Genomic DNA, 57,671 nt, shown 5'->3' with positions numbered 1-57,671 from the left:
GCTGCCGCCACTCAGCCTCGTCCCATACCGGCAACGACACATCAGGCGTCGGAACACCAGCCGGTAGCGGCTCAAAGAGCAGGCGCGCCACGACCTGATAAGGATCAAGGCGCTGCGCAATGCGCCAGTGCTCTATTCCCTCTTGATCACCATCAGCCAGCAAGATAGCGCCGAGGATCAAATGCGCTTTGAGCAGGAGCGGATATTGCTTAAGTGCCTGCCGACTCACTTCTACCGCTTCATCGAGCTGATCATTGCGCCAGAGGGCTTCGATCAAGCCAACCCAGGCATCAAGTCGCCTGGGATGTTCCGCAACCACATTGCGAAACTCGTGAATTGCCTGCGGCAACATCTGACCACGGGCGTAGAGGCGCGCCAGGCCAGAACGACTCAAACGCAGCGCCGCATGCTCACTCCCCCATGCCTCGGTGTAAAGACGAACCAGTTGCGCGCGCAATTCCGGCATGTCGGGGCGAATCTCAAGTGCCTGTTCAAATTCGGCAATGGCTTTGTCGAGCCGACCCTGCCACTCGTAGGCCATACCCAACCCCACGTGGGCCGGAATATTCTCGGGATCAGCCTGCAGCACCCGCTCAAACGCTGCCACTGCCGCCGGCAAATCGCGCTGAGCGAGGTACGCCTCGCCAAGAATCCGCTGCGCCTCGAGATTGTCGGGATGATAGGTGAGGATGTGTTGAGTCAGGCCAATTGCCTGCTCGATCTGGTTCGCCTCGAGGAATGTTCTGGCTTGCGTATAGGCGTCTTGCAGGCTGATAGTCGCCATCCCAAATCCTCCCGTGTAGATTATGACCGGCGCCGCGTGAAAAAGATAAACTTATGCGTCGAGGGAACGCGGTAGCAGCGCGAATGGTATTCGCCACATGCTTGCAGTATAGCGCCGAACCATGGAGGGTGTCAAGATGTGCACCTTCATTATTGGCATTTTACCAGTATTACCGGCGAAAAAATCATTTACTGCTCACCTGATGGAACGACAAAAAAGAGAAGCTGGCGAGAGTACTCTCGCCAGCATGCAACCTGGTCGGGGCGACTGGATTTGAACCAGCGACCTCCTGAACCCCATTCAGGTGCGCTACCGGTCTGCGCTACGCCCCGAACGCCCCTGATTATAGCGCGGCTACGGCGAAGAGTCAAACTTCGCGCCAGATGAGTGAGGCGAAAAAACCTAGCGCCGCGCCAAACGGCAACGCGCCCAGCCCCCAGACCAGCATTGACGGTAACAACACGCGCAGCCACTGGTTCCAACCGGCATCAGGCGCTAACTGACCGGTGAACAGCCCGATGACAGCGGTAAACACACCACCCAACACTACCGACAGCAAGGCCAGAAACAGCGCGCCGCGCACCGCCCAACGCAACCGACGAGCAAGTGAAGGATCTTTCGTCATCATTTAACGAAATACGCTCAACGCCATGTAAAACGACACACACCAGTTAGGAGCATCGACAATCTGACTGATACGCAAATCACCGGCCAGACTGCACAATACATAGGCATCTTCGCGGCTGAGCTGGTAATGCTCACCCAACCATTCAATCATATCACGAACGGCATTCCGCGCGTTTTCCATCAGATCGGGACCAATAGCCGTAGTCACATAATAGCCACGCGCGTCATAGGCAGGCTGAATTGGGCCAGGAGGCGTGTAAAAGTGGTACCGCCATGGCTTCAATGACCGACCTTTGATTACGTTAAAACGTAACGAAAACTGCATCGGACATTCGATCCCGGTAACGCACACCTCGCCATCGCCTTGCGCCGCGTGACAATCACCTGCTGAGAAGAGGGCGCCGGGCACGAACACCGGCAGGTAGAGTTTTGCCCCTACATTGAGATGCCGGGTATCGATATTGCCACCGCCTTTACCGGTGGGGAGAACATCGAACGCGCCCGGCTCGTCGAGAGCAACACCCATCGTACCGCAAAATGGCTGGATCGGAATATGAATATCATCGCGGAGTGGCGCCGTCTGTCCGTTGCTGAGATCGAAGTGGCGAATATAGGGAGCGGTAAAATCTTGCGCAAGCAAACCCAAACCGGGAATAATCCCCGTCCAACCCCAATCGAGTGGCTGTAAGCGCAAAATCTCGACCTCGAGCACATCGCCGGGCATGGCATCTTTGACAAAAATCGGGCCGGCCAGCGGGTAAAGCTGGGAAAAATCGAGATTCAGCAAGACGCTGGCATCACAGCCGGGCGTCACCTGATTGTTAGTCACTTCAGCAGTCTCGCAATGAACCACATCGCCTGAAGCGATTTCAATCGCGGGAGGCAAACTGTTATCCCACTTGTGATGGACTTTACCCTTTTCCAGGACGTGTTCAGCCATTGTACTGCCCTTTCTCGCTGCGCCCTACTTACCCAATCACCATACACGTGATCGTGCGCTTAATGCCACTAATTGCATGAATTTCACTCATCACCAGCCGACCGATCTGGCGCGGATCAGGCGTCTGGACTGTTGCCACAATATCGTAGGGCCCGGTGACGGCATCTACCGCTATCAAGCCATCAATTGCGCGCAACGCCGCCAATACCTCGCCGATTTTGCCCGATTCGGCCTCGATCAACACATACGCTCGCGCTTCCATTGCCATCTCCTCTCTAGCTTACGTTCGGCTCACTGCACTCAGCAATTCGCGAATGTAGGCTGCCGCTCCGGACACTCGTTCGCCCGGCGACAAACGCTCGATGCGATCGATAAGGGCGCTTCCGACAATCGCGCCATCAGCCAGTCGAGCAACTTCCGCCACATGGGATGGCTGACTGATTCCGAAACCGACCACAAGCGGCAAATCGGTCTGCTGCCGCACACTGGCGATGAGATCGGACAGATTGCTCGCCAATGCCTGTCGCGCGCCGGTCACGCCGGTTAGCGAGACGATATACAGAAACCCACTGGCCTGAGCCACAATCTGCGCGATGCGGGTTGGCGGCGTTGTGGGCGCAACAAACATAATGAGATCGAGACTATGAGCGGCGGCAATCTGCTGCAAATCGGCAGCCTCTTCGAGCGGCAAATCCGGGATGATCCAGCCATCGCCGCCGGCGGCTGCAAGGTCGGCGCATGCCCGCTCAAGGCCATGACGTAACAACGGATTGTAGTAGCCCATCAAGAGTAACGGCGCCATCACCTTGCGCGCGCGCAACCTGGCTACCGTGTCGATGCAGTCGGTGATCGTGATCCCATTCTCGAGGGCGCGCTGAGTGGCGCGCTGGATGGTAGCGCCATCGGCCAGCGGATCGGAAAAGGGCACACCCAACTCAAACAGGCTGGCGCCGGCTGCCTCTAGCGCTGGCACCAGCTCGAGCGTGCTCTCTCGCTCGGGAAAACCAACTGTCAGATAGGGCATCAGGGCAATGCGCCCTTCCGAGCGGAGTCTGGCAAAGGTTTCGGCAATTCGGCTCATAATTTGTTTATCTCTCGCATTCTTTTGCTGTGATTATCATCATACCACAGAGTATCATCGGCTACAGCGCATCGTGAGTATGGAAAGAACCGTTTATATTGCATGTCACGGCATGCTATAATACGACACAACAATGACGCTCTAGCGCAAGGAGCCGAAAGATGGCAATGGCAGACACGTTGCTGCGGCCGTTTCGTCAGGCGCAACACTGGCTGGAAGCCCGTCCACGCCTGCGCATGTGGCTGCGCGTTGTTCGTCTCAGTCTATTTCAATTCGGGATGGGTCTGTCGCTGGCGCCGTTAACCGGCACCCTCAACCGGGTTCTGATCAACGAGTTGGGTATCGCGGCATTTCTGGTTGGTTCCTTGCTGGCAATTCACTATTTCATTTCGCCGGCACGCGCTATTGTCGGTTTCAAATCAGATGTCCATCGCGCTGCCGGGCGCTGGCGTACCCCCTACCTGGTGTTGGGCGCGATGCTGACCTACGGAGGGCTGGCCACAGCGCCGTTTTCACTCATCTTGCTGAGTGGCGAAGGGTATTTGCCCTTCCCACTGGCCGTCATTGTCTGTTTCGCGATCTTTTTCGCCTACGGTTTGGGCGTTAACATTGCCGAAACAATCTATCTCGCCATCGTCAGCGACGTAACCCCTCCCGCCGAACGAGGACGGGTGCTCAGCCTGCTTTGGGTGGCCCTGGTGCTGGGCACGATTGTCGGTTCATTGCTTATCGGCGAGCTGTTGCTCGACTACAGCCATACCCGTCTCATCCAGGTGATGCAAGGATCGGCGCTGGCATTTGTCTTCCTGACCTTCTTGTCGATGCTCGATCAAGAACGCTTGAAGCCCAATGGCGAACTGGTCGATGCAACTCCGGTGCGGATACGCGAGAATCTCGGTGAGTCGCTGCGTATGCTGGCAGCGCAGCGTCCACTCCGCAATCTGTTCATCGTCCTGGCGCTGGCAACGACCGGCTTTGCCGTACACGATGTATTGCTCGAACCATACGGCGGGCAGGTGTTGGGGATGAGTGTGGCGGAAACGACCCGCCTGACCGCAGTGTGGGGTGGGGGCATGCTCACCGCAATCGTGCTGACCGGCTGGTTGCTCTGGCGCGGTCACCCGGCTTTGCGGATGATTGGCGGCGCATCATTACTGGGTATCGCCGGTTTTGCGACTATCAGCCTGTCGAATTCGCCTGATCATGTCGGGCAATTCCTCGGTGGGATTGCCCTGATCGGTATGGGTCGCGGCATGTTGATTGTAGGCGGTCTGGCGCTGGTGATGGGGTTGTGTGATCGCGCCCACGCCGGCTTGTTCCTTGCGCTCTGGGGCATTACCCAGGCCCTGGCCCAGGGTGTGGGGACAATCGCCGCCGGTCTGGCTCGCGACGTGATTGGGCGCATGAGTGGCGTGGTTGCCAGCGGCTATATCGCTGTCTATCTCAGCGCGCTGGTCTTGATTGCGATTGCCGGCGTGCTCCTGCTGGCGCTTAGCCTGCGAGGCCAATTGCGCGCCGAGCAGGTGCGTTCGCCGTGGAGCAGTCTCGAACAGGTGAATGCCGATCAGATTATTTTCTAACGTTGATCAGGCGGCAGCCCCTGTGGCTACCGCCTGACCTGATTGGGATCGTTACCCGTTATCAGTCGGTGTTTCGCCGTAGTAGCAGCGCCACTCCGATACCGATCAGGACAATTGGCCAGATCCAGCCGGCCTGATCGAAGATCAGCTCGAGCAAGGTGATACCACCCTCACCGATCAGGATGAGCGAGCCGATCAACGCCATCACCCCACCGGGAATGAATGGCCACCAGACCCGTTCGTGTGCAAACAGCGCGCTGAGCAGTGGAATAGTCGCCCATCCAGCCGCAAACGAGAGCAGGAAGACGCCGCCTTCCAGATCTTCGGCCAGCGGCAGCGTTTCGATCAGCGCCGCACCTAATCCAATGCCTCCAAGGATGCCAGCGGGAATGAACCAGGCTGAACACCGAGCGCGGATCCCGACTATCGCAAAGATCATTGCCATCAGGGGTAGCACTACTAAACCGGTGTCGATCACATAGCCAAGCAGGAGGGTGATCCCCAGGGCAATCAGCGCCATGCCGACAATTGACCGATTGCGCTGTTCGGTCATGGTTGTTTCGTCAGTCATCATTCGCCTCGCTTTCGTGTCACTCAAAGCGCTTTACCTGCTTCAAGGATAGCGAAGTGGCGAACGACCTGCCAGTGTCGAAAGATAGATTGTGGTCATAGTGGTAAGAATGACGTTTGACACCCCGGTCATATGACCCGGCTGACCCGGCTATCAATGCAACAGCCTGCGCCAGAGTGCTACCGCCGCAGATGGGATCATGTGATCAGGCCCAAGTCGCGGGCGCGAATGATGGCCTGTGTGCGATCGCGAACCGCGAGTTTCGCCAGCAGATTTGAGACGTGGTTTTTCACCGTGCCCTCGCTGATACAGAGCTGATCGGCAATCTCGCGGTTTGATTGACCAGCCGCAATGCCGCGCAACACTTCCATTTCACGGTCGGTGAGTGGCTCAACCAGCGGCGTCGGCGTTGACCGCTGCGCGTCGGCCAGGCGGGCAAATTCGGCCAGCACTTTGCGCGTAATGCTGGGTTGGATCAGCGCCTCACCGCGCGCCACCGCATGCACTGCGGCCACAATCTCGCTACTGTCTGCATCTTTCAACATATAGCCGCGCGCGCCGGCTTTCAACCCGTCAATCACGTACTCATCATCATCGAAGGTGGTGAGGATGATGACGCCGATCTGCGGCCAGCGCCGACTGATCTCGCGGGTTGCGGCCACGCCATCCATGACCGGCATCCGCACATCCATTAAAACCACGTCAGGTTGAGTCTGCTCAATGAGTTCCAATGCCTGCTGTCCGTTGGCCGCCGCTCCAACCACCGTTAAATCCGGTTCAAGATCGAGCAACGTCTGGATTCCCTGTCGCACCAACGTCTGGTCATCCACCAGCAAAATGCGGATCACGGTTTTTCCCCTCTGTTCCTGTTTGCGGCAGTCTGACGACCAGCCGAAACCCGCCTTCAGCGCGCGGCTCAGCCTGGATCGTTCCGCCTAACTGTGTTGCTCGTTCGCGCAGGCCGGCCAGGCCGAAACCGGTATCAGCCGGCGGCAAAGCCGGTGGACCGTTGTTGATCACTTCGATTTGCACCCAGTCGATGTCGCCCTTGAGCCTCACTGTGACGGTTGTGGCCTGGGCGTGCTTTTGAGCATTGGTCAGTCCCTCCTGCGCGGCCCGGAAGAGGGTCATGGCTACAGCAGGCGCCACCGCGCCGATCTTGCCCTCAAGCTCAAAACTGACGTGTAACGACGAGACACGACCGAAATCGCGTACCAGACTGGCAATCACATCGGCGAGTGGCTGGTTGGCCAGCGGGTTGGCGCGCATCACGGCAACGCTCTGCCGCACCTCGGCCAGCGCTGCCTGCGCCTCTTCACGACACAGAGCCAGCGCCTGAGCCGCGCGATCCCGGTCGCGATCGAGCAGGCGCGCCGCCGCCTGCAACTGCACGTTCAACGCGGTGAGATGATGACCCAACCCATCGTGAATTTCACGGGCCAGACGCATGCGTTCCTCGATGGCCGCGAGCGCCAATTCGCGCTCGCGGGCCGCGGCCAGGGCTGCGTTTGCATCGCGCAACTCGGCGGCTAACTGCTCGGCGCGGGCTTTCTGCTCCGCCATCCGCACCAGCGCGATGGAAAAGACCAGGGTAAAGATCAGGCCGAGTGCAATCGATGTGGTTTGCGCGGCAACCTGGGCCAGCGCTGCGCCCCGTAACCAGAGCACACCACTCCAGGCTAGCGTCAGGCAGAGACTGATACCGAGACCGCGCCAAACCCCTAGTTCAATCACCGCCTGCGAGGCAAGCACGAAGAGCAAAAAGGGCAGGAATGTCCAGCCTTCATCAAGACCAAAATAATTGGCGCTGAGAAACAACGCTGCGCCCAGACCGAAGTAGATGAAACCGGCAACCGGTTTGCCCCAACGGTTCTGTAAACTATCCCAAACGGCATTCAGCGCCAGCAACAGGCTCAGGCTGAGCACAACCAGATAGAACTGCGCTGGAGGGAAGTGACGGTGGAAGAGGATAAACTCGACCAGTGCCACGCTGATAATCGCATACGCGGCCAGCATGAGCGTTCGCTGGCCGGTATCGACCGAATAAGTCAATCGCTGCCAGAAGCGTTTCCATTGCGCCAGAGCATTCATGGCACTATCCACGGTTGCAAGATATACAGCCACCAGTTGCTGGCAATGCCATCGGTTTCACCGGCTACACGGGGCAGATGATCGAGCCACCAGAGATGGTGTAGGCGCATATCGCCACCGCCCCATTCACTACAGCGCATCGGGCGGGCCGACAAACTGAGATCGGGAAAGTTGTACCATGCATCCGCTCGCGCTCGAACCAGACGCGGATTCCCCCAATCGTAGTCACGCGCGCTCGAGGGGGCAAAGTGGACATTGCCACACTCATCGAGACGGGTGAAGCGTTCCCAGAGATTGCGCTCCGGCGGGTGATGACGATAGACGTAGGTCATGATCGACTCGACTCGATGACCAAAATTTTCCAGCATACAGCCCACATCACGCTCAACGTTAAATCCCATCACGATGTATCGCCGCCGGGCGGCAGGTAGCAGTAACGGCGGCGCGTTGCACCAGAAGGCATCAATGCCGACCATACGACTCTCGTAGTAACCGGCATACGGAAAGCCAAATAGCCAGATTTCATCAATCTCGCCACGTTCAATTGCATCGGCCAGACCGATCTGGTCGAGCAGGCGTTCGTAATCAACTTCATCCGGTTGATGGAATGGGATCCGGCGTTCCCAGGCGGCCAGATAACCGGCGCTATCGTAGCGGAATCCGTCAATCTTGACCGGAAAATCGGTGTAATGCTGTCGCAATACCACCCGATAATCAGCAATCCCGCCTGAACAGGCGCGCAGATCGGCGATATATTGCGTTGCCAGTTTCTCGGCATCATGCCAGCCCATCACCCGGCTGAGCGGTAGATTGCCGCGTTCTGGAATAAGTGGATCGTGGCTAATCAGCGCCACCTTGAGCGTGATCGGCACACCGGGCCGGTCGCTGCGCAGAATTGCCGGTTGATCACCGGCCTGAGGGGGCTTCCCCCATCCAAAGAGACGCCGAAGCATAGCTCTGACCTCCACGCTCGCTAGTGAGAGTGTATGACCGGCAAGGTGGCGCTATCGAACGCACAATCACTATGGTTATGCTACCACGGCTCTGGCGGGTATTACCACTACTTCTATGCACAGATTGCATTGCATGGATCATCAGCCTGCTCGATCGCCGCACCTTGCTAGCACTACTTCCATGCACGGATTGCATACATGTTTACGCCCAACCGGCGCGCCAGCCAGACCTCACCTGACGACGGTATATGCGCCACAGTTACGAAAGACCTTCGCATGTCCCCGGATCGGCGTCCGGCGCGGTATCTCCCGACAGGACGCCACTATCGCCCCACCACATTTCTACCGATCATCTGGTTGTGATATGATGACACTATGATACGACTACTGCTGTTATTTGTTATCGCCTGGAACTGTATTGCCACACCGGCACCACCGTCGGTCTTCCGTGACGAGCCACCAGCGGCGGCAACCACGATTGATCCCTTTATCGCAGCTCAAGCCGCCGCAATGCGGCCAGAATACGTTGCCGATCTAACGCAAGCAGATTGGGATCGCTACACGATCGATATACAACTTGACCCTGATAGGCTACGGCTCGACGGCCAGATCACCGTTGTCCTTACCAACCAGACTGAAATCAACTTCGATACGATCTGGTTCCATCTCTACCCGAACCATCCCGATTTCGGGGGTCGGCTTGATGTCACTTCGGCTCACATTGATGGCATTCCGGTGCCATCACGCACTTTACACGGCGACACGCTGATCGGGCTGGTCACACCCCGCCTCATTGCCCCCGGCGATAGAGCAACGGTCACCATGACCTTTACCGCGCACGCGCCGCGCAACGCCAGCCGCCGCACCTTTGGCGCCTACAATATGGAAGCCGGAGTCTGGTCGCTGGCCTCGTTTTACCCATTGCTGGCCCGCTACATTCCCGGTATCGGTTGGGATACACGCCCCATTGTGGCGCGCGGCGATTTTACCGTCAGCGCCATTGCCCTTTACGACGTTACTGTGAACATCCCTTTCGGTTGGGATCTTGTGAGCAGCGGCAGCGCAATTGAGGATCGCGGCCTCGCCGATGGTCGCCGACAAGTGCGCTTCGTGAGCGGGCCGCAGCGCGAATTCTACCTCGCGGCGTTGCAAGGGCTACAACAGGTCAGCGCCAGCATTGACGGCACCCACGTGATCAGCTACGTTCAAGCGGGAGACACCGCTGCCGGTGAGCGCAGTCTGGCCATTGCCACCACGGCCTTGGGCGTCTTCAACCAACATTTTGGCGCCTACCCCTACGCCGAGTTCGAGGTCATCCAGGCCGCACTGACGCAATTTTACGGCATGGAGTATCCCGGAGTAGTGCTGATAGAGCAGAATCTCTACCGGCGCGACGACCGGCTATTGGAAACAACGATTGCTCACGAAATTAGCCATCAATGGTGGTACGGACTGGTAGGCAACGATGCGCAGGGAGAAGCCTGGCTTGATGAAGGGCTGGCCAGCTACAGTCAAATCCTCTACTACGAGTTGACAGGAGAGTCAGCGCAGGCGGAAGCTGAACTCAACGCCTTTCGGGCCACGTACCGGCGGCTGCGAGAGCGCGGCGGTGATGCGCCACTGGCCACGCCACCATCAGGATTGAGCAATGGCCGCTATGTACCGGTGGTGTATGCCAAAGGAGCGCTCTTCTTCCACGCCCTCCGCCAGCGCATTGGTGAAGAAGCGTTTCAGCGTTTCCTGGTGGGGTACGTTGAGTCGGCGCGTTACCGCGAAATTGCCGGCCCTGATCTGCTGCGCGCCGCCGAGCAGGCCTGCGCGTGTGATTTAAGCGATCTCTTTCAGGATTGGGTCGTATCAGCAACTGCGGTAGCGATACCGTGAGCGAGCAGAAAGGGCGCGGTTTCGCCGCGCCTTTTCCGCTCAATAAGGCAATAATCTATCCCTTCACCGCCTCTTTCAGCGTGCTGCTGGCGCTAAAGCCAGGAGTCTTGGTGGCGGGGATGTGGATCTTCTCGCGGGTTTGTGGATTGACACCCTCGCGAGCCTGTCGTGAGCGAACTTCAAACGTGCCAAAACCGGTCAGCGTCACCTTCTCACCGCGGGCCAGCGCTTCGGTAATAACTTCTAGCGCCGCGTCAATAATCTGCTTCGTCTCCTTCTGCGAAACCTTTGCGCGTTCGGCCACCGCTTTGATGAAATCCGTCTTCTGCATTGGCGCAGTCCTCCTCTATGCATTCAACCCTGATTGGCTCTTCAGCAAGCAGTATACCGCATCTGTCAAGATCTGTATCCCTTACTGATGCGTTAAACGGCTTTTTTGGCTTTCCAACAATATTTTATGGCTTTGCGATGCGAAAAATCAAATAAACCGCATCGCAAAGCCATAATCCGATAATGATATGACCCTGACCAGAAAATTGTATTTGCAACCATTTACCTGGAGTGTGTGACGTATTCGGTTATGCAGGAGTCAATCTTCGCTCCGCTCCTGGATCACGTAAAGCAACTCCAGCAACACATTTTTCACACTCTCGCGGTCGGTCGCCGTGCAGGGCAACACCTTGATATGCGGCGGCTGGCGCAGAGCAAGCCGCAATTCTTCCGGCGACCATGCATTGGGACGATCCTGCTTATTGGCCGCAATCACATACGGCGTATCGCGATACGAGACAAAGAAATCAATGATCCGGTTCGTCTCACGGAACGTTTCGGGGCGGGTGCTATCGACAAGGATCACCAGACCGAGCATACCCTCGGCGAGGATCTCCCACATGAAATCGAATCGCTTTTGTCCCGGCGTTCCAAAGAGATGGAGCACGAGATCATCAGAGATCGCGATGCGCCCAAAATCCATCGCGACAGTCGTTTCCTTCTTGATCAGCCGAGTATCGTCGGTCGCCCGGCGTTCCGTCGAGACGACCTCGATCTCAGAGATCGTCTTGATAAACTCGGTTTTGCCGGCGTTCACGGCGCCGCTGATCACCATCTTTACCGTCTGCACACAGCCCTCCGCTCCGATGCTCCGGCCCCAGCTACATGCTGCGGATCCGATTGATGATCCGGTTGACGAGGCTCTTCTTCACGCGCGGCTGTTCAACCGGTGGCATTCCGGCGTTCAGTGCGCGCTGCCGTTTCACCAACTCTAACATACCGGCGGTCAAAAAGCCATAGACCGCGCGGCACACATCAAAATCACTCAGCCCGGTTTTCTGGGCAATTTCGGCTAACGTATCGCGGCCATTAATCCGCGCAAAGACCTTCCACTCTTCTGGCGCGAGGCGCATACCCTTGAGTTTCTCGCCTGGCGGCGCCATAAAGCGGGGAACCAGATCGGTTGAAGGAATGCGGTCGCGAATCCGCTCCCACTCATCGATCCGACGCACCCCTTCCATGATCAGATGATCAATCGAGATCGGCACTGGCGCCAGCGGCGCATCAGGCGCCGGTCGCTGATTATGCTCGAAGAGAAAATCACCTTCCGGCCAGGCAAACAGGCCATAGACCGATTGCTCAGTATGGCTCATCAGCGCGCCTTGCAACCGTTCGAGTGAAACCATACCGGCATCGAGCACCACCTGACTCAGCGTAACCCCATTGCCACGCGCCGTCAACGCTTTGCAGGCCTGCGCCACCTGATCGGCATTTAGCACGCCCAGGCGCACCAACAGCTCCGGCTTTTCATCTTCTGGCCGCCGGGCAGCCAGCAGCAGCTTCCCTTTTTCGAAATAGAGCCGAGCGGTCTGGTCGTTGTGCGACAAATGCAGTGCGCCTGTTTTGTACCCGCGATCAACAAGCGAGAGAAAATCTGACAGGCTAAAGTCGCGGATGTTTCCCACCAACGCCATACATTCCTCCGCTATCGCGGGTGTTGCGCAATTATCATCTCTCTCATAACGTCGGTCGAGTATCGACGATACCGGGCACTACGTCTGTTAGTGGAGCCGGTTGCATTTCCGCCAGTTGATCGGCGGCCAGCACCGGCTCAAAGGCAGCAATTGCCGTTGCAATCATATCATCATCTGGCTCGCGGGTCGTTAAGTATTGCGCAGCCAGCGTTGGGCCTAGCAACCAGCGCACCCACGGCAGATGGTAATAGTTGGCTGCAAGCTGCTGCGCTTCAAACGCCACCGCCGCAACCAGCGGGATCAACACAATCCGGGCAATAATCCGCTGCCAGACCGGCAAGCCGGCGACCGACAGAAAGATCAGAAAACCGATCAGAGCTACCGCCAGCAAAAAGCTGGTGCCGCAACGCGGATGGATCCGGCTGCACTGCCGCACTGACTCTACAGTGAGCGGCAATCCAGCTTCGTAAGCATTAATAACTTTATGTTCAGCGCCATGATAACCAAAGACGCGACCAATATCGGGAATACGACCAATTGCCGCGATATAGGCAACCGCCAGTGATACATTGATCAGCGCTTCGATAACTTCACGAAGCAGCACCGGCGCGCCCATCTGGCCGATGAAATTGGCGACCAGGGATGGCAACACGACAAAGATGCCGATGGCAATGGCAAGGGTAACGGCAAAAATCAGATGTTGAACCAGCGGATGGATATGTTCATCTTCTTCGGCAGCGACCACAGAGGCCGAAAAGTCAAGCGCTTTGCGCCCAATCGTAAATGCCTCAATCAGCGCTGCAAATCCGCGTAACAACGGCAATTGTTGCCAGCGAGCGCCGCGGGCGGGGACGGGCAAATCGAGCCGGGCAAAACTGCCATCAGCCCGTCGCACAACGACGGTCGCTTGCCGGCGCCCGCGCATCATGACCCCTTCCAACACAGCCTGTCCGCCGTATTTAAACCGCTGTTCGCTCATACCAACTCGATCACTGGCTTCTTATTGCCGATTGACCGGCCTTTCGCTCTTATCTATCTTACCATATCGACAGGCACGGTAACGTATCGAAAACGAGGTTATGTCGTGGGTTCGTCAGATTTGCCCCGCCGGGCCAGCGTCACTGCGGCAGCTCGCACACCGGTGACCAGACTGGAAACGCGGATGATCGGCGACACGACGCGCTCGGCAACGTAGGTAGTGGCTGTGGTTGCCGTTTGCGCCGAATCACGCACATTGTTAGCAATGGCGCGGGTAGTATCAAGCGCTTCGTTCGCTTTCGCCAGCGCTTCGTCGAGCTTGGGCAACACATTGTTGCGCGCCAACCGGTTGATTTGCTCTATGGCGTACAAGATTGCGATTAAAATGGCGATCGACAACACTGCCCCGATGAGCTGCAATGCCGCCAGAATCACGATGAATACATCACGCCATGCCGCGCGAAAACCGTCGCCCAGGAAGATCGCTGCAATGATAAACCCGAACAGAACTGCAGTTAGCAGGCCAATACCGATGCCAATCCAACGTAACACGGGGCTACCTCCGTACCAGGCCGCAGCAAGTGCGACTGCGAGGGCGCTCTAATGCGCCCGATTATATCATAGCCGCAAGCGTGAAACAACTATCAGCAAGATCCAGGCCAGCAATGATGCTTCAAGCATCGGAACTCCCGCCGGCGTGGGCAGATCGAGCGGAAAGCGCCAGCCCAGTAGCGTGGCAATGAGACAGCCGGCGGCAGCAGTTACCCAGAAGAGGGGGATTTGCCGCCACGACCGACCCAACAGAAAATGGGCCAGCGCCGCATGGGTCGTGGTTAGCAGTAGCAAGAGCAATGCAGCCGGTGAGAGCGCGCTCATCCAACCTCCGGGCGAGCAATCCAGCCGCCGCCGATCACCCGCGCCCCGTCGTAGAAGACGGCAGCCTGACCGGGACTGACAGCGCGCTGCGGACGCGCCAGTTCGACCAGCCAGCGCCCATCGGATTGAGCTGATACCCGCGCCGGCAGTGGATCGGCGTGGGCGCGTACCTGTACGTCACAGGTAAAGCTCTCGGCTGGCGGCGTGTCATCGACCCAGCGCGCGTCGGTGACAGTAAACCGTTCGCGATTTAGCGCCGCTGCCGGGCCAACGATCAACGCATTACGCGCCGGATCAATAGCAATCACGTAGCGCGGTTCACCACCACCCAACCCCAATCCGCGACGCTGCCCCACCGTGTAGAGCGGTAAGCCCCGATGCCGACCGATCTCACGCCCTTCCAGATCGACAATTGGGCCGGGGACGAGGCTTTCCGGCGCTTCCAACCGCAGCAGATTGCGATAGTCGCCATCGGGCACAAAACAGATGTCCTGACTCTCTTCGCGGTCGGCGCTTGGCAAGCCCCGCGCCGCAGCCATCTCCCGTACTTGCGACTTGGTGTACTCGCCAATCGGGAATACGAGTCGGGCCAGATCGTCCTGTCCTAGCATGTGCAACATGTACGACTGATCTTTTTCCTGATCTACTGCGCGCCAGAGCTGGTAGCGACCATCGCCACTACGCGCGATCCGCGCATAATGCCCGGTTGCTACGGCGTCAAAGCCGAGTGCGCGCGCCCGATCAAGCAAAGCACGGAACTTGATCATGCGGTTACACTCAACGCAGGGGTTGGGGGTCAGGCCGTGGGTGTAAGCGCGAATAAAATAGTCGATAACGTGACGACGAAATTCGCGCTGGTAATTGAACACATAAAACGGAATGCCGAGCAACGCGCAAACCCGCCGCGCGCTGGCAGCCGCCTCCGCAGCGCAGCAGAGACTCTCGCGCAAACCGTGATCGTCATCGTCCCACAGATGCATTGTGACGCCGGTCACCTGATGGCCGGCTTCGAGCAAGAGAGCAGCAGCCAGTGAACTATCGACACCGCCACTCATTGCGACCAAAATGTTTGCCATATTGCTATTATACTCGCTGTCAATGTCTTGTTAGCCCACAGGTATAATGCTTGTAAACCAAAAGTTCTTTCAGGCCGCCGCCGATAACGCAGTCGGTTTCTTTGTGCGCAACCACTGCATCAATCGACCGGCTATCTGAGCAACCATTTCAGTATCCGCAGTGTCTTAGAGATGATCAAACGAAACCGACAACCTGCTATGTCACCACCATCGACGCCAACTGTTCCCATCACTCGCCACTACCATGACCGGTTGGGCATCAGTTACCTGCGCGCGGGTAACTACGGACCGGCCATTGTCTTTTTGCACGGCTGGGGCGCGTTCAAAGAATTGTGGTGGAGCGCCTTGCGCGACCTTGGCCGTGATCATCGCTGTTTTGCTCTCGATATGCCCGGTCACGGTGAAAGCCGGATCGGGCAAGCCGATCGGATCGAGGCGATTGCCGAACTGGTAGCCGAGTTTTGCCGCGATCTCGGCCTTGATACGATTATCCTGGTTGGCCATTCGATGGGGGGAAGCGTGGCCGTAGAACTGGCGCTGCGCCATCCTGCCCTGGTGCATCGGCTGGCACTGATCGATGCCGCCGTTGACGCTTATCGGATGCCGGCCTACACTCGCACCTATTTGCTGCCCGGCGTCGGCTGGGCCACCTTTCGGCTATCCCAGGCGGTTGGGCGCGCTTTTCGCCCAATCGGTCAGCGGATTCCGCACGAACACGGCGGCGGCTGGCTACGTCCGTGGCTGCGACGCGCCTCGTACCTCGCCACCTTCGATCCTGAAGGATTGTACCGCATTTTACGCTCACTCTTTGCAACTCGCGCTGATGATCGCTTGCGCCAGCTCACGATTCCAACCCTGGTGATGAGCGGTCAGTTTGATAGTCTGGCCCCACCGTCGCATGCGCGCCGATTGGCCGCGACTATTCCCGGCGCTCGCTTTGTGATGATCCCGGCCAGTCTGCATAATCCGATGGATGAACGGCCCCGCGCGTTCACGCGCGAATTACGGAGGTTTCTGGTTGATACCGGCATTCCAGCCACAGGCAAGGAGAAAACGGGCCGATGATGTCGCATCCGCAAGCCGAAACCGATCAGGTAACGACCACTACCCGTTTTTGCATGCCTTTGAGATAAAACTATGAACCTCGCAGCGTACCGTAAAGAGATTCAGCTCACCGGCACATCGCCGGTGCGATTGAGTGTGGTTGATGTCGGGCCACTTGATGGCGAACGGCAGGGAACAATCGTTTGTATTCACGGTTGCGCCGGCAATCTCGAACAGTGGACTCCTCAGATCGCGCATCTGGCCGGTCGTTATCGGGTTATTGCGCCCGATCTGCGCGGGCATGGTCAATCGGAAGTGGTCAATGCAGCCTATTCGCTGGAAGAGTTTCTCTGGGATCTGACCCAATTGCTGACCCGCTTGCAGGTTGAAGAACCGTTTATTCTGATGGCGCATTCGTTCGGCGGGCCGATTGCGATTACCTTCGCTGCCAGTCAGCCGCAGCGCGTCAGTCGCCTCATCCTGATTGCTACCGGGCCGGAAATGCACCTTCACCCGCTCCACGAGCGGATCGTCAAACTGCCAGTTTCACTGGCGATGCTGGAACGTTTGCGCCCGATCTTGATGCCGAAGACGTATGCGCCGGTCAAGGTGATCCAGCGCGTGCTGGCCGGGACACTCTTCCGCTGGAATGGCCGCGCCGTCTTGCCACAAGTGTCAACGCCGACCCTGATTATCGCCGGTCAATGGGATTTTATCGCGCCGGTGGCGCAGGCCCGCGAGAGTCAGCAGTTGATGCCCAATGCGCGCCTGGAAATTGTCCGTTACACGCGCCATTTGCCGCACCTTGAACGGCCTGATGCTGTTAATCGCCTGATTGATCGTTTTCTGGAAGGGCCGCGGGTTTGGCGGGATCAGCGATAATTGGGGAAGCTCGATGAGCGCCGGGAGGAACTCAAAGCTATTGACACTGCCAGTTCCATCCTCCCATAATCCGATTGAGACGCAATGCCACAGAACTGTCATTCCACTGTTGTTGCGCTGGCCTAACGTCTGTACTGAAGGAACGAATGCATGATGTCAGATCTGTTTGCCGCTCGTCCATGGCTGCGCCACTACGATCCGGGCGTGCCGCTGACGCTCAACCTTACGCCAGCGCCGCTGCCTGAGCTGCTGCGCCAGGCCGCCGAACGGTTCGCTACCACTCCCGCCATCGCGTTTTACGGTCGCGCGCTCAGTTATGCCCAACTGTGGGAAGAAACCAATCGCTTCGCTCGCGGTCTGCTGGCAATCGGGTTGCAACCCGGTGAGCGAGTGGTGATCCTGTTACCCAATATTCCGCAGGCAGTAATCGCCTATTATGGGGTTTTGCTTGCCGGTGGCATTGTCGTGCTGGCCAACCCGATCTTTGACGCCGCTGGCTTTGCCCACGAAGTGCGTGACTCTGAAGCCACAACGGTCATTGCGCTCAGTATGTTTCACCAACTGGTTGAGCAGGTACGGGCTGAGCTGCCTTTTCCCCGTCTCATTTATACAAACCTGAAAGAGTACCTGCCGTCGAGTCAGCGCATCCTGTTTACGTTGCTGCGCCAGGAACGCGAAGGCCATCGTGTCCCCACCGAGCAGGCAGCGCAGGCGCACTGGTTTCAACATGTGCTGGCTGCCGGCGACCACGGCGACTTGCCCAGGCTGCGGGCCGACGATCCGGCTGTGATCCTCTACACGAGCGGCACCACCGGCGCGGCAAAAGGCGTTTTACACCGCCATGCCAGCCTCTACGCCAATACCTGTCAGACGCGAGCATGGTACGCCGAAGCTGACGAGGGCAATGAGCGAGTATTGTGCGTCATTCCCTTTTCACACGCCTATGGGATGACTGCCTGCATGAATGTCGGCATCGCGCTCGGCGCCACTATGATCTTGTTGCCAACGTTCGAGACTCGCAATGTCTTGCACACCATTCGCCGCGAGAGGCCAACGTTTTTCCCTGGTGTGCCTCCGATGTACGCCGCGTTGAATGAAGTGCGCGATGTGCGTAAATACGGTCTGTCGTCGCTGAAGAGCTGCCTGAGCGGGGCGGCTCCGCTGCCGGTAGAAGTGCAGGAAGGCTTTGAACGGATCACCCGCAGCCGCCTGGTTGAAGGCTATGGCCTGACCGAAGCCGGGCCGGTGACGCACGCCAACCCCTTGCGCGGCGCGCGACGGGCAGGCACGATTGGACTGCCACTCCCCGATACCGAAGCGCGGATCGTTGATTTGCAGAGCGGCGCCGATCTGCCACCGGGAGCGATTGGCGAATTGCTGGTGCGCGGCCCACAACTGATGGACGGCTACTGGCGCAATCCGCAGGCGACCGCCGAAGCGCTCACGGCTGAGGGATGGCTGCGTACCGGCGATGTGGCCCGTATGCTACCTGACGGCTATTTCCAGATTATCGAGCGCAAGAAAGAGATGATTATTGCCGGCGACTACAATATTTACCCTCGCGACCTTGAAGAGGCGCTTTACGAACACCCAACCGTTATCGATGCCGCCGTGGTCGGAGTGCCACTTCCCGATGGCCGCACCGAAATCCGCGCCTTTGTCGTGACCCGTCCCGGCGAGCGAGTTAGTGAATCCGAAGTTTTTGCCTTTCTACGGGAACGGCTCAATCTGCCGGTTATGCCAGAGAAGATTGAATTCCGTGAGGCGTTGCCACGCAGCTTTATCGGTAAGTTGTTGCGCTGGCGGCTGGTGGAAGAGCTGCTTCACCACGAGCGTTGATAAATTGACGCCTGATCCACGTGGGGATGCGCGCGCAAGACGTAACCCAACGCCTCACAAATGGTCAGATCTGTCCCTGTCCCGCGCGCGGAAGTCATGTCCAAGAAACCACCCATTCGTCGCTAAAGCTCAGCGCACAACTAGCGGCACAAATAAACGGTTGCCTGGCCGCCATACTGCTTCAAGCGCATTGCCATCAGTCGTGATCGGTCCGGTGGCGCCGGTCGCTACATCGAGCCACCAGATGTCGGTTCGACCATCGAACCGCTCAAGCGTGTACAAGAGGTATGCGCCATCCGGTGACCAGCTTAGACTGCTGATGCTGCGGCCATGATCGGCAAACAACAGCATGCGCGGATTGGCAAGATTCTGGCGATCGTACAGCATGATCGCAAACCAGCGTTCACTCACATCGGCAGAAGGGCTGGTCGTGAGACGAATCACCGCAAATCGACGACCATCAGGTGCCCATACCGGTGCCCGGTCGGCTTCAGAGGCAATCAATCGAGTCTCGCCCGGCGGTTGCGTCCTGGTGTCGATCTCCCATACTCCTCCGGCGCGATTGCTGCGTGACGATGACAGATCAAAACCGTCAAACAAGATCCGGCCATTCGCGTGAACGGCTGGCCGTGTCGCGTGCGGGGCAAGGGTTTGTGTCTGTGGTGAGGGAGGCGCCAGAATGAGCAGATCGCCGCGCCCGCCCTGGGCAAGATTGCCATTGCAGAAGGCGCCAAACCCGGTTTGGGCAATTGCGATGCGCGTGTTGTCCGGCATCCATTGCACACCGGAAAGGCGCACCAGGAATGAAGGCCGCTCAACCGGCTCGCCGGCAGAGGGCACAAACGGGCAGCGCGATCCTTTCTGACTCTGGGTTTGGTAGACCTGTCTGGCGCCTGAACCGTCAGCATTGAGAACCGTCACTGCCGAAGCGATCAGATTATTCTGTGGGTCGGGATCAGGCACCGGCCACGGCCATGTGTTATGATCAACGACAACCAGCCGCTGGCCATCGGGTGACCAGGCCGGCGCGCGCACATTACCGACCAATCCCTGATAGATCAGTTGGACATTTCCGCCATCGGTATCCATCCGATACAGCCAGCGATTCTGACCACTGACTCGCGTGACGGCCAGCGGGCGACTCCCATCGCCGCGCAGTCGCGGCGGCAACGGCGCCGCCGTTGTCCGCCCATCGGCGGCAATCACACTCACATCGTCGATCAGCAAGACTGCGCCCGACTCTACGCTAGCGTTGCCCTGAATCACGATTGAGAATCGCACCGGTTGCCCGCGAACGCGCGCAAGCTGCTCGCCTTGCAATACAGTGCGGTACAATTGCCATCCCGGCGGCTGATCGGTCGCAAAGGTTCCGAGCTTGACTCCACCTAAATTCGGATCAAACTGATAAAAACCGCGGGCGAGAAAGACATCAATCGTCATTCCTGTCGCGGCGCGAAACCAGAACGAAACGGTTACTGCGGGCGCGCTGACCGGGATCGTCAGCGGCTGGCTGAGTATCTGCCGGGGAGTGCTTAAATCCGGCAATTGTGGACAATCACTGCCATCAGCCTCAACCCCCATCACGACAGCGTACCGACCAGAATTGACAAATTCGAAACCGGCAGCCTGACCATCGACAAGCTGCACATTCCCGCACGCCTCCCACGAGTCTCCCTGTTGTTCAAAACTACCATCCTGGATCAAGTTCTGCGCGCTGGCTTGCCCTGGCAATGGCGAGATGGCGAATGGAAAGAGCAATCCACACATCCATATGACAATCAGCGCATACCAACGGTTGCGGTAGACTCGCCGCAACAAAGACCGGAGTGCCATGCCTGCTGACCCTTTCACGATCCTTGAGTGAACATGCCTGACTACCAATACCAGGTCTCAATATCCATTGTACCGAGGGTTCACGACGCAAACGGGCATCGATTTCATTACAATATGCTTATACAATTTGATGACACGACAGACATAAACACAAGCCTGTCTAATATCGTCACTTTTCTTGTCTCATTCGGCAACTTTACCCGGCCTCAATGCGTAACACAGACAGCAACACTATTTCACCGGCGATGTCTGACACAGTCGCAACTGTTACAGATTGACCCTCATCTGCTCTACTAACCTTCGCGTAGCACACATACACATAAGGAAAGCCGTTGTCCAGAAAGGAGTGATTATGAATCGCCTCCAGCGCAGTCTGGCTACCGCACAAAAATTGCTGGAAAGTGGCGACATCGAACAATTCCAGATCAAAGCCAGTGATTTCATCTCGCAACGATCGGGCAACGAAGCCGGAGCAACCCGGATCGAGCAGATGAGTGTCCTGCTCGATGAAGCGGCTGAACTGCTCAACCGCAATTTGCAGCAGAAAGACAAAAGCGGGCAGGTCGCAAATATCATCTCGCCGGTGGTCATTCCGCGCGATCCGCGTTCGGTAGTCTGGATCGTGGTGGCAATCGTACTGGCTGTGATCGGTCTGTTCGGCTGGCTTATCAGCGCAACGATCGACTTCGTATCATTTGGTTTCACCAACCTCTCGCTCGCGCTGTTCGGCCCGCATTACTGGTTACTGGTGTCTGGCTATGTGGTATACAACCTCTGGCGCAACACGATCATTATGGTTCCTGACGGCTGTCAGGCCTTGATCACCCGCTTCGGCAAGCTGGAAGAGATCGCGCCAGCGGGACGCAAAGTGCTGCTGGATCCGTGGAAGCGGGTCAGCTACATTGTCAACGTTACCCGTGAATACCCTTACAACGCGCCGATTCGAGAGGCCCCCACCGCATCACGGGTTAACGCTTCAGTGGATCTGTTTTTGCAATTTAAGATTGAAGATCCGGCGGCCTTCATCTTCACCCTCGGCGGCGCCAAAGGATTTCAAGAGAAGTTGCAGAACGCAGTGAGCGAAGTGACGCGCGCACTCATCTATGAGCAGCGGGCCGAAGCGATCTACGATCTGGTTGGCGAGAGCACCCAAACTCTGCTCGACACGCTCAACCAGCAGTTTGCGCCGGCAGTGCGCTTCGTCAATGCCAACATCACCCACGCTGAGCCATCGAGTCAGGAATATCGGATCGACCTCGCCAAGCCAGAGATGATCCGGGTGGCGAAAGAAGCCTACACCTACGAGTATGAACTGGCGCTGCGCAAAGAGCAGGATGAGGGCGATCTCAACCGCGAGCTGACCAGCCTCAATGAACAGTTGTCGGCTATCCGCGCTGAGATTGCGACATATCAGGCCCAGATCGACACGGCCAGCGAAAAAGAGACCTATCGGGCGAGTGCCTATGCCAGCCAGTTGCTCAGCGAGGCCGAGAGTGCCGCCCGAGCGAACGCCGCCTTGCTCGAAGCGCAAGCGCTCGACATTCGCGCCGTTGGCGCAGCGATGTATCCTGAAATCTTGCAGTATCGCTATCAACAAGACATCCTTGACCGGCTTGAAGCTGTAGCCGACCATTTGCCGCAGATCGCGCAGATTGGTGGTAGCGATGAGACAGCTATCGACTATCTGGCGCTGGCGCAACGAATGCTCGGCATTACCGACACCCAGCTCTACTCGCCCGATGATGTAGCCGCAATTCGCAATCGTATGAGCGAGATTCGTCAGCGGATTCAAGCTCGCGCCGAGCAGATCCGCAAGGTGGTGGCTACCGAACAAGAGGCAGACCAACCAGTTGAGAAAGGAGATCAGGCATGACCGACGCGCGCCGTGAATTTTCCCGCATTCGCGAAGCTGTCGCTACCTGGAACCGCATTCGCCAACTGCTCCGTTCCGGCGAAGAGGGACAACTGGTACCGGTTGTCATTCCCAAAGACCGCCGACAGGCGCGCTGGTTGTTGCCCCTGGCGATCAGCCTCTATCTGTTTGGGGTGGCCGGATTTAGCGGCGGCTTCTTCGGCTGGCTGGCAGCGATCCTTGCGCTTCTGTTCTTGTTCGCTGCCGCTACATTATTCATTCTGAACGCCATCGTCGAAATCGAACAAGGCACAACCGGGATTCTTTCCCGTTGGGGAAAGATTGTTGGCACACTGACCCCAGGCCGACATTATCTCTGGTGGCCATGGGAAAAGGTCGAAGCGGTTGTCGATACCAGCACCGAGATCCCGTACACCGCTCCGGTAGTGGCTGCGCCGACCCGCGAAAACGTGCCGTTGAAATCGATTGAGTTCTTTCTCAAATTCAGGATCGAAGATCCAATCGCATTTGTGCGCCGACTTGGCGCCAGCAACTTCGATCTGGTGCTGAGCAGTGCCGTCCAGGACGCCATCCGTCAACGGGCGCGCCGGGTAGAGACCGAGCGAGCCTACGATCTGCGCGGAAGTGATGTCGGCGACATGCAAGCGTTGCTCAACCGGCAACTGGCCCGTTACGGCGCGCGCATCACCGGCGCCAACATTCCCGATGTACAGTTGCCCGATCAGTATCAGCAACACCTGGCAACGCGCGAGCGGGTAGCGAAAGAGCTGCAAGCTTACGAACGTGAGTGGGAGCTGATCAAGAAACAGCGGATTGACAACCTGCTTCTGGAAATTGAGCGGGCCAAAAAAGTGCGTGACGCTAAACTGATCGAGGTACGTGCTGCGCTCAACAAGGCGCGAGAAGATGTTGCCCGCATGTTGCAGGAGAAAGAGACCGAAGCGCAACGGGTGCGCTGGGAAATTGAAGCCCGCGGACGGGCAACATTGCGTCAGGCCGAGAATGAGGCGCGCGGGTTGGAATACCTGGGACGCGCTTACCAGGATAATCGGGCCGTTTTGCAATACGAGCTGGCGCGTCGTCGCCTGCAAGTGGCCGAGACGCTTATGAAACGAGCGCCACGTCCGATTGTAGTGCAGAGCGATGGTGGCGACATCTCGGCTTTGACCACCCTCATTACCGCACAGTTGTTACCCAAACTGGCCGGTTCGACTAATAGTCAGGCGTAATCCGCGCCTCGTGTTGCCGGTAGCGACATGTGTCAGCGGTCGCTACCGGCCATTTCTGAGCTGGGAACAATCTCGCGTCCCGTTACCCTGACAACTCATAGCCTTACCCTCTCTGCTACAGACCAGACGGTAGCTTCCGGTAACCTGCAAGCAATTCCTGCCAATCAATCATGTCACATCGGTTTAGAGCCAGATTGAAAGGTAGACATCGCAACTGTCACCTGTAGCCACCGCTGGTTGACAATTCGCTTGAAAACAGCGATAATTGTCAACTAACAGAAAGGAAAGTAGCTATGATCAACCGGCGATTACGCCAGCTACGCCTGGCGCGCGGTATGTCACTTGACGAACTGGCGCAGGCAACAGGCCGGATCGTTACCCGCCAGGCGATCTCGAAGTATGAACAAGGTCAGGCGCAGCCATCCCCCCTCGTGTTGCAACGGCTGGCCCAAGCATTAGGCATCCGCCCCTCCGACCTGCTTACCGATCATCCCATTCAGATTGAACTCATTGCATACCGCAAACGGGCTTCACTGAGCAAGCGCCATCAGGAACAGGTTGCGGCGCTGGCCCAGGAAGCGTTGCGCAGGCGAATGAGTCTGCAAGAACTGATCGGTGAACCGACTCGCCTCGACGTGCCATTGTTTGCTTACCCGATTACCAGCCTGGCCGACGCTGAAGCTGCTGCTGTCGATCTGCGCGCGCAATGGGATCTGGGCAGTGATCCTATCGCTAATCTCACCGACATCCTCGAAGATCGTGGCCTGCACGTCATCGCGCTCGATGCAGTCGATGGCTTCGACGGCGTCGCCGCCATCGCCCGCGATGAACACAACACGGCAGTGGCGGCTGCGGTGGTTGGTCGGCGCAGCAACGATGGCGCGCGCTGGCGCATGAATCTGGCGCATGAGCTGGCTCATCTGGTGTTGCAGCCAGATGATGACCTCGATCCAGAACAGGTAGCTTTCGGCTTCGCAGCAGCTCTGCTGGCGCCAGCCAGTGATCTGCGCGCGCACATTGGTGAACGCCGCCACCATTTGCATCTCGCTGAATTGTTTTTGCTCAAGCGCCATTTTGGTATGAGCATCCAGGCCCTGCTTTATCGCATGCGGACACTGGGGATTATCAATCAGCATCTGTACAAATCCTGGATGATCGACATTAGCAAACGAGGCTGGCGCAACGCCGAGCCGGAACCGTTACCGCTAGAAGAACCCCTCTGGTTGCAGCGCGCTACACTACGCGCGCTGGCCGAGGAGATGATCGATCCCACTGAAGCGCGTCGCCTGCTGGATAATGAAGTTCAGCTCCCCGATGTGACTGCTACCGATACGCTGGCGCAAGCAGTTCAGTTCCCTGATGTGACCGCTACCGATACGCTGGCGCAAGCGGTTCAGTTCCCTGATGTGACCGCTACCGATACGCTGGCGCAAGCGGTTCAGTTCCCTGATGTGACCGCTACCGATACGCTGGCGGGCGACTGCCGGTATCTGATCCGCCAACCACTATCAGCGCGCCACGCTGTGCTGGCTAAACAGGCTGCCGCCGCCAGTGATCTCTACGCGAACACCGCCGATCTAGCTAACGAGGTTGAAACGAGTGAGCACGACTGACCTCCCACGCCGTGGTGAAATCTGGCAGGCCGATCTTGGCGGAGGCTGTTTATCACCAGTGTTGATCATCAGCACCGATGCGCTCGCCAATCTGCCAATCCGATTAATCGTGCCGCTGCGTCCCTGGGAAGATCGCTTCGCCAACCTGATCTGGATTCAGCGGCTGGAGAAGAAATGGCCAACACAATTGGGAGATCCACATGCCGCCGATCTGCTTCAGATCCGCAGTATCGAGCTAAACCGGTTACGAAAGCGGATTGGACGGGCGCCGGCAACGAAGATGGATGAGATTGCCGCCGCTGTCGCACTGGTGGTAGACTATCAATTGACGAACTCGTAAAGAAATCGCCTTCAGGCCACACCACGCACAACACGATGACACTCACATCATCCTTCTCCATCCATCCCGGCGCCTTGCTGGCCACTACGCCCGCCACTGCCACTGCCACCGCTCTCAATCAAGCGCTGGCGCCATACGGCCTCTGCCTGCCGATCGTGCCATTGCGCGCCGGTGTTACTCTGGCAGAGCTGGTCGCCTGCAATAGCGGTGGTCGTTACCGTTTGCAGAGTGGCCCAATCGGGCGTTATGTGCGCGCCGCAACCATTGACTACAATGGCAATACCATTACTATCGGCGGCCCGACACTTAAACGCTCGACCGGCTACAATCTCAATCGGGCGCTGGCCGGACAAGGAGTGCAGTTGGGGACGGTGCGTGAACTGACCTTCAATCTCCGTCCTTTGCCGACAGCAACAACGCTGCGATTGGCGCAAGGATCGCTCGAAGACTTGCTGGCGCTGGCCGCAGAGCTGGTTGCTAACGGTCTTGCGCTACGCGGATTGGCGTTCGATGCTGCTGGGATGCTGTTAGTTGAGCTGGCGGGCTTGCCGGTAGTGATCAATCGTCAGGCGTCGGAGGTTGAAGCGGCTGCGGCGCGTTTTCACCTCACCGTCATCGCCGATCCCCCCAATCCCTGGCAACATTGGGAAACACTGGCTCAACAACATGCTGCCCTTCCCTCCGATCAACGCCTCGACGTGACCTTACCACATCGCGCCTTGCCAGACTTTATCGCTGCCTGTCGGAATCTGACCAACGTGGTTATCTGGGGTGATGCCGGGTTGGGCAGCCTCCACATTAGCCCTCTGCCCGACCGTCGCAGCTATGCCAGCCTGAAAGCGCAGGCAGCGGCGCTCGGCGGGCAAGTTTGCTTTGAATTTGGCCCACCGCCACAACCGGCGTTCCCTGCTCTCAAGCCGACCGCTCTGGTCAAGGAAGCGAACCTCATCAGCGCCTTGCAGACGGTGGTCGGCGTTCGCTACCTTCTCCACCACCCTGACCAGCTCGCCGTTTACGGTCAAGATGCTTCGATCGCCCAACCCGAAGGATCGCCATTGGCCGTCGCCTTGCCAGCAAGCACTGCTGAAGTAGCAGCCTTAATGCGCATTGCCGCCGCGCATCATTTGCCGGTTGTAACCCGTGGCGCAGGCAGTGGACTGGCTGGCGGCGCCGTGCCAACGGCAGGCAGTCTTGTCATCGGTCTCAATCGGTTAGAGCAGATCCAGATCGATCAGACACAACAGGTTGCTCACGTTGGTGCCGGTGTCGTGACTGCCGATCTGCAACGCGCCGCCGAGCGAGCTGGTCTCTTCTACCCACCCGATCCCAGTAGCCAGACTGCTTCAACCATCGGTGGCAACATCGCCTGTAACGCAGGAGGTCCGCGCTGTCTGAAATACGGGGTTACTGCCGACTATGTGCTCGGTCTGACGGCTGTCCTGGCCGATGGCAGTATTGTCCGCTATGGTGATGGGTTGACCGGGCAGGGCGAGAGCGATGGTCTGGCCCAATTACTGGTTGGTTCGGAAGGGACACTGGCCGTCATAACCGAAGCGACGTTGCGCCTGATCCCATTGCCGCGCGCGCGACGCACTACTATGGCAATCTTCCCTGATCTGTACGCCGCCTGTGCCACGGTCGAACAGATTATGGCGTCGGGAATCATTCCGGCCAGTCTGGAATTGATGGACGATACCACCATTGCGGCAGTGGAAGCGTATCTGCGTATTGGGCTACCACGTGACGCAGGCGCGATGTTGTTGATGCTGGCTGACGGCGAACCAGAGACAGTTGAACACGAGGCTGCGGCGTTGGCCGAACTGGCGCGAGCAGGAGGAGCGCAACGAGTAGCGGTAGCGCGCTCTGCCAGCGATGAAGCCAGTCTCTGGCAGGCGCGGCGCGTGATCGCGCCGGCGCTGGCGCGCATTCGCCCCAACCGGCTCGGTGAAGACATTAGCGTTCCCGTGACCCGCATTGCCGAATGTGTCAGCCGAATCAAGCAGGTGAGCGCGGCGCATGGCTTGCCGATTGTCGTCTTTGGTCACGCTGGCGATGGAAATCTGCACCCTAACATTCTGTTCGACGCGCGCGATCCTGCCGATCTGTCGCGGCTATGGCCATGCGCCGAAGCGATCTTCGCTGTCGCGCTGGAAGTGGGTGGCACATTATCAGGTGAACATGGTATCGGCACGCTCAAGCGGCCTTTCATGAAGCAGGCGTTAGGCACGGCCCAAATCGCCATTCAACGTTCGATCAAGGCGCGCTTCGATCCTGAAGACCGACTGAATCCCGGCAAGGTACTACCGCCATGCTGATCACCAGTCTCGCCAATCCCACCATCAAAATGCTGCGCGCCCTGCGTCAGCGCAAAGCGCGCGACGAGCAGGGTCGTTATCTGATCGAAGGTATCCGGCTGGTTGCGGAAGCGATTCAGTGTAACGCGCCTCTCGATATGCTTATCGTGGCCCCGGAACTGCTAACCAGCGCATTTGCCCATGAACTGGTCGCGAACTATGCTGCGACGGGTGGACGGGTACTCACAGTCAGCGCGGCGGTTTTTGCCAGCCTGGCCGAAAAAGAGCATCCTCAAGGTATTGCAGCGGTTGGTCGGATTGAGTATACCGCGTTAGAAAGCTTCCCGATGGCGCAGGTGGGCTGGATCGCGCTGGTGGAGGTGGCCGATCCGGGTAATCTGGGCACCATTTTACGCACTGCAGACAGCGCGGGCTTCAGTGGGGTCATTCTTGTGGGCGCAACAACTGATCCGTTCGATCCGGCAGCGGTGCGGGCCAGTATGGGAGCGCTCTTCAGCCAGCGTCTTGCGCGCGCCGATTGGGGACATCTGGTAGCGTGGTGTCGCGCGCATGGAATTGGGCTGGTAGGAAGTTCTGATCGCGGCGCACTCGATTATCGCACTGCCACCTACCCACGACCACTGGTGCTGGCACTGGGGAGCGAACGCGAGGGACTCAGCGCCGATCAGCTTGCCAACTGCGATTGCGTGGTACGGATTCCGATGCGCGGACGAAGTGACTCTCTCAATCTGGCAGTGGCAGCGGGGGTGCTGATGTATGAAGTTACCCGCCACGATGATTTCTAAGCTCTGATAATCGGCGTTGTCTTTCATCAGCCCAGGGCTATGACACTGCCATGCGTACCCCCAGGGCTGCCAGCACCGCGCCAGTCGCATAATTCAACCAACGCCGCACCGATTGCCGACGCAACCAGTTGCTCACTGACGCCACCACTATGGTTAAGAAGGAAAACCAGATCACACTCAGAGCGAAATGGATGGTCGTCAGCGCCAGTGCCGTCAGCAAGACCGGATCGCGCGGATCGATGAACTGCGGCAGAAACGCCAGATAGAATACGGCAACTTTTGGATTGAGGATGTTGCTCAAAAGGCCCTCAACGAAGGCGTGGCGCTCTTGACCGGCAGGCGCATGCCATTCGATTGTGCGCCGCTGCTGCCACGTTGTCACGATCGTCCACATTCCCAATCCGGCCAGGTAAAACGCGCCAGCTAACTTGATCGCATGATAGAGTTCTGCCGACTTAACAACAACGGCAGCCAGGCCCAGGCCAGAAAATGTTGCCTGTACAAACAAACCGCTACCGATCCCGAAGGCGGTTGCCACGCCGGCAAGACGACCACGCGCCAGGGCATTGCGCAGCACGAGCATCGTATCAGCGCCGGGGATGATCGTAAGGATGGCAACGGCGATAGTATATGCGAGCAGACGATCAAAAATCACGACGGTTCCTCCAGCGCAGCAAACCTGTAACCTGAAACGTATGATACGCGATCTTGCAGTCAGGCATTGCTCAAGCAGACGATCACCAACAGTTGCGCAGACATACGCTTGCCGCGCCGTAGTGACGTGTGGTAGAGTGACAGAGGGCATGGCAACGTCGCGCCCTGTCCGAGGCAGATAACAGCTTTCGGCGCCAGTTTTTATCCAAAAACAGAGCGAGTAACTCAATCATCCAATGACACAATAGATATGAAGATGACACGACACCTGATCTGGCTTTCAATCATATTCCTTGCCGCCTGCGCTGCGCCGGTAGCTTCAACACCACCAGCTACCCCTACTCAACCATCCAGCCAGACGCCAACGTCCACGCCAACCACAGCGCAGAGTGCTCCAACAACTACTGACTACTTTCCTGAAGTACCGCGCGGGCGCACATCCGAAGGGTATCATTACCTTGGCAAGGCTGATGCTCCGGTAACGATCACCGTCTACTCAGATTTTCTCTGCACTTCGTGCGCGATTTACACGCTTGATATTGAACCGCGTCTGATCGAGGAATTCGTTGCCACCGGCCAGGCCCGACTGGTCTACCGTCACCTGTTACAACTGGGCGAACGCTCGCAGATACTATCTGAAGCCAGCGAATGCGCAGCCGATCACGGCAAATTCTGGGAGTTGCGTCGAGAGCTTTATGCGCGTTATAATCAGCTATATTTTAACACCCGCGAGACGGTCATCGATCTTGCGGCTGGTTTAGGGATCCCGGTCGATGACTTTACTACCTGTCTTGACTCGCATACATATCAAGCTCAGGTTGAGGCCGATTACGCCGCAGCGATGGCGGAAGGGATCTATGCCCGACCGGTATTACGCATCGGCAATGAAACAATTATTGGCGCGCAGCGCCTTGAGGTATATACACAGCAGATCGAGCGCGCGGCGCAACGCTAGAGCGCCAAAAAGTGTTCCATGGCAGCATCACATCGCTTCTGGCCGTTGAGCATTATTGTTATCGGCTTGATCGTCGCAGGCTGGCTGGCAATAACGCCATCCCCCGATTTCTCGTGGGCGCAACCGAGTTGCGATGAGCGACCTGCCTATCCAGGCTGTATCGAAATCCCGGTCAACTGTGGCCCATATCCTGACAGTGTGTGTAATATTACCAAAACTGCCGTTATCGCGACTCGCACGGCGGCGGCAGCGCCGGCGCTTACTCAGACTGCACAGGCAGGCGGACAACCATCGCCAACCGCTTCATCAACGCCTACCACAACCAGCACTGCCGCCACTAATACGCCGACATCAACGCCAACTTCAAACCCGATCCCGACCAACTCACCAACTGTTGTTGCCACTATCCAGAGAACGTTGACTCCAACCAGCACACCTTCGCCAACAGCACTGCCAACAGCATTCTTGATGCCATCGCCAACTATCTCAACAGTACAGCGCTGCGCTCCCGGTGATACGCTGGAGCTGACCGGCACGACTCGACCACAGACCGCTCTGCTCGCTCTCTTCGATGACCGTCCGGTTGGCGGTGGCGCAAGTGACCGCAGCGGCGCGTTTCGGATTGTCTTGCGCATTGGCGATGAGCGTCCTGGTATGCATGAGATTATTGTGCGCGAGCGCGAAACTGCAACAGATGTGGCAACGTACATGTGCGAAACCTCGCCGCCACCGACGCCAACCCCTACCTTCGGCCCGATCCGGGCAACCCTGCCGGCTGTGCCGTGATCGGCAACAAGAGACGAGCGGGGAGCGAATGCTCGCTTCCCCGCTCGTCTGGACAAGCCCCGTTACACCGCATTTACAATGTTTCAGAGCGAGGTTGTGGCTGAGATATTACCGGTTCGCTCTTTCCAGCAGCGGATCGGTCAATGGCATGCATGATTAATGCCAGTGCCTGTTCGCGCGAGCAGGTGAGGCGTTCAAGTTCGGCGAGCAAGATAGAGAGGCGACGATAATCGCGTCGGATTGCCTGTTCGTCGGCAGATGAGAGACGAGGTTGAGTGGCAGCCAGCCACTCTTCAAATGCGACCCGCCGGCCAAGCAGGTCGGGTGAGCCAAACTGGCTGAGCCGTTGCCACAGAATTGCGGCACTATCGGTCAGCAGACGCAAACTGTCAATGGTCATAATGCCGGTATCATAGTTAGCTAAACCCACTTCCACGCGCGTTTCGCACCCATTGTATGGTAGTCGGAGAGCAATTCAGTGCGGATCGGTCGTGAGATTGAGTTTCGCCTCTGGTATAATCGAAATAGCAATACTGGCAGGAACTTATGCGTGAACCAATCTCTCTTCAGACAACCGAAACCGCCAACTCTGGCGCAGTCCCTCGTCCAACCGTACCACCCCGTTTTCGACCGCGCGAGCGATTTTTACGGGTTTCGTCGTTTTTTCTCGGCGTTGTCATCCATATCTACATCTGGGACATCTTTCTCGCCCGCTTTGCCATCTTTCGCTGGTATGTGCAGCGCACCATGCTGCGGCGCTGGGTGTCAATTGCCCGCCGCTTTCGCATGATGGCGGTAGAGCTGGGTGGGATGCAGATCAAACTCGGACAGTTCCTTTCGTCACGGGCCGACATCATCCCCGACGTAGTGCGACGTGAACTGACCGGACTGCAAGACGAGGTGCCACCGGCGCCCGCCAGTCACGTGCTTGAAGTCATTCTGGAGGAACTCGGCGCGCCACCCAGCGAAATCTTCCGCAGCTTTGATTCGGAGTGCGTTGCCGCCGCCTCGCTTGGACAGGTGCATTACGCGGTGCTTCACGATGGCCGCGAAGTCGCTGTGAAGGTGCAACGGCCATGGATTGACAAGATTATCGAAGTCGATCTGAGCGCGGTGACGTGGGTCGTGCGCCTGATCAAGAACTATCCGCCGATTCGGCGACGCGCTGACCTTGAAGCATTGCTGGCCGAGTTTGCCCGGGTGCTGGTTCAAGAGCTGGATTACATCCAGGAGGCGCGTTCGGCGGCTATTTTCCGCCAGAACTTCGCCAACCATCCCGGTATCTACATTCCTGAACCGATCTTCGAGTTGACAACCCGCCGCGTGCTGGTGATGGAACGTATCAGCGGGATTAAGATCACCGATCTGCATACGCTCGATCAACTGGGGGTCAGCCGTCTCGAACTGGCCGCTCGCCTCAATAACTGTTACCTCAAACAGTTCTTTATTGATGGCTTCTTTCACGCCGATCCCCATCCCGGCAATCTGTTTGTCAGGGTCGAAACCGGTCTGGCGCCATCGTCACCCCCTACGCCACCGATCCCGATGAGCGCAAATGGGCACATTGCCGTTGACACACTTGAAGCGCAGCTACCGATCGATCATGCCCCTGAAGAAGTGCAAACCGGCACTCCCTTTACCCTTATCTTTGTCGATTTCGGCATGATTGGGCGCTTGCCACCACAGACAATGGAGATTATGCGGCAAGGGGTGCTGGGGCTGGCCACCAACGACGCTGACCGGCTTCTCAACTGTCTCGAACAGCTTAACGTCATCCTGCCTGGCGCCGACCGGCGTCAGATTAAGGCGGCCATCGAGACAATGTTGCGTTACTCGTTCAATCGCACAGTACGCGAGCTAACCAATCTCGATGTCGAAGCAATCATGGCCGAGACAAAAGATCTGATCTACGATCTGCCATTCCAGATTCCTCAAGACCTGCTCTATCTGGGGCGAGCGCTGAGTATGGTCGCAGGACTGGCAACCGAGATCTATCCCGATATTAATCTGTTCCAGGAGTTGCGTCCGTTTGCGCGCGCGATGCTGGCCCAGGAACAGCGCAACGGCAACTGGATCGAGAAGTTACAACAGGAATTGAGCGAATTGGGCCGGATTCTGATCGGCCTGCCTCGCCAGATGGATGCCTATTACCGGGCTGCCAACCGCGGCGAGTTACAAACTCGCTCGGACCTGAGTCGGCTTGAACGCAGTATGAAACGGGTCGAGCGAGCAACCGACCGACTGATGGGCGGGATGCTGGCGACCGGTCTCTTCCTCGGTGGCGTGCAACTGCGCACTCGCGGCCTCGAACGAGAAGCACAGCGGGCATGGTGGGCCGCAGCCGCGGCAATCCTGTGGGCGCTATGGCCGCGCAATGAGCGCTGGTAACTTGCGTCAGAACATGACACGAATGGATTGCCGCTCCGGTGCTGGTTCTGCCCGATTGTGACGAAACAGCAATGCCAGGATTTGGCCCTTAGCATCGTAGACGGTAGCTCTTTGCCTTGAAGATAAAGAACTGTGCATGAGCAACGAACTTCGCTTTCCAGCCAATTTCCTTTGGGGAGCAGCTACTGCTGCCTATCAGATTGAAGGCGCCTGGAACGAGGACGGCAAAGGCGAGAGTATTTGGGATCGCTTTGTGCGCCAGCCTGGCGCGATTGCTCATGGCGACACCGGCGATGTTGCCTGTGACCATTACCATCGCTACGAGGAAGACCTCGATCATATGGCGGCACTGGGCCTGAAGGCATATCGCTTCAGCATCTCCTGGCCGCGCATCTTTCCCAATGGCACCGGCCAACCCAATCAGCGTGGGTTGGATTTTTATCGACGGTTGATCGAGGGCTTGCATCGGCGTCAAATCCTGCCGGTTGCCACCCTCTACCACTGGGATCTGCCGCAAGCGCTGGAAGATCGCGGCGGCTGGATCAACCGCGACACAGCGCTCTATTTCGCCGAATATGCCGATTACCTGTTTCGCCAGATCGGCGGCGAGGTCGCGTTATGGGCAACGCACAATGAGCCGTTCATTCAGGCATTCTACGGCTACGGAAATGGCGAAAATGCGCCAGGCAAGCGTGTACCCTGGCAGGTACTGAAAGTGGTGCATCACCTGTTACTCTCGCACGGGCTAGCCGTGAGCGCCTTTCGCGCTGCTCGACCGCAACCGGTTCGCGCCGATCTGCCACCACCGCAGATTGGGATCGTGTTGATGATCTGGTCGCATTATCCGGCCAGTGAGCGGGTGGCCGACCGCAAAGCGGCGCAGCGGGTCGATGGCATTATGAACCGCCTCTTCCTCGAACCGCTCTTCCGCCAGCGTTACCCGGAAGACATCATCGACCACTTTGGCCGCCGTCTCATCCATGCGCCCATTCAACCCGGCGATATGGAGATTATCGGCCAGCCGATCGATTTTCTCGGTATCAACACCTACACCCGCCTCTTGCACGCATTCAACTGGCAAGAGCCGTTTGTCATGGCCAGGCAGGTGCCGGGGCCGTTACCCAAAACTGCCATGGGTTGGGAGATCTATCCCGATTGCATTGTCGAGGCCTTGCAGAAAGCGCGCGCATATACCTCGATCCCGCTGTATATCACCGAAAATGGCGCCGCGTTTGCCGATCCGCAACCCGATCCTCACCAGACAGTGGTTGAAGATCCTGATCGGGTAGCATACCTGCGCGATCATATTGCTGCCTGCCACCGCGCTCTGGCTGCCGGCATCGATCTGCGCGGCTATTTCGTCTGGACTCTGCTGGACAATTTCGAGTGGGCGAAGGGGTTTAGCGCGCGATTTGGCATCATCTACACCGACTATGCCACGCAACGCCGGCTCTGGAAGCGCAGCGCACACTTCTACCGGGCAGTCATTGCCCACAATGGGTTAGAGTCGTGCTAAGCCAACCTAAAGCTTTGCCGTCCTTCGCTTCGAGCATCGTATGACAGCAGAGCAGCGCTATCTGACGATGTTCGGTCTCCTTACCGGCGGGCTAACTATCGGCTGGCTGTTTGCCACTATTGCCTATGCCGGGCTTGGCTACGACAACTACCGTCTCTCACTCCCTCTGATCGGTGAGCTTACCCTCATCGGCCTTCTCAACAGCGCACCGGTGCTGGCCGGTGGGATCAGCGGGCCACTCGCATGGTACGCTGTGGGTCGGTTGGGAGCGCGCTCTGCTCTGCTCATCGGATGTTTGCTACACGCCGCTGCATTGTTGACGCTTGTCGGCGCGCCATCAGCATCTGCCCTCACCGCTGCTGAAGCCTGGTTGCTTGTGAGCGGGATTGCAGTTAGCGGGCCGGCCAGCGTGTTGATTAATCTGGCCGGCCCGTCATTGATGATGCAGCTCAGCGGCGCGCATGGCCCTGACCGGCTGTTTGCCCGCAGCGCGGCCATAAACCTGATCATCAGCGGATTAGGCAATCTGTTTGCCGGTACTCTCAGCAGTGGCTGGCAGCTTCTACTGGCAACAGATGATCCCGTGGTGCCGTACCGCTGGAATGCCGGATTGAGCATGCTTATGGTTACACTCGCCGGCTTGCCACTGATCGGCCTGCGACCGTCGCTCACAACACCCGTTGCCCGTGATCACTCGCCAGGCGCTCAATTGCGCGATCTCTGGCAGGCAGTAGTCGGCGGATTGCCATATGCGATTGCGCCGTTCCTGCTCTCACTCGGCGCAGCGCTCTTCATTCCCTACCTGGGACTCTTTTTTCGCCGCCAGTTTGACGCGCCTGATCTGACCATCGGGCTGATCTTCGCCATTATCAACCTGAGTACTGGACTGGCAACGCTGGCCGGGCCGCGGCTAGCACGCCTGATTGGCCGTATGCAAGGGGTCGTGCTAACGCAAGCGATGGCAATACCCTGTCTGATTGCCCTGGCCTTTGCCCCCTCGCTACCGCTTGCCGCAGCAATTGCGATTGTGCGCAGCGCGTTGATGAACATGGCATCACCGCTATTTGAAGCGCAGGCCCTGAGCAAAACAGCGCCAGATCAGCACGCGACCGTTATCGGATTGATCCGGGCCGCAGCGTCAGTCGGCTATATCACCGGGCCAACGATTAGCGCTGAAATCCAGCGCGTAGACGGGTTCACTCCTGTCTTCCTCATTGCGGCGCTCTGTTATACCGCTGCCGTACTGGCCAACACGATCATCTTTCTCTGGCGCCGATCGGCCTGAGCAGCTTTAGACTATCCGCTTACCGGTTCCCAGCAAAGGTAGAGTATACTGAACAGAGACACAACATTTCTTTGCATAGAAACAGGAATGGATGGCATGCAACCACACCTTTTCACACCCCTGACAATCGGTAGCGTCACGCTGCGTAACCGGATCGGTATGTCGCCGATGTGTCAGTATAGCGCCATTGACGGCTTTCCCACTGACTGGCACCTCATGCACCTGGGCGCTCGCGCGGCTGGAGGTGTCGGCCTGGTTATCCTGGAAGCAACTGCCGTTTCGCCGGAGGGTCGTATCTCTCCCTTCGATCTGGGGATCTGGAACGATCAGCACATTGACGCTCTGGCCCGGCTGGTCAGACTGATCGAGAGTCAGGGCGCAGTTGCCGGAATCCAGCTTGCTCATGCCGGACGGAAGGCCAGCGTCAATCGCCCCTGGGCAGGCGGAAAACCAATTCCACCAGATGCCGGCGGCTGGCCGGTTGTCGGTCCGACTGCCGAACCATTTGCGCCTGGTTACCCGACCCCGATCCCACTCGATCAGAATGGCATTGCCAAAGTCATCGACGATTTCACCACCGCTACCCGGCGCGCGCTGGCGGCAGGGTTTCGTTGGGTCGAGATACACGCCGCTCACGGCTATTTGCTACACAATTTCCTCTCGCCGCTGGGCAATGACCGCACCGACGATTACGGCGGCGATCTCGGTAGACGAGCGCGCTTGTTGCTCGAAGTTACTTCTGCTGTTCGCGCCGTCTGGCCCTCTGACTTACCGCTGGCCGTCCGTCTCTCGTGCAGTGATTGGACGCCAGAAGGGTTGACCATTGCCGATACCGTTGCGGTATCAAAGCTCCTGCGCGAACGCGGTGTCAATCTGATTGATTGCAGTTCGGGTGGCATTGCGCCGGGGATCACAATTCCAGTTCGAGAAGGATACCAGGTGCCATTTGCCGCTCAAATCCGGCGCGAGGCTGCGATAGCCACCGCCGCCGTTGGTCTGATCACTCGACCCGAGCACGCCGATGCGATTGTGCGCAATGGCGAGGCCGATCTGGTCTTGTTAGGCCGCGAGCTGCTCCGCGATCCACACTGGCCATTGCGGGCAGCGCGAGCGCTTGGTCACGAATTACCACCGCCACCGCAATATCTACGCGCGTGGTGAGACAGAGCGCGCTACCCATTGAGTCGCGTTCGAGTCATGGGATCATCAGAGTGTGAGCGGATCTGTTCGCTTCACAACTGCTGCAAACGACGCCAAACGAGCGAATACCAGCGCAGCGCCGACCAGACACCTTCAGCGCCTCGCCCTCTAACAGGCAAACGAGGCGCTGAAGTGCGTCGAAGAGCGTAGAGGAGAACGATCAACAGCCGATTATCAGCAAATTACCAGCATTATCCAACCAATTCCACCCGCTCTGCGGAAAGGTCAACACCCCACCGCGCGGGATAGTTCTGGTCGCAAAGCGGTTTGGGTTGGATTCAGTTGCGTCATGACTCGTTGCACAATCCGCAGGTCAAAGGCAAGTTGAAGGTTGCGAGCCGGATCATCAACAAACAGCCCATTGCCGAAACGGTCGAAGCTATTGGCTAAAAACAGCCACATATCGCTGTCAAGTGTGACCGCAGGTGTCAAACCATACCAGCGCAGGAAACTAACGATCTGTGGCGATGGACTGAGCTGGGGTAGTTGCGGCGAACCGAACACGACGCGCAGTCGATCACGCGCCACTACCACATCATGCACTGCGTCACGAATCATTGCTCGCTGTAAGCCGACTGGCGGCAGCGGGAATCGCGGCGACCGGTATCGATATGAAGTGACATTAATCTGAGGCGCGCCGGACAGAACCTGAACATCACGCTCTGACAGATTGGCAGACTGATGGAACGTAACGATAAAGAGCACATTGGGTGGCGTCAGCGGACGATCCTGATTGACCGGGAGCAAGTGAAGCTGATCGTGCAGATAGTGGAAGAGTTCATCGGGAGCCAGCCCGTCAAACAGCACTACGTAGAGCTTCCCGGCGCCTTGAGCCGATTGAGCCTCGTGTAACACCTCGCTCAACTGCTGATCACCGAAACGGGTATGGAGGGTGCGATAGTAATCGCGTTGACCACTCCGCAACGTCCAATGCGACGGGCCAATGCGAACAAACTGACCAGGGGCATTACCGACAAGTGCCATTGCCAGATGTTGGGCCAGGGCAGCCTTCCCAACACCCGCGCTACCACTAAGCACCACACAGGGATACGTCTTAAGCGACACGTACACTGCTGTCAGCAAACGAGCTGAAGACGCATCAGCATATGTACGCAGCCGACGCGCGATCTCTTGCTCGGCGCTCAGCGTTGCCGACCGTTCCATCGTAGACCAGGCTGGCGGATGCCCGCTCGCGGGACCTGCCAACTCCCAGCGGCCCCCATTGGCCTCGCCGCGAGCGCCATTGCTTGCGGCATGGAAGTTGTAAGCAATCATAGTGGTTCACCCAAAACGAATATCAGATAGATCGCCAACGTTCAATTCCTGGCTTACTCCGCTCACATAGGCGCGATCACCGATTAAACTCCGGTTCAAAATGACCGACTGAATCTGTGCGCCGGCATTGATGATCGAGTCGCGCACAATAGCCTGTCGCACCACCGCGCCATCAGCGATTGAGACGTAGGGACCAACCACTGCCTGCTCAATCACTGCGGTAGGCGCAATATTGACGGGTGGAATGATCACTGCATTTGGATACTCAGCCGCGCGATTATGACCATTTTCGAGCAGATAGCGATTGGTATCTAGCAACGATTCAATAGTGCCGCAATCGCGCCAGACGCGCACCGTTTCGGCGCGCAGCTCTTCACCGCGATCGATCATCACCTGGAGCGCATCGGCCAGATAGAATTCACCCTTCGTCTGGATGTTATGCTCCATGATGTAATCAATCGCTGACAGTAACCGACTGGCTTCAGGCACGTAGTAGAAACCGGCTACAGCGAGATTTGAGATCGGCTCGCTCGGTTTTTCAACCAATCGCGCGATCCGCCCATTCTCAACTACCACTACCCCAAATCGACGCGGATCATCAACCTCCTTACAATAAATGATGCCGTATTCAGGATGCTTGTTCAGATGCTCAATATCAAACTCGAGCAAGCCATCGCCAAACACCACCAGTAAGGGGCCGGTCAGATCACGAGCCAGCGCAATCGCATCGGCCTGCCCCCGCATCACCTTCTGTTCGAGAAAGCGCATCGGGTACGAATAATTGGCCCGCATAAACTCTTCGATCTGGTTGCCGAGGTAGCCGACTACGCAGATCAGTTCGTCAATCTGTAGCGGGGCCAGGTAATCAATAATGTGCGCAAGCACCGTTTTGCCGGCCACGCTAACCAGCGGTTTCGGGCGAACAAAGGTGTGGGGGCGCAGGCGGGTACCCAGGCCGGCAGTCAGGATCATCACACGCATATGCTAACTCCGTGATCCACAACTACAGCCACTGCAACCACACCCACCGCTGGTTGTCGCCGGCGCCGACGCCATTGCAACAGCCTCTCCTCGACTATGTGCAGCAAAGAGCGACAGGCGACGCCGGGTTTGCGCACTCTGACAGAATGGGCAGGTGACAGTCTGGTCGGTTGCATTCATGGGCAACAGCCGCTCGAACTGACGCGCGCAGTCCAAACAGCTATACTCGTACATCGGCATACGTTCACCTCATGAAATCAGGGGAAAGAGGAGGGCGGACGAGGCCCAACCGCATTATACCACGGCGGTCAGGCGTCTTGCATAACGGTTTGCTTATCTTTACGCTAACATTTACGCAACTATGGAACTGGTGTATGGCCGCCAAGAAGAGTCACATCGCCGTAACCAGATCAGACGATATTGTCGGTATCGATTATCACCGCAATTCAGGTAATTCGACTGGATCCTCACGCGGCTCACACAAACCGCAAAACAGGGCATGAGCGGTGATAATAGCTTTATGATTGCCTTTGCGATCGGCATACAGCGCGACAATATGAGGCATCTCTTGCGCGTGATCGCGACAGACTGCGCGCCCGCAGAAAATACACGCGCCATGGGCTGGTCGGTTGCAATGCCAGCAGTTCATTACGACTCCGGCTTACTATGCGGGGCACGCCAGACAACGCGCCCCGCGCGCTCATTAACGGACAACGATCGGTATCCAGAGCTGCGGCCTGCTAAATGAAACAGGCGCATCCAGCAATTGATCGGTTATCTCAACTGAACTATTCACAATGTTTACCGTATTGGTCAGATCGCCGTTTATCTGTGCCGGATTAGCGGTGACCCGGAAGAGCAAGCTCACCCGTCCGGGCGTGCTACCACTCTGGGCAGGCACCGTAAGATTATTCCACGTCAATACAGTCCGCCCACTACTGGTACTGATCTGCGGCGCTGAACCGCGCAACATCGCATTGTAGGTCAGACCAGCCGGAAGCACATCACGCAGGGTAATAGTATAAGAACTATTCGTCGGATTGACTGCTTCGATCTGGTAGAGGAATGTCGGGTTTGGATCACCCGGCATGAAGGGCGGCAACGTCGTTATACTTGCCGTTTTGGCGACTGCCGGCCCGGTCACACAGATGCGTACCGTTGGATCTACCTCGCCATCAGTGCGTGGAATGATCCCGTCAGGGCTGGTCACTTCAACACTGGTTCCCTGATCGCTCCAAACCTGTCCGACGCGCAACAAGATTTGCAGCGTCAACTGACTGACATCAGCCGAGGAAGGCTTGGCCGGCACGGTTAGATTCCGCCAGACGACCTGGGTTGAACCTGCCTGAGTGCCGGTAGTGAGGTAATTGATACTTTGCGGCGCTGGAAAGCCATTATCAGATCGAACATAGCTTAATCCAATTGGCAGCGTGAGTGTAACGGTCGTATTGGTGTAGGGGATCAGGTTCGTATTAAGTAACGTCAGAGTATACAGCCGCTCATCACCCGCTACCGCGCACTCGTTGATACCCTCGATTCGCGGTGTGTAGGTGTGGAGTGGACGGGTAGTAACCACAACGAAAGCCATTTGATGACTCTGTTCGTCAACAGAGTACAATGCGCAACGATTTAGAGCCGCACACGTTGCCGAGAGCAAGTTGTCAGCCGTTGCGCGGGCATATACCCGACTTGAGCCGATTACATCAGCAGAAAAAGCGCGGAACAGCACATCAACCTGACCCCCTGCTGGAATGGAGGGAATCCTCCAGCGCAATTCAGTATAGCCATCAGGCAAGGAACGCTGGCCATCAAATCCGTGGTTACTGACCGTCTGACTGTAGAGATAACGCGGCGGCAAAAAGGCATAGGCGATGACATTGCTCAGGGGAGCGTTTGCATTCAGATTTCGCACCCTAAGTGTAAAGAGGCCTCGATCACGTAAGCTCAAGTTTGCGCGATCCACCTGAATGTCGTAGTCAAGCCGATTGGTTCCGCAACGATAGTCAATAACGGCTTCAATCGGCGGACGTGGCGATACACGCGAACTCTGACCGGTGGTCGGATCGATGAAGGTATAGCCGATCCGGTTTGTATACTCATCGGTGATACACGGCGGGTTGAAGAGTGTGCGAATCCGCACGGTGTAGGTCTGGCCAGGGGGGATCGCCAGGGTTGGCCATGTCCAGGGATTAGTGCCGCTAATCTCAGGTTGACGTTTGTCAATGGGTAGATTACTGAATTCGACCGCCTGAAATGCCAGTTCTTGCGGAGCAAAATCAACCAGACCGGCGGTATAAGTGTTAGCCGTTTCAGCGTTGGTAATAGTCAACGTGAAGTAAAGCGTCTGGCCACCTGGCGGCACCGGACCGGTGATAATGCGCGTCGTTCCCAGATTAGCGCCACCAGCATCGCTAAAGACTTTGCTGATCTGAATGTTTGGCGAAATGCGAACACAGGCGCGCGCGCTGACAAATTCAATCTCTTCACCGTTCAAGGAGGGATCAGGATTTATCAGAGCATTGACCATGCGCTGCTGATCGAGATCATTGCAGTAAGCGCGATTAAGCAACTGGCCGCGCGTAATCACGTTATACCGGATATAACGGGATTCGCCCGGCGCCAGGTCGATACCTTCCCAGATCAGGGTCGTGCGCTCAAGCGAGCCGCTTGGTGTGCTACTAATCATCGGCTCAAAAGGCGTAGCCTCATCGGGATTACCGCTATCAATCGTTGCGCTGTTTGCGACATAAGAAAAATCAGCCTGATTGCCGGCAGGGAGCAAATCGTAGACCTTGATATCGTTGATCGATTGCGAACTGTTGTTGATCAGCGAGATGACATACTGGAATGGTTGATTATTCCGGGCGATATAATTCGTGCCGCTTCGTTCAGCCTCGGAATATTTGGCGACTGCAAGGCGTGGCACTACATTAAAGCCACCAATATCGGCAACATTGCAGAACTGTGGCACCCCGGCAGGCACCACGACACTACCCACCGTTGTCTCATTGCCTTCAGTGGTATAACGCCCGGTTACTTCGAAAGCGAAACTCTGCTCAACGGGTGTGCTTATAGTGCCTGCCGGCATGTTGAATTGCCAGCTTAACGTTCCACCAGTTGTTTCGGTTGGCCCCTGTGCAGTAAAGGTACCAACGGCGCTAGCGCTTCCCGGCACATAGCGCACGTTAGGCTGCAAGACAATATTTACGCGCAATCCATTGAGGGCCTGTGGCCAGTAGTTCCGCACCTTGAAGGTAAAGCTACCGCGTTCACCGAACACGACAGGCTGGGTTGAACCGAAGACCACTTCGACAGGCGGACGCACACTGTATGAAACGCTACTGGTTTGCGGCGGGATCTGGTAACGATTGGTAGCGCTACCCGGTTGGAAGGGGATCTCGTCACTGGTCACGTAGTAATCGGCTTTTTTGTTTTCCATCCGGTCACATGGCTCGATATCGAGCTTGCGAAAGGTAACGAAAATGTCGATCGTCTGACCACGAGCAAGTTGATCGATCGTCCAGGTTAACACTACCCGCCCGTTAACCACCGTTTGCGCCGGCAAGAAAGGCGTCCGATCAGGCCCTCGCACACTGCTGACAAACTCGGCGCCTAAAGGAACTACATCGGTCAACTTGACATTCGTTGCCGTAATAGAGTCTTCGCGATCAACATTGCTCAGACGCAACCGAAACTCACCCGTCTGGGTGGGAAAGATGCGCGGATTTAGCCCGCTGACGGTACGCTCCTTTTCCAGTCGGAAGAGCGGACCTTCAACCAGCGCCGATGAATTGGCAACCACGCGAGCTGTGCTTTCACTACCGACAAAGAGTTCAGCCGACGCTGAAGGACGACGCGGTTCTTTGCCAATTAGCGGATAGACATTTTCCGGAACACGCAAAGCGATCTGGAAACTCCCACTTACGCCATTTGCCAGATCGCCAATCGTGTAGGTGTAGCTGCCAACATTGGTTGTCGAGTTATATTCAGGTGAACCACTGCGTGTCACGGCTGGACCGGTTACATTAATGGGAGCGCAGGCATTTGCGCCGGTAGCAGCGCAATATTGCTGATATTTATCGGCATTGAGCGTTGATGGACGAGAGCCAAACCAGAACGTCCACGTCACTTTGATGCGCACATTGCTTAACGCACTCCCGCTGTTATTTGCATACGAGACGGTATATATCAGATCCTCCCCACCACGAATGCGCGCCGGCGATGCCAGGATTGAAATACTGACACCGCTTTGCTCAAGCGTGATCGGTGGTGGTTCTTCGCCTGGTGGTATCTCGTCTCCCATTGCTTCGACCAGTGCGTCGCTGGCAGAAGCAAGATCAGGATCAGGTGTATAATCAGCGGCGTTAGCAGGAAGTAGAGACAGCGGTAAAAAGTTCAGGATGAGGATGAGTGTAAGTAGCGTATTCGCAAACGAGCTATTGCGCGACATACCTTCTCCTGTGAACGATGTTTACTATAACGCATACAGGGTGTCATCAGAGCATACTATATCGCTAGCCAGTTACCGAAAACGTACCACTTCTGTATCGTACCATTTTGTCGTTGATCAAGCCAGAAATCTACCTGATACGCACTATTTGTTTACCACGTATCACTGTCAGTGAATAAGTGCAACGTTTCCATATCAGAATATTTCTGCGGCCCGATCCTGTATCTGAAAATCTGTTCAACTTGAGGAAAGAATGATCACGATCCTGATCGACGTTCTCTTGCCGATTGCCGTGGTCGCAACGGCAGGATTTGCGCTCCGCCGCACCCTACCACTCGATCTGGTCACCCTCAACCGGCTGATGATCTATGGGCTGAGTCCAGCATTGATCTTCGTCGCCCTGGTGCGAGCCGATCTGCGCGGGCCTGATGCCGGACGGATGCTCTTCTTTGCAGTCGGTGTGCTGGTGTTGATGGCACTGACAGTCTGGATCAGCGCCCTGGTATTACGGTTGCGCGGCAAAGAGGTGACAGCGCTCTTGCTGACCAGTATGTTTATGAATTCAGGCAACTATGGTCTTCCGGCATCGCGCTTTGCGTTCGGCGAAGCCGGCTTCACGCTCGGCGTTTTCTACTTTATCATGCAATCGATCATGGCTCAAACGTTAGGCGTTGCTGTCGCTGCTGCCGGCGCTGCCAGCGGCGAGCGACATGTATGGCGGCAAGTCGTTGACCGGCTCATTCATATGCCCCAACTGTACGCTGTCGCCGGGGCATTGGCCCTGCGCTGGCTGGGTTTCAATCCGGCTACGGCGAGCGGCATCGCTCATAGCCTGTTTGAAGGTGTCGCCTTGCTCAGTGAGGCAGCACTACCAATCATGTTACTCATCCTTGGCGTGCAATTGGGCGCTGGCGCGCCGATTGTTCAACCGACAATGGTAGCTTTCGCCACTGCGATTCGCCTGATCATCTCGCCGCTGCTTGCATTCGGGCTGGCGCGTCTGCTCGGTATGGACGGTATCGCGCTCGGGGTGGGCGTAATGATGGCCGGTATGCCGACCGCGGTCAATACCACCATCCTGGCCATTGAATTCGATACTCGCCCTCAACTGGTGGTCAGTACGGTGGTCGTATCGTCATTTGCCAGTCTGGTAACATTGAGTATATTGCTGAGTCTCGTCCGCTAACCACAACGGAGCCGCCAATGACCTTCGCTCATGTGCTGTTGCGCCAGATTCGCCTGCCGGGTATTCCTGGTCTGCAGGCGATTGCGATCCGCCACAATCGCATTATCTGGATCGGTCCCGATGATGATGCGCCGCAGTGGCAACACTCGACTACCGAGATTATTGATGGTGGCGGAAGGCTGGCTTTGCCTGGCCTGGCCGACTGTCATCTTCACATCCAGAATGGCGCGCGCGCGCTTGGGATGTTGCGCCTGGAAACAGCTCAAAGCGTGACCGATTTGCAGGCTCGTCTGGCAGCCTACGCTGCGGCGCATCCCCTGTCGGCATGGTTGATCGGTCGCGGCTGGCGCTACCGACTGTTTGCCGATGGTGAGGTTCCCGATCGGCGGCTACTCGATGCCGTCGTCCCTGACCGGCCAGTGTTGTTGACTGCGTTCGACGGCCATACCGCCTGGGCAAATACGCGAGCGCTTCAGCTCGCCGGCATCCTTGACGGCGCCGACACCGGGAATCCTTTCAGCACAGTTGTCATAGGAGCCGATGGACGGGCCAGCGGCGAGCTGCGCGAAGCGCCCGCAATGGATCTGGTGCGGCGTTTGATCCCGCCCCCTGGCGAGCGCGAGTTGCGCGATCTTCTACAACGCGCAATGCGCCAGCTCAACGCTCTGGGGATAACCAGTATCCACAACATGGACGGCGATGAAGCGCAACGCGCGCGCTACCGCGAACTGGCAGCAGCAGGCGAATTGACTGTGCGTATCCGGCTGCCACTCTCACTGTCACCCGGCACCGATCCGCATCAGATCACAGCCTGGGCCGCAGATGCGCGCCAAAACAACCATCCGTTTATACAGACCGATGCGGTCAAGCTCTTTGTTGATGGCGTGGTTGAGGCCAAAACCGCGTTGATGATCGAGCCATACGCCGATGGCAGTGGCGAGCGCGGTGTCGCCAATTACGATCCCGTCGAGTTCGTTGACCTGATTACCCGCGCTGACGCTGCCGGCTTGCAGGTCTGCGTGCATGCAATCGGCGATGGCGGCGCGCGACAGACTCTTGACGCTTTTGCCGCTGCCCGACGCGCGAACGGTCAACGCGACTCCCGCCACCGTATCGAACATGCCGAGATCGTCGATCCGGCTGATCAACCACGCTTTGCCCAACTCGGCGTGATCGCTTCCGTGCAACCATTACACGTCGATTTCGGCATGGATCGCCAGAATCCATGGTGGCGATTGGTGGGAATGCAACGCCATCGCTTCGGGTTTCCCTGGCGCGATCTGCTGCGGGCAGGGGCAACAATGGCGCTTGGTAGCGATTGGCCGGTCGCCGATCCATCGCCACTGCGTGGGATGCAGGTGGCCTGCACGCGGGGCAAGCTCGACTTCAGCCCGCCAGAGAGTGACTTTCCCGATCAACGCCTTTCTATTGCCGAGGCGCTGGCCGGTTATACGACCTGGGCAGCCTACGCCGGTTTCCGCGACCATGAGCTTGGACGGTTAGCGCCCGGCTATCTGGCCGATCTCATCCTGCTCGACCGCGACATCACTACCGGCCCCCTCGATCAGATCGCAACCGCTCAGGTTACGCTCACAATGGTCGGCGGGAAGATCGTGTTCAGACATGATCAGGTCAGGTAGGTTAATATCTCTATCTCGTCGCCTGCTTCGATAACCAGGTTATCGGGCGGTAACCACTGAAAATCGTCACCGCGACGAACACTGAGTGGTAACTGATTGGTTGCCCGCAACTCGGCTACCGTCTTGCCGCTACGCTGATCGGTCACGATCTGGCGTCGCACCACCAGCAACTGATCGCCAATATCAAAGGCAGCTTCGACATCGGGCAGCAGCGCCGCAGCCACCAGACTCGGCGCCGCCAGCGCCGATGTGCTAAAGGCAGTGTGAATCCCGAACAGATCGGCCAGTCGGTCGGCCAGAACATCGCTAAAGACGCGCAATACCAGATGCACATCAGGGTAGAGGCTCCGCACCGCCAGCCCGATCTGCAAATTGAGCAGATCATCGCTGTAGAGTGCGGCCAGCGCTGCCGCCTGCTCGATCCCGGCTTCACGCAACAGCTCCGGATCGCGAGCATCGCCGCGCAAGACACGCACTCCCTGGCTGGTCAGCGTCTCAACGTAGCGCTGTGGCGTCTCGACAGTACAGATGACCGTCAGATGCGGACGTGGTTCGCGTCGATTGAGCAGGCGCACAACCTGTGTTCCAACTTTCCCCAAGCCACATACGATCAAACTGCCGTTGTGCCGCGCAGGCGGTGGACGATTAACCCACTGCGCCGCTTCGAGCGCCGATAATGGCCCCACAAGCGCAATCTCTTCACTCGGCAGAACGGGCAAATGCGCATTAGCTCCTGGCAGGCGGCGCACCCCAAACCGGGTTTCGAGTTCAGCCACCGGTCCGATCAACGGGCTATCATCGCTGACTGTAATGTACGCAACCCCCAACAAACCACGCGGGAGATCAAGCACATAGCGCACCTGCGAACTCAGCAGGGCAGCGGCAAAGGTCGGCGCGGCCAGCGCCGCCGGACTAAAGGCTGAATTGCGGCCAAACGTGCGCTCGATGCGAGCATCGAGCGCGCGACTAAAGATTCTTTGCACCGTGGGCAATTCAGGGCGCAAACGGCGCGCTGCCAGCGCAATCTCGAGATTCTTGAGATCATCGTCGATGGTCGCAATCAAACCCTGCGCTCGCCGCAAGCCGGCCCGGGCCAGCACTGCCGGATCACGAGCATCGCCATGCACTACCGGCACGCCCAGACCGGTCAGAATCGGCACAAATTCACAGTTTGGATTGAACTCGATTGCCACCACTTCACGGCGACAATCGAGCAGTTGCAATACAACCCGATAGCCAACCCGCCCCAAACCACACACAATCATATGGCCGCGATAGGTAGCCGCCAGCGACTCTTGCCAGCGATCTGGCCGGGCGCGCTTATCCACCAGTAATCGACCAATATCAACCGCGCTTTGCAACAGGAAAAAGAGACCGAACAAGGGGGTAAGAAAGAATAGGGCGCGTCCGATAACTTCGTCAGGCAGATCGAGATCAGTCTGAAAGATCAGTAACTTGAGCGTCTCGAAGAGAGCGAACGCAGTATCGGGCTGACAATCACAGCGTTCGGGGAGATAAAACCAGCGCAAATAGAGGGTGCAACTCGCCAGCACCAGCGTGAGCGCAGTGATGGGAAACCAGGCCTCACGCACGATGCGCAGGTCATCGATAATATTGGCAACAATTAACCGCCAGAGGGCAAACCGGTGCCGTCGCAGACGAGTGAGACGAATGTCTTGCGCCATCTTGTTCCAGACTCTTGTGGTCGAAAAGATGTGATAATTGAAGGCGGCATGCAAACGAGCGCCTGCTGCGCGCGCAACAACCCGTTCCCTGCTCCAACCGATGCTTATTTCTCAGCGCGACTCACTGCGATCATGCGGTTGAGCCGTTCCAAGGCCCGGCCACTATCGATACTGGCCTGAGCCATCTTGACCCCAGTTGGGAGATCAGGGGCCAGATCGCCAGCTACCAGAGCAGCCGCGGCGTTAAAGAGCGCGACATCGCGACGCGGCCCTCGCTCTTCTCCCGACAGAATGGCACGCGCAATCGCCACGTTGTACGCCACATCCCCACCGCGCAGCGCCTCACGCGGCGCGCGCGCCAGGCCAACATCTTCTGGCGCAACCATCGTCTGGCGAATTGGCTGACCGGCACGCACCTCGAATATCAGATTGGGGCCGGACAGAGTCAGCTCATCAACACCGCCATCGCCATGGACAACCAGCGCATGCGCCGTCTCAAGCCGGTTCAGGGCATTAGCCAGCTTCTCGGCCAGGGCAGCGCTGGCAACACCCAACACCTGATAACGGGCACGGGCCGGATTGGTCAGAGGACCGAGAATGTTAAACACGGTGCGAATCCCGATCTCACGCCGAACAGGCCCGGCAAAGCGCATCGCCGGATGGAATTTGGGCGCAAACATGAAGCCAATCCCTGCCTCGCGCAGACAACGGGTGACACCCTCGGCATCCAGTTCAATCTGCACTCCTAACCCCTCGAGCACATCGGCGCTGCCGCACACGCTCGACATTGCGCGATTACCGTGTTTGGCCACCGTTAACCCCGCGCCAGCCGCCACAAATGCGGCAACTGTGCTGATATTGAACGTATGAGCGCCATCGCCACCGGTGCCGCAGGTATCAATGACCGGCCCGTCAAAGTAAACATGCGTCGCCTTCTCGCGCATTACCGCTGCCATACCGGCGATTTCAGCGTCAGTTTCACCCTTAATATGCAACGCGGTCAAAAACGCACCAATCTGAGCCGGTGTTGCCGTACCGCTCATAATCTCTTCCATCACGCTGGCCGCCTCGGCCTGGGTCAAATCACGGCGGGCAACCACAGCGGCAATCGCCTCGCGGATGTTCATGACGCTCTCCTTAACGTTGCTTGCTCGCACTGCGGTAGTATTGTAGCGAGCAGAGGCATTGCGGTCAACCACCCCCGGTTTACCCCGTGACAGCCCGCTATTCACGCCGATAACAGACCTGCTCAAGATAACTGACGACGCCGGTTATCGTGCTTAACGGTGGATGATTGGCGATTAAACTTTCACACGAGTAACCATGGTCAGCATTAAAAACGCCGTGGTACCACCGCGCATTTGGCAACATGGCTGTTTTGATCGCGCCACTGGCAATATAGGCATGAATCTGCTGAACATATGGTTCGAGCAGTTGCTGCAAAGATGGACTGTATCGCATAGCCAGATTCAGGTCACCTAACGTCGAAGCATGAAAATGAGTTGGCTTGTCAACCAATACCTGTAGATAGGGTGAGGTTGGAATAAAGACAGGATCTTCGGCTGAACGAAGGATTTCGATGATTCGATCTCCGGCTTCTCGTGAAGATTGGGATGGGATCTGAGCCTGAACATCGTAACGCAAGGCCACAAACTGCATCACCAACCCAAGCGATGCAACGAGAACAATGCCTTTACTTAACCATGTAAGAGTCCGGATCTCCATCGGTCGGATCAGATGGTGGTAAGACTCTACGCCGACCAACACCAATGCTGCACAGACTGGCAGCAAATGATTAAGGTAGGCCAACTGTTTTGCGAATCCGGCCCACCCAATCCCAACGAGTGGCCCAAAGAAGCAGAAGAAAAATGTAGCGTAGTCGAACAGTAAGGCTCGATCGCGCTGAACGAGCAACTTCACCCAGGTCAATGCCATGATGACGAATATCCACCAAAAGCGCGGAAAGATGTATTGTTGCCAAAACTGATCACGGATGGTTTCAATCGAAACCGGATGGGCTGCGGGAATCAACACTGTGCATATCCAAAACCATCCCTCTGAAAGATGGTTCATCGTTATGACAAATATCCCGGCACAGATCCCAAATGCGCCACCCAGCCAAAACGCCTGTTTCCAGCGCCGTTGGAAGCAGAGATACAGCACAGCAAATGGCACAGCAATTAATCCGTTTTGCTTGGTTATATAAGAAGAAGAGTATACCGCCGCCTGCGCCCACCAGCTCCTCTTTCACAGGCTTCATAATGACCGTTACGTATGCGGCTAACAGAAAAAAAACCGCGAGCGTATCAATGCGGCCAATATCAAACCAATACCCTGACACTTCATAGGTAGCGGCAAACAATCCGGCAGCAATCAGGCTTAAGGCTGGACTAAGTGATCGCAAGCGAGCTAACCGGTAGATCATCACGAAGATACCGATGGAGGCCAGCAATGAGACCAATCGCATTGCAACCAGAATATTCCCGATCAGGTGCGCCACAATAGCCGCTGTGTAAAAATAGAGCGGCATATAGATCGTAGAAATAAATTCATAGGTAGGAGGAGCATAAAGAAATTGCCCGTTTAAGATACGCAACACCTGAACAAATGAATGCCCTTCTAACCACTCGAGCGCAAAAGGACGATTAATTCGCAAAACAGCCACGTAAAAGTAAACACTTACCGCAATAATTGATAATATCATTAAAGTAAACACGAAAATATTCACAATAAATGATTGTTTTTTGACAATTTTACCAAAATAATCAGATTGCATGGAGACATCCTTGTGTTATGAAACACCTCTGAACAGGAACTCATACAACGCAACTGCGCGCGCCATCTGACTGCCAACCAGATAGCGCGCGCGGAGACTGATATACGGTGTCGTCAACGAGAACAATCAGCACTCACTAAAGCCACAGGCGTGGCACTTGCGACAACCCTCTTCGTTGATCATAGTAGCATTCTGGCACTCCGGACAAATCTCACCCGACTCGATGAAACCGTGGTGGGCATGGGTCGGTTGCTCACTCGCCGAAGCAGTCTGCGCCGTTACCTGGAGCGGCTCGGCCACGACATATTCACCGTTGCTCACACCATTACCATTTACGTGGTTATCGCCATTGCCATTTTTGACGTAGTAATCCAGCAACACCTTGCCGATTGCATCAGGCACCGACCGCACGCGATCAGGGCCAAACCCGGCAGAACGTGAACCACCAATTCCCCGCAGTTGCTCGGCGATCAGCTTCACCGGCACACCACACCGGAGCGCCAGCGAGATCAGGCGCCCGATTGCCTCGGTAAAGGCAGTAACATCACTCCCGGCGCGACCGATAATAGCAAATACCTCAAATGGTTTGCCATCCAGCTCGGTCACAAACAGGCGGAGTTTACCGAGCGGCGTAATCACCGGGAAAGAATGACTGGGTAACGCCTCAGAAGGCACCGGTCGTGGCTTCAACTCAACCGGTTCGGGAGTTGCTGCCGGAACGTTCCCCGCTTTCGCGGTTGAGCCCGTCGAGAGCACCTGATTGGCGCGTGATCCATCGCGATAGACGGTAATACCCTTGCAACCAAGCCGGAAGGCCAGTTCGTAGGCCTCGCGCACCTGATCGGGCGTAGCTTCGTGGGGGAAATTGATCGTCTTCGAGATGGCGCTATCGGTATATTCCTGGAACGCTGCCTGCATGCGCACGTGCCACTCAGGCGCAATGTCATGCGCTGTCACCCAAACCCGTTGCGCTTCAGCCGGCACTTCCGGGTGATGGATGTGGCCAGTATCGGCGATGCGCTCCATCAGTTCAACGCTATACCATCCTTCGCGTTTGGCCTGCGCGACAAAATCTTGATTGATGTCAAGCATCCGGCTATCAGCCTGGTAGCGCCAGAAGGCAATTGCAAACAGCGGCTCGATACCCGATGAACAACCGGCAATAATGCTGATAGTACCGGTAGGAGCGACCGTTGTCACGTTACAATTGCGCAGCAAGCGTTGTGGACGAATACGCGAGCCGTCAGGACGGCGGGCGCAGGTTGCATCTGGCCCCCAAATGCTGTGCTCCCACTCAGGGAAGGGGCCGCGTTCGCGCGCCAACTGCTCAGAGGCAACTTTGCTCTCTTCGTCGATAAACCGCATCACCTTGCGCGCCAGTTCAATTGCCTCGGGCGAGTTGTACGGAATACCAAGCCGCACCAGCATATCGGCCCATCCCATCACACCCAACCCGATTCGGCGGATGCGCTGGCTCAGATGAGTAATCTGCTCGAGCGGATAGTGGTTGGCATCGATCACATTATCAAGGAAGCGAGTGCTTTCATGCACCACGTCGCGCAAATGATCCCAATCGATGGTTTGCTCTGGTGTCACAAACTTGCCCAGATTGATCGAACCCAGATTGCAGACATCGTAGGGAAGCAGCGGCTGCTCGCCGCAGGGATTGGTTGCCTCATACTGACCCAAATGGGGCACCGGATTATACTCATTGGCGCGATCGATGAAGAAGAGGCCCGGTTCGCCGGTCGCGTGGGCGCACTGCACGATCAGATCGAATACCATCCGCGCCCGCAAGCGCATCGGTTGACCGGCGGGCACGAGCACCTCACCGGTCAGCGGATGCTTCAACCCGTCTCGTGATGCAATCTGCACTTCACCTGTGCGCGGATTGATCAGGTCGTACAGCTCATCGCGCTCAACGGCACGCATGAAGGCATCGGTAATCGCAACAGAAATATTGAAGTTGGTGATTTTGGTCGTATCGAGTTTGCACGTAATAAACTCGAGAATATCGGGATGATCGCAGCGCAAGATACCCATATTCGCGCCGCGGCGAGTGCCACCCTGCTTGATAGCCTCGGTCGAGTGGTTGTACACATCCATGAAACTGACCGGCCCGCTCGCCACACCCATCGTGCTCCGCACCACATCGTTGCGCGGACGCAGCCGCGAGAAGCTGAAGCCGGTACCGCCGCCGCTCTGATGGATCAGCGCTTGATGTTTGAGCGTTTCGTAGATACTATGGAGATTATCTTCGATTGGCAGCACAAAACATGCGCTCAACTGACCAAGAGGCCGCCCGGCATTCATCAAAGTCGGGCTATTCGGCTCGAAATAGCCCTGAGTCATCAGATGGTAAAATCGCTCGGCCCGCTCTTCGACCTGCCCGGCAGAGGCGCCGTAGCGGGCATCAACGGCGGCAATCGTTTCGGCAACCCGCCAAAACATTGCTTCCGGCGTCTCGATCACATCGCCGCGCTCATTCTTGAGCAGGTAGCGCTTCTTCAACACGGTGCGGGCGATGTCGGTCAAACTGGCGGGAGCAAGCTCGTGTTTCATCATTTGAAGAATACTCCTCCGTTAGATAAACCGTTGATACGCCGGGAAAACCAAACCAACGAACCTTCAATTGTAAATGATTTTTAAAACTGTCGTCAATGACAGAGAGACCAGCACTAGAAGTGAATACTACATCTAGTGGTTTATATCGGTTTTAGTTCGCATATTTTGGCATTCCCGCACGCGCCGATAGTGTAACATAGCGATTGGTCTTGTGTCAAGCTCCAAAAAGATGGCAAAACTCTTTACAAGTTGACGATAACAAACCAGAGCCAGGCTCCGCCCCACCCCAATCCTATCATCGACCGCATTGACCTGAACGAACGCGCGCCAGATTGATGACTGATCAGCCGGAGGAACGATCTGAGCATCAGCTACCCTATTCATCAGTGCTCTGGACAATGACACCGCCGATAAGTGAATCTGGTATGATAGCAATGAGACCTTCCGTTTTAAAGGGATGCCTATGGCGATACTCGCTGCATCTGCCTCTGAAACTGCTGTGGCCGGTTTGCGCGCAACCTTTCGCCGCGCCGGTCAAGGGACACCATTGCTGTTACTGCATGGCTGGGGTGGTTCGTCACGACTCTGGCATTACACCCTGCGTGACCTGGCCGACCGCCATCTGGTGATTGCCCCTGATCTCCCTGGATTCGGCTCATCGCCGCCACTATCCGGTCGCTTATCACTCGAACGGCTGGCCGATTGGGTGATTGCCTTTGCGGACGCGCTCGGTCTTGAGCAATTTGCTCTCAATGGCCATTCATTGTGCGCGGCAGTTGCTGTCCACGTCGCCGCTCGCTATCCAGATCGCGTCAGACGGCTTGTCCTGACCAGTTTCAGCACCTTCCGCGATGAGCGCGAACGACGGGTTGTGGCCTCCATTCACCATCTGATGGCGCTCTGGCTGGCGCTGCGCCGGCCATGGATGCTCGAGGTGGAACCGATTATGCGACTGGTCGGCAATCGTTTCTTTTATCGTCTGCCCACCGATCATAGCATTCTGCGCGAGACGTTCGCCGATTTTCTGGCGATGGAGCAGCGCACAGCATTGGAAACAGCCCGCGGCGCGGGGAGTCCGACCATTAGCGCTGCGCTGGCTGCCGTTCGCGCGCCTAGCCTGATTGTCGCCTGCCGGCACGACCAAATTATGCCACCACCGGGAGCGCCAGTTGCCGCCAGCCGCATTCCCCGCTGCCGGCTGGTCTGGATCGAGCAGTGCGGTCACCTGCCGATGCTCGAACGTCCGCAAGAGTATCACGCCATCCTGACCGAGTTTCTTGAAGGATCACCTGTATGACAGCCGATTTTGCCAGTTATCGTAGCGAATTTCCGATCACCGAACGGTATGCCTTTCTTAGCCACGCCGCCGTCTCGCCGCTCAGTCGCCGGGTGCAGGCCGCCGTGCAAACCTATCTGGAACAGGCCGGTCGCGAGCCGTTTCTGGCCGTTTTTCCGCGCGTGATAGCGCAATTTAACGAACTTAAACAACGGCTGGCGCAACTGATTAATGCCAGGTCAGCCGATGAGATTGTGCTGATGCCTAATACTGCTGCCGGAATCAACACCGCCGCCGTCAGCCTGCCGCTGCGCCCCGGCGACAATGTGCTGATCCTTGATGGTGACTATCCGGCCAATGTCTATCCGTGGCAGCAACTGGCCTACCGTGGCGTCTTGACAAAAGTGGTACCGCAACATAAGGGAGGTCTCGATCTTGAGCTGCTGATACGGCGGATTGACCACCGCACACGGGTGATTGCGCTCAGTTCGGCGATGTTTGCCACCGGTTTCCGTAATGATCTGGCTGCGGTCGGACAGATCTGCCGCGAGCGTAGCATCTACTTTGTGGTTGATGCAATCCAGACACTAGGCGCATTTCCGCTCGATGTCCAGGCCTGCCATATCGATATGCTGGCCTGTGGTTCACAGAAGTGGTTGCTTTCAACCCCAGGAAGCGGTTTTCTCTACGTGCGCCGTGAGCTGATCCGCGAATTAGAGCCGGGAGCCTACGTTGGCGCAGCCAGTAGCGTGAGCGGTCAAAACTATCTCGACTACAACCTGACCCTGCCGGAAACGGCTGAACGCTTTACCCTCGGCACGCCGAATGTTGCCAACAATCTGGCCCTGCTGGCAGCGGTGACAATGTTGCAGGAAGTAGGGATCGAACAGATCGAGCGCCAGATCAATACGCTGGTTGCGGCGTTGATCGACGATTTACGCGAGCGAGGTTACCAACTGGCCGCCGACACTGCGCCACAACACCGCAGCGGTATTGTGGTAGCGCTGGTTGATAACCCAACCGCCGTTGCTCACCGGCTTACCGAAGCTGGCTTGATCGTTACCCCACGAGGATCAGGAGTGCGAATTGCCCCCCACTTCTATAACACGCTTGAGGAGGTATTACGGGTAGGCGAAGCGCTTGATGCAGCCACGAAATGAACGTAAACCGAGTCGCGCGATCGATTACGCGCGTTGAACACGTCATCTCAGACACCAATCGCTCGTAATCGATCGCAGATTGTCTGCGCGCTGCGCGTCCAGGTCCAGTTTTGCGCGCGGCGGGCAGCCTGCGCGCCAAGCGCCCGCGCTTCCTCACGCCGCTGATGCACTCGCCGCAATAGCTCGACCAGCGCATCACTATCGGGTTCGGCCCATTGCGCCCCGGCGTAGGGACCACTCGCCATGCCAGTCGGTGTCAAACCGCGGATCGGCAACGGATAGCCACACGTTTCATCCAAAAACTCTGTCAAGCCACTCCAGTCAGTAGCAATCACCGGCGTTCCACAGGCCATTGCCTCCAATGCCGGCATTCCCCAACCTTCACCGCGGCTCGGCAAGACGAAGCAATCAACACTACGGTAGAGTTCAGCCATCCGGGCAGCGGTCAACGTCTGATTGTAGAGCACAGCCACCGGCGGCGCATGTTCGTCCAGGATGGCCGCCAGTTCACGCAACGGGTTCCCATCAGCGCGATGGTCGATCTTCAACACCAGCACAACCGGATCACGCGGTTGAAACGCTGCCCGATATGCCGTCAGCAGCACATCCCAACCTTTACGCCGACTCCATTCGAAGACCGAGAGAAAGATAGTGCGATCGATCAGTTCAGTGCGCGGTGATCCAGGCGTAAAGACGGTCAGATCCACGCCGAGTGGAATGACGTGGATTGGACGA

General features: G+C 57.2%; 50 protein-coding genes and 1 tRNA gene (1 of these 51 running past the window's edge). 21 read left to right on the top strand and 30 right to left on the bottom strand.

Annotation, left to right across the window (positions count from 1 at the left end):
* The 6 genes from Q0650_RS08585 to trpA form a co-directional block, all read right to left on the bottom strand.
* Positions 1 to 784, bottom strand: part of the annotated coding region (locus Q0650_RS08585) for a lipopolysaccharide assembly protein LapB (RefSeq protein ID WP_298817935.1) (this coding region is incomplete at its 3' end). Its footprint begins 399 nt before the window's first position; 784 of its 1,183 annotated nt are in view.
* Between the two features lie 255 nt (positions 785 to 1,039).
* Positions 1,040 to 1,116: transfer RNA gene (locus Q0650_RS08580), tRNA-Pro, on the bottom strand.
* A gap of 35 nt (positions 1,117 to 1,151) precedes the next feature.
* Positions 1,152 to 1,412: an ABC transporter ATP-binding protein gene (locus Q0650_RS08575; RefSeq protein WP_298817931.1), complete on the bottom strand. Its 261-nt coding sequence runs from the start codon at positions 1,410 to 1,412 to the stop codon at positions 1,152 to 1,154.
* A complete protein-coding gene (locus Q0650_RS08570) occupies positions 1,413 to 2,351 on the bottom strand; it encodes an acetamidase/formamidase family protein (protein WP_298817929.1) in 939 nt (312 codons plus the stop codon).
* Between the two features lie 28 nt (positions 2,352 to 2,379).
* The gene (locus tag Q0650_RS08565) at positions 2,380 to 2,613 is read right to left on the bottom strand and encodes an Lrp/AsnC family transcriptional regulator (RefSeq protein ID WP_066782560.1); all 234 of its coding nucleotides are present in this window, start codon (positions 2,611 to 2,613) and stop codon (positions 2,380 to 2,382) included.
* A gap of 18 nt (positions 2,614 to 2,631) precedes the next feature.
* Positions 2,632 to 3,432 carry a tryptophan synthase subunit alpha gene (gene trpA / locus Q0650_RS08560; protein WP_298817927.1) on the bottom strand — a complete coding sequence of 267 codons (801 nt, stop codon included), beginning with the start codon at positions 3,430 to 3,432 and terminating at the stop codon, positions 2,632 to 2,634.
* 161 nt (positions 3,433 to 3,593) lie between these two features.
* Between trpA and Q0650_RS08555 the strand changes: the two genes are divergently transcribed.
* Entirely contained in the window at positions 3,594 to 5,012 is a 1,419-nt protein-coding gene (locus Q0650_RS08555) for a BCD family MFS transporter (RefSeq protein WP_298817925.1), read from the top strand.
* A gap of 61 nt (positions 5,013 to 5,073) precedes the next feature.
* On the opposite strand, the gene Q0650_RS08550 is transcribed toward Q0650_RS08555, so the two are convergent.
* The 4 genes from Q0650_RS08550 to Q0650_RS08535 form a co-directional block, all read right to left on the bottom strand.
* The gene (locus tag Q0650_RS08550; protein WP_298817923.1) at positions 5,074 to 5,565 is read right to left on the bottom strand and encodes a hypothetical protein; all 492 of its coding nucleotides are present in this window, start codon (positions 5,563 to 5,565) and stop codon (positions 5,074 to 5,076) included.
* A gap of 215 nt (positions 5,566 to 5,780) precedes the next feature.
* On the bottom strand, positions 5,781 to 6,431 hold the full coding sequence (locus Q0650_RS08545; RefSeq protein WP_298817920.1) for a response regulator transcription factor: 651 nt from the start codon (positions 6,429 to 6,431) through the stop codon (positions 5,781 to 5,783).
* Positions 6,406 to 7,674 carry a sensor histidine kinase gene (locus Q0650_RS08540; RefSeq protein WP_298817917.1) on the bottom strand — a complete coding sequence of 423 codons (1,269 nt, stop codon included), beginning with the start codon at positions 7,672 to 7,674 and terminating at the stop codon, positions 6,406 to 6,408. The genes Q0650_RS08545 and Q0650_RS08540 overlap by 26 nt, the downstream gene beginning before the upstream one ends.
* A complete protein-coding gene (locus Q0650_RS08535; RefSeq protein WP_298817914.1) occupies positions 7,671 to 8,627 on the bottom strand; it encodes a hypothetical protein in 957 nt (318 codons plus the stop codon). Before Q0650_RS08535 ends, Q0650_RS08540 begins: the two co-directional genes overlap by 4 nt.
* 375 nt (positions 8,628 to 9,002) lie before the next feature.
* On the opposite strand from Q0650_RS08535, the gene Q0650_RS08530 reads away from it, so the two are divergent.
* Positions 9,003 to 10,511: a M1 family metallopeptidase gene (locus tag Q0650_RS08530; RefSeq protein ID WP_298817912.1), complete on the top strand. Its 1,509-nt coding sequence runs from the start codon at positions 9,003 to 9,005 to the stop codon at positions 10,509 to 10,511.
* Between the two features lie 55 nt (positions 10,512 to 10,566).
* On the opposite strand, the gene Q0650_RS08525 is transcribed toward Q0650_RS08530, so the two are convergent.
* The 7 genes from Q0650_RS08525 to mnmA form a co-directional block, all read right to left on the bottom strand.
* Positions 10,567 to 10,842: an HU family DNA-binding protein gene (locus tag Q0650_RS08525; RefSeq protein WP_287905153.1), complete on the bottom strand. Its 276-nt coding sequence runs from the start codon at positions 10,840 to 10,842 to the stop codon at positions 10,567 to 10,569.
* A gap of 258 nt (positions 10,843 to 11,100) precedes the next feature.
* The gene (locus Q0650_RS08520) at positions 11,101 to 11,631 is read right to left on the bottom strand and encodes an ATP/GTP-binding protein (RefSeq protein ID WP_012256561.1); all 531 of its coding nucleotides are present in this window, start codon (positions 11,629 to 11,631) and stop codon (positions 11,101 to 11,103) included.
* A gap of 31 nt (positions 11,632 to 11,662) precedes the next feature.
* On the bottom strand, positions 11,663 to 12,475 hold the full coding sequence (locus Q0650_RS08515; RefSeq protein ID WP_298817893.1) for a DUF4388 domain-containing protein: 813 nt from the start codon (positions 12,473 to 12,475) through the stop codon (positions 11,663 to 11,665).
* 43 nt (positions 12,476 to 12,518) lie between these two features.
* Positions 12,519 to 13,454, bottom strand: coding sequence for a DUF1385 domain-containing protein (locus tag Q0650_RS08510; RefSeq protein ID WP_298817891.1), 936 nt, complete (start codon positions 13,452 to 13,454; stop codon positions 12,519 to 12,521).
* A 98-nt stretch (positions 13,455 to 13,552) separates the two neighbouring features.
* Complete coding sequence (locus Q0650_RS08505; RefSeq protein ID WP_298817890.1) at positions 13,553 to 14,005, bottom strand: hypothetical protein; 453 nt, start codon at positions 14,003 to 14,005, stop codon at positions 13,553 to 13,555.
* Between the two features lie 66 nt (positions 14,006 to 14,071).
* Entirely contained in the window at positions 14,072 to 14,329 is a 258-nt protein-coding gene (locus Q0650_RS08500) for a hypothetical protein (protein ID WP_298817888.1), read from the bottom strand.
* On the bottom strand, positions 14,326 to 15,405 hold the full coding sequence (mnmA, locus tag Q0650_RS08495; RefSeq protein ID WP_298817886.1) for a tRNA 2-thiouridine(34) synthase MnmA: 1,080 nt from the start codon (positions 15,403 to 15,405) through the stop codon (positions 14,326 to 14,328). The genes Q0650_RS08500 and mnmA overlap by 4 nt, the downstream gene beginning before the upstream one ends.
* Before the next feature lie 198 nt (positions 15,406 to 15,603).
* Between mnmA and Q0650_RS08490 the strand changes: the two genes are divergently transcribed.
* The 3 genes from Q0650_RS08490 to Q0650_RS08480 all read left to right on the top strand — a co-directional run bounded on the left by Q0650_RS08490 (position 15,604) and on the right by Q0650_RS08480 (position 19,170).
* Positions 15,604 to 16,470 carry an alpha/beta fold hydrolase gene (locus tag Q0650_RS08490; RefSeq protein ID WP_298817882.1) on the top strand — a complete coding sequence of 289 codons (867 nt, stop codon included), beginning with the start codon at positions 15,604 to 15,606 and terminating at the stop codon, positions 16,468 to 16,470.
* A gap of 72 nt (positions 16,471 to 16,542) precedes the next feature.
* The gene (locus tag Q0650_RS08485) at positions 16,543 to 17,331 is read left to right on the top strand and encodes an alpha/beta fold hydrolase (protein WP_298817879.1); all 789 of its coding nucleotides are present in this window, start codon (positions 16,543 to 16,545) and stop codon (positions 17,329 to 17,331) included.
* Between the two features lie 150 nt (positions 17,332 to 17,481).
* Complete coding sequence (locus Q0650_RS08480) at positions 17,482 to 19,170, top strand: long-chain fatty acid--CoA ligase (protein WP_298817876.1); 1,689 nt, start codon at positions 17,482 to 17,484, stop codon at positions 19,168 to 19,170.
* A gap of 129 nt (positions 19,171 to 19,299) precedes the next feature.
* Here Q0650_RS08480 and Q0650_RS08475 read toward each other — a convergent pair whose 3' ends face one another.
* A complete protein-coding gene (locus Q0650_RS08475) occupies positions 19,300 to 21,003 on the bottom strand; it encodes a hypothetical protein (protein ID WP_298817874.1) in 1,704 nt (567 codons plus the stop codon).
* Positions 21,004 to 21,355: 352 nt separating this feature from the next.
* On the opposite strand from Q0650_RS08475, the gene Q0650_RS08470 reads away from it, so the two are divergent.
* The 6 genes from Q0650_RS08470 to Q0650_RS08445 all read left to right on the top strand — a co-directional run bounded on the left by Q0650_RS08470 (position 21,356) and on the right by Q0650_RS08445 (position 29,158).
* Positions 21,356 to 22,876 (top strand): SPFH domain-containing protein, encoded by a 1,521-nt coding sequence (locus Q0650_RS08470; RefSeq protein WP_298817871.1) that lies wholly within the window; start codon positions 21,356 to 21,358, stop codon positions 22,874 to 22,876.
* Positions 22,873 to 24,105, top strand: coding sequence for an SPFH domain-containing protein (locus Q0650_RS08465; RefSeq protein ID WP_298817869.1), 1,233 nt, complete (start codon positions 22,873 to 22,875; stop codon positions 24,103 to 24,105). The genes Q0650_RS08470 and Q0650_RS08465 overlap by 4 nt, the downstream gene beginning before the upstream one ends.
* 293 nt (positions 24,106 to 24,398) lie before the next feature.
* Positions 24,399 to 25,718, top strand: coding sequence for an XRE family transcriptional regulator (locus tag Q0650_RS08460; RefSeq protein ID WP_298817866.1), 1,320 nt, complete (start codon positions 24,399 to 24,401; stop codon positions 25,716 to 25,718).
* Entirely contained in the window at positions 25,705 to 26,058 is a 354-nt protein-coding gene (locus Q0650_RS08455; RefSeq protein WP_298817863.1) for a type II toxin-antitoxin system PemK/MazF family toxin, read from the top strand. The genes Q0650_RS08460 and Q0650_RS08455 overlap by 14 nt, the downstream gene beginning before the upstream one ends.
* Positions 26,059 to 26,093: 35 nt before the next feature.
* On the top strand, positions 26,094 to 28,373 hold the full coding sequence (locus Q0650_RS08450; protein ID WP_298817859.1) for an FAD-binding oxidoreductase: 2,280 nt from the start codon (positions 26,094 to 26,096) through the stop codon (positions 28,371 to 28,373).
* Entirely contained in the window at positions 28,367 to 29,158 is a 792-nt protein-coding gene (locus tag Q0650_RS08445; RefSeq protein ID WP_298817856.1) for an RNA methyltransferase, read from the top strand. Before Q0650_RS08450 ends, Q0650_RS08445 begins: the two co-directional genes overlap by 7 nt.
* A gap of 37 nt (positions 29,159 to 29,195) precedes the next feature.
* Here the strand turns inward: Q0650_RS08445 and Q0650_RS08440 are convergent, their stop codons facing one another.
* Complete coding sequence (locus Q0650_RS08440) at positions 29,196 to 29,813, bottom strand: LysE family translocator (protein WP_298817854.1); 618 nt, start codon at positions 29,811 to 29,813, stop codon at positions 29,196 to 29,198.
* 249 nt (positions 29,814 to 30,062) lie between these two features.
* Here Q0650_RS08440 and Q0650_RS08435 point away from each other — a divergent pair, with 249 nt between their 5' ends.
* Both Q0650_RS08435 and Q0650_RS08430 read left to right on the top strand, forming a co-directional pair.
* Positions 30,063 to 30,767 (top strand): Rcas_1661 family thioredoxin-like (seleno)lipoprotein, encoded by a 705-nt coding sequence (locus Q0650_RS08435; RefSeq protein WP_298817852.1) that lies wholly within the window; start codon positions 30,063 to 30,065, stop codon positions 30,765 to 30,767.
* Between the two features lie 18 nt (positions 30,768 to 30,785).
* Positions 30,786 to 31,553: a hypothetical protein gene (locus Q0650_RS08430; protein WP_298817850.1), complete on the top strand. Its 768-nt coding sequence runs from the start codon at positions 30,786 to 30,788 to the stop codon at positions 31,551 to 31,553.
* A 73-nt stretch (positions 31,554 to 31,626) separates the two neighbouring features.
* On the opposite strand, the gene Q0650_RS08425 is transcribed toward Q0650_RS08430, so the two are convergent.
* A complete protein-coding gene (locus tag Q0650_RS08425; protein WP_298817848.1) occupies positions 31,627 to 31,989 on the bottom strand; it encodes a hypothetical protein in 363 nt (120 codons plus the stop codon).
* Positions 31,990 to 32,099: 110 nt separating this feature from the next.
* On the opposite strand from Q0650_RS08425, the gene Q0650_RS08420 reads away from it, so the two are divergent.
* The 4 genes from Q0650_RS08420 (at position 32,100) to Q0650_RS08405 (ending at position 37,903) form a co-directional block, all read left to right on the top strand.
* Entirely contained in the window at positions 32,100 to 33,941 is a 1,842-nt protein-coding gene (locus tag Q0650_RS08420) for an AarF/ABC1/UbiB kinase family protein (protein ID WP_298817846.1), read from the top strand.
* A gap of 136 nt (positions 33,942 to 34,077) precedes the next feature.
* Complete coding sequence (locus Q0650_RS08415) at positions 34,078 to 35,457, top strand: GH1 family beta-glucosidase (RefSeq protein ID WP_298817843.1); 1,380 nt, start codon at positions 34,078 to 34,080, stop codon at positions 35,455 to 35,457.
* Positions 35,458 to 35,497: 40 nt separating this feature from the next.
* Positions 35,498 to 36,742: an MFS transporter gene (locus Q0650_RS08410; RefSeq protein WP_298817841.1), complete on the top strand. Its 1,245-nt coding sequence runs from the start codon at positions 35,498 to 35,500 to the stop codon at positions 36,740 to 36,742.
* A 96-nt stretch (positions 36,743 to 36,838) separates the two neighbouring features.
* Positions 36,839 to 37,903 carry an NADH:flavin oxidoreductase/NADH oxidase gene (locus tag Q0650_RS08405; RefSeq protein WP_298817839.1) on the top strand — a complete coding sequence of 355 codons (1,065 nt, stop codon included), beginning with the start codon at positions 36,839 to 36,841 and terminating at the stop codon, positions 37,901 to 37,903.
* 264 nt (positions 37,904 to 38,167) lie between these two features.
* Here the strand turns inward: Q0650_RS08405 and Q0650_RS08400 are convergent, their stop codons facing one another.
* The 4 genes from Q0650_RS08400 to Q0650_RS08385 all read right to left on the bottom strand — a co-directional run bounded on the left by Q0650_RS08400 (position 38,168) and on the right by Q0650_RS08385 (position 44,648).
* Complete coding sequence (locus Q0650_RS08400) at positions 38,168 to 39,217, bottom strand: hypothetical protein (RefSeq protein WP_298817837.1); 1,050 nt, start codon at positions 39,215 to 39,217, stop codon at positions 38,168 to 38,170.
* A gap of 6 nt (positions 39,218 to 39,223) precedes the next feature.
* Positions 39,224 to 40,198, bottom strand: a complete 975-nt coding sequence (locus tag Q0650_RS08395) for a sugar phosphate nucleotidyltransferase (RefSeq protein ID WP_298817835.1) — start codon at positions 40,196 to 40,198, stop codon at positions 39,224 to 39,226.
* Positions 40,199 to 40,201: 3 nt separating this feature from the next.
* Positions 40,202 to 40,432 (bottom strand): zinc ribbon domain-containing protein, encoded by a 231-nt coding sequence (locus tag Q0650_RS08390; protein WP_298817937.1) that lies wholly within the window; start codon positions 40,430 to 40,432, stop codon positions 40,202 to 40,204.
* A gap of 469 nt (positions 40,433 to 40,901) precedes the next feature.
* Positions 40,902 to 44,648 (bottom strand): isopeptide-forming domain-containing fimbrial protein, encoded by a 3,747-nt coding sequence (locus tag Q0650_RS08385; RefSeq protein ID WP_298817833.1) that lies wholly within the window; start codon positions 44,646 to 44,648, stop codon positions 40,902 to 40,904.
* A gap of 253 nt (positions 44,649 to 44,901) precedes the next feature.
* On the opposite strand from Q0650_RS08385, the gene Q0650_RS08380 reads away from it, so the two are divergent.
* Together Q0650_RS08380 and Q0650_RS08375 are read left to right on the top strand one after the other, a co-directional pair.
* Positions 44,902 to 45,834: an AEC family transporter gene (locus Q0650_RS08380; protein WP_298817831.1), complete on the top strand. Its 933-nt coding sequence runs from the start codon at positions 44,902 to 44,904 to the stop codon at positions 45,832 to 45,834.
* Positions 45,835 to 45,851: 17 nt separating this feature from the next.
* Positions 45,852 to 47,474 carry an amidohydrolase gene (locus Q0650_RS08375; RefSeq protein WP_298817829.1) on the top strand — a complete coding sequence of 541 codons (1,623 nt, stop codon included), beginning with the start codon at positions 45,852 to 45,854 and terminating at the stop codon, positions 47,472 to 47,474.
* Here Q0650_RS08375 and Q0650_RS08370 read toward each other — a convergent pair.
* From Q0650_RS08370 to Q0650_RS08350, 5 genes are all read right to left on the bottom strand, one after another.
* On the bottom strand, positions 47,462 to 49,159 hold the full coding sequence (locus Q0650_RS08370; RefSeq protein WP_298817827.1) for a TrkA family potassium uptake protein: 1,698 nt from the start codon (positions 49,157 to 49,159) through the stop codon (positions 47,462 to 47,464). The genes Q0650_RS08375 and Q0650_RS08370 overlap by 13 nt on opposite strands.
* Positions 49,160 to 49,263: 104 nt before the next feature.
* Positions 49,264 to 50,286, bottom strand: a complete 1,023-nt coding sequence (gene trpD, locus Q0650_RS08365; protein ID WP_298817826.1) for an anthranilate phosphoribosyltransferase — start codon at positions 50,284 to 50,286, stop codon at positions 49,264 to 49,266.
* 97 nt (positions 50,287 to 50,383) lie between these two features.
* Entirely contained in the window at positions 50,384 to 51,193 is an 810-nt protein-coding gene (locus Q0650_RS08360; protein ID WP_298817824.1) for a hypothetical protein, read from the bottom strand.
* The gene (locus tag Q0650_RS08355; RefSeq protein ID WP_298817822.1) at positions 51,159 to 51,935 is read right to left on the bottom strand and encodes a glycosyltransferase family 39 protein; all 777 of its coding nucleotides are present in this window, start codon (positions 51,933 to 51,935) and stop codon (positions 51,159 to 51,161) included. The genes Q0650_RS08360 and Q0650_RS08355 overlap by 35 nt, the downstream gene beginning before the upstream one ends.
* Positions 51,936 to 52,061: 126 nt before the next feature.
* A complete protein-coding gene (locus Q0650_RS08350; protein ID WP_298817821.1) occupies positions 52,062 to 54,500 on the bottom strand; it encodes a vitamin B12-dependent ribonucleotide reductase in 2,439 nt (812 codons plus the stop codon).
* Positions 54,501 to 54,963: 463 nt separating this feature from the next.
* Between Q0650_RS08350 and Q0650_RS08345 the strand changes: the two genes are divergently transcribed.
* Together Q0650_RS08345 and Q0650_RS08340 are read left to right on the top strand one after the other, a co-directional pair.
* Entirely contained in the window at positions 54,964 to 55,797 is an 834-nt protein-coding gene (locus Q0650_RS08345; RefSeq protein WP_298817820.1) for an alpha/beta fold hydrolase, read from the top strand.
* Positions 55,794 to 56,936, top strand: coding sequence for an aminotransferase class V-fold PLP-dependent enzyme (locus Q0650_RS08340; RefSeq protein WP_298817819.1), 1,143 nt, complete (start codon positions 55,794 to 55,796; stop codon positions 56,934 to 56,936). The genes Q0650_RS08345 and Q0650_RS08340 overlap by 4 nt, the downstream gene beginning before the upstream one ends.
* A 47-nt stretch (positions 56,937 to 56,983) precedes the next feature.
* On the opposite strand, the gene Q0650_RS08335 is transcribed toward Q0650_RS08340, so the two are convergent.
* Positions 56,984 to 57,671: glycosyltransferase (locus Q0650_RS08335; protein WP_298817817.1), on the bottom strand; the 688-nt coding region annotated here is incomplete at its 5' end.

This window comes from uncultured Chloroflexus sp. (assembly GCF_937129525.1).
In the GTDB taxonomy this organism is placed as follows: Bacteria; Chloroflexota; Chloroflexia; order Chloroflexales; family Chloroflexaceae; genus Chloroflexus.
Note: the sequence above shows the minus strand (reverse complement) of the source record. Positions and strands in the feature narration are given on the sequence as shown.

Bases quoted from the DNA above. Each gene is read 5' to 3' on its own strand.
- Q0650_RS08575 (WP_298817931.1), bottom strand. From the start codon at position 1,412: ATGATGACGAAAGATCCTTCACTTGCTCGTCGGTTGCGTTGGGCGGTG.
- Q0650_RS08570 (WP_298817929.1), bottom strand. From the start codon at position 2,351: ATGGCTGAACACGTCCTGGAAAAGGGTAAAGTCCATCACAAGTGGGAT.
- Q0650_RS08565 (WP_066782560.1), bottom strand. From the start codon at position 2,613: ATGGAAGCGCGAGCGTATGTGTTGATCGAGGCCGAATCGGGCAAAATC.
- trpA (WP_298817927.1), bottom strand. From the start codon at position 3,432: ATGAGCCGAATTGCCGAAACCTTTGCCAGACTCCGCTCGGAAGGGCGC.
- Q0650_RS08555 (WP_298817925.1), top strand. From the start codon at position 3,594: ATGGCAATGGCAGACACGTTGCTGCGGCCGTTTCGTCAGGCGCAACAC.
- Q0650_RS08550 (WP_298817923.1), bottom strand. From the start codon at position 5,565: ATGACCGAACAGCGCAATCGGTCAATTGTCGGCATGGCGCTGATTGCC.
- Q0650_RS08540 (WP_298817917.1), bottom strand. From the start codon at position 7,674: ATGAATGCTCTGGCGCAATGGAAACGCTTCTGGCAGCGATTGACTTAT.
- Q0650_RS08535 (WP_298817914.1), bottom strand. From the start codon at position 8,627: ATGCTTCGGCGTCTCTTTGGATGGGGGAAGCCCCCTCAGGCCGGTGAT.
- Q0650_RS08530 (WP_298817912.1), top strand. From the start codon at position 9,003: ATGATACGACTACTGCTGTTATTTGTTATCGCCTGGAACTGTATTGCC.
- Q0650_RS08525 (WP_287905153.1), bottom strand. From the start codon at position 10,842: ATGCAGAAGACGGATTTCATCAAAGCGGTGGCCGAACGCGCAAAGGTT.
- Q0650_RS08515 (WP_298817893.1), bottom strand. From the start codon at position 12,475: ATGGCGTTGGTGGGAAACATCCGCGACTTTAGCCTGTCAGATTTTCTC.
- Q0650_RS08510 (WP_298817891.1), bottom strand. From the start codon at position 13,454: ATGAGCGAACAGCGGTTTAAATACGGCGGACAGGCTGTGTTGGAAGGG.
- Q0650_RS08500 (WP_298817888.1), bottom strand. From the start codon at position 14,329: ATGAGCGCGCTCTCACCGGCTGCATTGCTCTTGCTACTGCTAACCACG.
- mnmA (WP_298817886.1), bottom strand. From the start codon at position 15,405: ATGGCAAACATTTTGGTCGCAATGAGTGGCGGTGTCGATAGTTCACTG.
- Q0650_RS08490 (WP_298817882.1), top strand. From the start codon at position 15,604: ATGTCACCACCATCGACGCCAACTGTTCCCATCACTCGCCACTACCAT.
- Q0650_RS08485 (WP_298817879.1), top strand. From the start codon at position 16,543: ATGAACCTCGCAGCGTACCGTAAAGAGATTCAGCTCACCGGCACATCG.
- Q0650_RS08480 (WP_298817876.1), top strand. From the start codon at position 17,482: ATGATGTCAGATCTGTTTGCCGCTCGTCCATGGCTGCGCCACTACGAT.
- Q0650_RS08475 (WP_298817874.1), bottom strand. From the start codon at position 21,003: ATGGCACTCCGGTCTTTGTTGCGGCGAGTCTACCGCAACCGTTGGTAT.
- Q0650_RS08470 (WP_298817871.1), top strand. From the start codon at position 21,356: ATGAATCGCCTCCAGCGCAGTCTGGCTACCGCACAAAAATTGCTGGAA.
- Q0650_RS08465 (WP_298817869.1), top strand. From the start codon at position 22,873: ATGACCGACGCGCGCCGTGAATTTTCCCGCATTCGCGAAGCTGTCGCT.
- Q0650_RS08460 (WP_298817866.1), top strand. From the start codon at position 24,399: ATGATCAACCGGCGATTACGCCAGCTACGCCTGGCGCGCGGTATGTCA.
- Q0650_RS08450 (WP_298817859.1), top strand. From the start codon at position 26,094: ATGACACTCACATCATCCTTCTCCATCCATCCCGGCGCCTTGCTGGCC.
- Q0650_RS08445 (WP_298817856.1), top strand. From the start codon at position 28,367: ATGCTGATCACCAGTCTCGCCAATCCCACCATCAAAATGCTGCGCGCC.
- Q0650_RS08435 (WP_298817852.1), top strand. From the start codon at position 30,063: ATGAAGATGACACGACACCTGATCTGGCTTTCAATCATATTCCTTGCC.
- Q0650_RS08430 (WP_298817850.1), top strand. From the start codon at position 30,786: ATGGCAGCATCACATCGCTTCTGGCCGTTGAGCATTATTGTTATCGGC.
- Q0650_RS08420 (WP_298817846.1), top strand. From the start codon at position 32,100: ATGCGTGAACCAATCTCTCTTCAGACAACCGAAACCGCCAACTCTGGC.
- Q0650_RS08415 (WP_298817843.1), top strand. From the start codon at position 34,078: ATGAGCAACGAACTTCGCTTTCCAGCCAATTTCCTTTGGGGAGCAGCT.
- Q0650_RS08410 (WP_298817841.1), top strand. From the start codon at position 35,498: ATGACAGCAGAGCAGCGCTATCTGACGATGTTCGGTCTCCTTACCGGC.
- Q0650_RS08405 (WP_298817839.1), top strand. From the start codon at position 36,839: ATGCAACCACACCTTTTCACACCCCTGACAATCGGTAGCGTCACGCTG.
- Q0650_RS08400 (WP_298817837.1), bottom strand. From the start codon at position 39,217: ATGATTGCTTACAACTTCCATGCCGCAAGCAATGGCGCTCGCGGCGAG.
- Q0650_RS08395 (WP_298817835.1), bottom strand. From the start codon at position 40,198: ATGCGTGTGATGATCCTGACTGCCGGCCTGGGTACCCGCCTGCGCCCC.
- Q0650_RS08390 (WP_298817937.1), bottom strand. From the start codon at position 40,432: ATGTACGAGTATAGCTGTTTGGACTGCGCGCGTCAGTTCGAGCGGCTG.
- Q0650_RS08385 (WP_298817833.1), bottom strand. From the start codon at position 44,648: ATGTCGCGCAATAGCTCGTTTGCGAATACGCTACTTACACTCATCCTC.
- Q0650_RS08380 (WP_298817831.1), top strand. From the start codon at position 44,902: ATGATCACGATCCTGATCGACGTTCTCTTGCCGATTGCCGTGGTCGCA.
- Q0650_RS08375 (WP_298817829.1), top strand. From the start codon at position 45,852: ATGACCTTCGCTCATGTGCTGTTGCGCCAGATTCGCCTGCCGGGTATT.
- Q0650_RS08370 (WP_298817827.1), bottom strand. From the start codon at position 49,159: ATGGCGCAAGACATTCGTCTCACTCGTCTGCGACGGCACCGGTTTGCC.
- trpD (WP_298817826.1), bottom strand. From the start codon at position 50,286: ATGAACATCCGCGAGGCGATTGCCGCTGTGGTTGCCCGCCGTGATTTG.
- Q0650_RS08355 (WP_298817822.1), bottom strand. From the start codon at position 51,935: ATGCAATCTGATTATTTTGGTAAAATTGTCAAAAAACAATCATTTATT.
- Q0650_RS08350 (WP_298817821.1), bottom strand. From the start codon at position 54,500: ATGATGAAACACGAGCTTGCTCCCGCCAGTTTGACCGACATCGCCCGC.
- Q0650_RS08345 (WP_298817820.1), top strand. From the start codon at position 54,964: ATGGCGATACTCGCTGCATCTGCCTCTGAAACTGCTGTGGCCGGTTTG.
- Q0650_RS08340 (WP_298817819.1), top strand. From the start codon at position 55,794: ATGACAGCCGATTTTGCCAGTTATCGTAGCGAATTTCCGATCACCGAA.